This is a genomic window from Alkalibacterium olivapovliticus, assembly GCF_003003275.1.
GTDB classification, from domain to species: Bacteria; Bacillota; Bacilli; order Lactobacillales; family Carnobacteriaceae_A; genus Alkalibacterium; species Alkalibacterium olivapovliticum.
The window spans coordinates 1-54,905 of the sequence record NZ_PVTO01000017.1 but is presented as its reverse complement, the minus strand read 5'-3'; the positions used below and the strand labels follow the sequence as shown (position 1 = coordinate 54,905).

The 54,905-nt window shown below is 40.9% G+C and carries 50 protein-coding genes; 32 read left to right on the top strand and 18 right to left on the bottom strand.

Annotated features, from left to right (window positions below):
• Positions 1-409 precede the first annotated feature (409 nt).
• Positions 410-541: a hypothetical protein gene (locus CLV38_RS14055; protein WP_281260050.1), complete on the bottom strand. Its 132-nt coding sequence runs from the start codon at positions 539-541 to the stop codon at positions 410-412.
• A gap of 342 nt (positions 542-883) precedes the next feature.
• Here CLV38_RS14055 and aac(6') point away from each other — a divergent pair, with 342 nt between their 5' ends.
• The gene (gene aac(6') / locus CLV38_RS09035; RefSeq protein ID WP_106194406.1) at positions 884-1,324 is read left to right on the top strand and encodes an aminoglycoside 6'-N-acetyltransferase; all 441 of its coding nucleotides are present in this window, start codon (positions 884-886) and stop codon (positions 1,322-1,324) included.
• A gap of 211 nt (positions 1,325-1,535) precedes the next feature.
• On the top strand, positions 1,536-2,750 hold the full coding sequence (locus tag CLV38_RS09030; protein ID WP_106194403.1) for a LysM peptidoglycan-binding domain-containing protein: 1,215 nt from the start codon (positions 1,536-1,538) through the stop codon (positions 2,748-2,750).
• Positions 2,751-2,890: 140 nt separating this feature from the next.
• Here CLV38_RS09030 and CLV38_RS09025 read toward each other — a convergent pair whose 3' ends face one another.
• The gene (locus tag CLV38_RS09025) at positions 2,891-4,006 is read right to left on the bottom strand and encodes a zinc metalloprotease (RefSeq protein ID WP_106194400.1); all 1,116 of its coding nucleotides are present in this window, start codon (positions 4,004-4,006) and stop codon (positions 2,891-2,893) included.
• Between the two features lie 151 nt (positions 4,007-4,157).
• Between CLV38_RS09025 and treR the strand changes: the two genes are divergently transcribed.
• Positions 4,158-4,883 carry a trehalose operon repressor gene (gene treR / locus CLV38_RS09020; RefSeq protein ID WP_106194397.1) on the top strand — a complete coding sequence of 242 codons (726 nt, stop codon included), beginning with the start codon at positions 4,158-4,160 and terminating at the stop codon, positions 4,881-4,883.
• 126 nt (positions 4,884-5,009) lie between these two features.
• On the opposite strand, the gene treC is transcribed toward treR, so the two are convergent.
• From treC to rpmH, 7 genes are all read right to left on the bottom strand, one after another.
• Positions 5,010-6,662, bottom strand: a complete 1,653-nt coding sequence (gene treC / locus CLV38_RS09015; RefSeq protein WP_106194394.1) for an alpha,alpha-phosphotrehalase — start codon at positions 6,660-6,662, stop codon at positions 5,010-5,012.
• Between the two features lie 158 nt (positions 6,663-6,820).
• Positions 6,821-8,275 (bottom strand): PTS system trehalose-specific EIIBC component, encoded by a 1,455-nt coding sequence (gene treP, locus CLV38_RS09010; protein ID WP_106194391.1) that lies wholly within the window; start codon positions 8,273-8,275, stop codon positions 6,821-6,823.
• Positions 8,276-8,517: 242 nt separating this feature from the next.
• Positions 8,518-9,789, bottom strand: a complete 1,272-nt coding sequence (locus CLV38_RS09005) for a bifunctional folylpolyglutamate synthase/dihydrofolate synthase (protein WP_106194388.1) — start codon at positions 9,787-9,789, stop codon at positions 8,518-8,520.
• A gap of 693 nt (positions 9,790-10,482) precedes the next feature.
• Positions 10,483-11,415, bottom strand: a complete 933-nt coding sequence (jag, locus tag CLV38_RS09000) for an RNA-binding cell elongation regulator Jag/EloR (RefSeq protein ID WP_106194385.1) — start codon at positions 11,413-11,415, stop codon at positions 10,483-10,485.
• 74 nt (positions 11,416-11,489) lie between these two features.
• Positions 11,490-12,335: a YidC/Oxa1 family membrane protein insertase gene (locus tag CLV38_RS08995; protein WP_425427783.1), complete on the bottom strand. Its 846-nt coding sequence runs from the start codon at positions 12,333-12,335 to the stop codon at positions 11,490-11,492.
• A gap of 81 nt (positions 12,336-12,416) precedes the next feature.
• The gene (gene rnpA, locus CLV38_RS08990) at positions 12,417-12,761 is read right to left on the bottom strand and encodes a ribonuclease P protein component (RefSeq protein ID WP_106194382.1); all 345 of its coding nucleotides are present in this window, start codon (positions 12,759-12,761) and stop codon (positions 12,417-12,419) included.
• Between the two features lie 255 nt (positions 12,762-13,016).
• Positions 13,017-13,157: a 50S ribosomal protein L34 gene (rpmH, locus tag CLV38_RS08985; protein WP_106194379.1), complete on the bottom strand. Its 141-nt coding sequence runs from the start codon at positions 13,155-13,157 to the stop codon at positions 13,017-13,019.
• A 580-nt stretch (positions 13,158-13,737) separates the two neighbouring features.
• Between rpmH and dnaA the strand changes: the two genes are divergently transcribed.
• The 16 genes from dnaA to CLV38_RS08905 all read left to right on the top strand — a co-directional run bounded on the left by dnaA (position 13,738) and on the right by CLV38_RS08905 (position 31,911).
• Positions 13,738-15,075, top strand: a complete 1,338-nt coding sequence (dnaA, locus tag CLV38_RS08980; protein ID WP_106194376.1) for a chromosomal replication initiator protein DnaA — start codon at positions 13,738-13,740, stop codon at positions 15,073-15,075.
• Between the two features lie 186 nt (positions 15,076-15,261).
• Positions 15,262-16,401, top strand: a complete 1,140-nt coding sequence (gene dnaN, locus CLV38_RS08975; protein WP_106194373.1) for a DNA polymerase III subunit beta — start codon at positions 15,262-15,264, stop codon at positions 16,399-16,401.
• 394 nt (positions 16,402-16,795) lie between these two features.
• Entirely contained in the window at positions 16,796-17,029 is a 234-nt protein-coding gene (gene yaaA, locus CLV38_RS08970; protein ID WP_106194370.1) for a S4 domain-containing protein YaaA, read from the top strand.
• The gene (gene recF, locus CLV38_RS08965; RefSeq protein WP_106194367.1) at positions 17,029-18,150 is read left to right on the top strand and encodes a DNA replication/repair protein RecF; all 1,122 of its coding nucleotides are present in this window, start codon (positions 17,029-17,031) and stop codon (positions 18,148-18,150) included. Before yaaA ends, recF begins: the two co-directional genes overlap by 1 nt.
• 88 nt (positions 18,151-18,238) lie before the next feature.
• Positions 18,239-20,170 carry a DNA topoisomerase (ATP-hydrolyzing) subunit B gene (gene gyrB / locus CLV38_RS08960; protein WP_106194420.1) on the top strand — a complete coding sequence of 644 codons (1,932 nt, stop codon included), beginning with the start codon at positions 18,239-18,241 and terminating at the stop codon, positions 20,168-20,170.
• A gap of 47 nt (positions 20,171-20,217) precedes the next feature.
• On the top strand, positions 20,218-22,782 hold the full coding sequence (gene gyrA / locus CLV38_RS08955; RefSeq protein WP_106194364.1) for a DNA gyrase subunit A: 2,565 nt from the start codon (positions 20,218-20,220) through the stop codon (positions 22,780-22,782).
• 248 nt (positions 22,783-23,030) lie between these two features.
• Positions 23,031-23,330 (top strand): 30S ribosomal protein S6, encoded by a 300-nt coding sequence (gene rpsF, locus CLV38_RS08950; RefSeq protein WP_106194361.1) that lies wholly within the window; start codon positions 23,031-23,033, stop codon positions 23,328-23,330.
• Between the two features lie 55 nt (positions 23,331-23,385).
• Entirely contained in the window at positions 23,386-23,943 is a 558-nt protein-coding gene (gene ssb / locus CLV38_RS08945; RefSeq protein WP_106194358.1) for a single-stranded DNA-binding protein, read from the top strand.
• A 26-nt stretch (positions 23,944-23,969) separates the two neighbouring features.
• Positions 23,970-24,203, top strand: a complete 234-nt coding sequence (rpsR, locus tag CLV38_RS08940; protein ID WP_106194355.1) for a 30S ribosomal protein S18 — start codon at positions 23,970-23,972, stop codon at positions 24,201-24,203.
• A 174-nt stretch (positions 24,204-24,377) separates the two neighbouring features.
• Complete coding sequence (locus CLV38_RS08935) at positions 24,378-26,372, top strand: DHH family phosphoesterase (RefSeq protein WP_106194417.1); 1,995 nt, start codon at positions 24,378-24,380, stop codon at positions 26,370-26,372.
• 23 nt (positions 26,373-26,395) lie between these two features.
• The gene (gene rplI / locus CLV38_RS08930; protein ID WP_106194352.1) at positions 26,396-26,845 is read left to right on the top strand and encodes a 50S ribosomal protein L9; all 450 of its coding nucleotides are present in this window, start codon (positions 26,396-26,398) and stop codon (positions 26,843-26,845) included.
• Between the two features lie 161 nt (positions 26,846-27,006).
• Positions 27,007-28,371 carry a replicative DNA helicase gene (dnaB, locus tag CLV38_RS08925; RefSeq protein WP_106194349.1) on the top strand — a complete coding sequence of 455 codons (1,365 nt, stop codon included), beginning with the start codon at positions 27,007-27,009 and terminating at the stop codon, positions 28,369-28,371.
• A gap of 121 nt (positions 28,372-28,492) precedes the next feature.
• Positions 28,493-28,966 carry a PTS sugar transporter subunit IIA gene (locus CLV38_RS08920; protein ID WP_170068858.1) on the top strand — a complete coding sequence of 158 codons (474 nt, stop codon included), beginning with the start codon at positions 28,493-28,495 and terminating at the stop codon, positions 28,964-28,966.
• Positions 28,967-28,983: 17 nt separating this feature from the next.
• Entirely contained in the window at positions 28,984-29,292 is a 309-nt protein-coding gene (locus tag CLV38_RS08915; protein ID WP_106194344.1) for a PTS fructose transporter subunit IIB, read from the top strand.
• Positions 29,293-29,342: 50 nt separating this feature from the next.
• Complete coding sequence (locus CLV38_RS08910; RefSeq protein WP_170068857.1) at positions 29,343-30,416, top strand: PTS fructose transporter subunit IIC; 1,074 nt, start codon at positions 29,343-29,345, stop codon at positions 30,414-30,416.
• A gap of 199 nt (positions 30,417-30,615) precedes the next feature.
• The gene (locus tag CLV38_RS08905; RefSeq protein WP_106194338.1) at positions 30,616-31,911 is read left to right on the top strand and encodes an adenylosuccinate synthase; all 1,296 of its coding nucleotides are present in this window, start codon (positions 30,616-30,618) and stop codon (positions 31,909-31,911) included.
• Between the two features lie 59 nt (positions 31,912-31,970).
• Here CLV38_RS08905 and CLV38_RS08900 read toward each other — a convergent pair whose 3' ends face one another.
• Positions 31,971-32,639 carry a potassium channel family protein gene (locus tag CLV38_RS08900; RefSeq protein ID WP_106194335.1) on the bottom strand — a complete coding sequence of 223 codons (669 nt, stop codon included), beginning with the start codon at positions 32,637-32,639 and terminating at the stop codon, positions 31,971-31,973.
• Between the two features lie 12 nt (positions 32,640-32,651).
• The gene (locus CLV38_RS08895; protein WP_106194333.1) at positions 32,652-34,040 is read right to left on the bottom strand and encodes a TrkH family potassium uptake protein; all 1,389 of its coding nucleotides are present in this window, start codon (positions 34,038-34,040) and stop codon (positions 32,652-32,654) included.
• 231 nt (positions 34,041-34,271) lie between these two features.
• Between CLV38_RS08895 and CLV38_RS08890 the strand changes: the two genes are divergently transcribed.
• The gene (locus CLV38_RS08890) at positions 34,272-35,726 is read left to right on the top strand and encodes an alpha-amylase (RefSeq protein ID WP_106194330.1); all 1,455 of its coding nucleotides are present in this window, start codon (positions 34,272-34,274) and stop codon (positions 35,724-35,726) included.
• A gap of 49 nt (positions 35,727-35,775) precedes the next feature.
• Here the strand turns inward: CLV38_RS08890 and CLV38_RS08885 are convergent, their stop codons facing one another.
• Together CLV38_RS08885 and CLV38_RS08880 are read right to left on the bottom strand one after the other, a co-directional pair.
• The gene (locus CLV38_RS08885) at positions 35,776-36,315 is read right to left on the bottom strand and encodes a YtxH domain-containing protein (protein WP_106194327.1); all 540 of its coding nucleotides are present in this window, start codon (positions 36,313-36,315) and stop codon (positions 35,776-35,778) included.
• Positions 36,316-36,324: 9 nt separating this feature from the next.
• Positions 36,325-36,825: a DUF948 domain-containing protein gene (locus tag CLV38_RS08880; protein WP_106194324.1), complete on the bottom strand. Its 501-nt coding sequence runs from the start codon at positions 36,823-36,825 to the stop codon at positions 36,325-36,327.
• 172 nt (positions 36,826-36,997) lie between these two features.
• Between CLV38_RS08880 and CLV38_RS08875 the strand changes: the two genes are divergently transcribed.
• From CLV38_RS08875 to CLV38_RS08845, 7 genes are all read left to right on the top strand, one after another.
• Entirely contained in the window at positions 36,998-37,510 is a 513-nt protein-coding gene (locus CLV38_RS08875) for a PTS sugar transporter subunit IIA (protein WP_106194321.1), read from the top strand.
• Between the two features lie 127 nt (positions 37,511-37,637).
• Positions 37,638-38,351: a response regulator YycF gene (gene yycF, locus CLV38_RS08870; protein WP_106194318.1), complete on the top strand. Its 714-nt coding sequence runs from the start codon at positions 37,638-37,640 to the stop codon at positions 38,349-38,351.
• A 6-nt stretch (positions 38,352-38,357) separates the two neighbouring features.
• Positions 38,358-40,220 carry a cell wall metabolism sensor histidine kinase WalK gene (gene walK / locus CLV38_RS08865; protein ID WP_106194315.1) on the top strand — a complete coding sequence of 621 codons (1,863 nt, stop codon included), beginning with the start codon at positions 38,358-38,360 and terminating at the stop codon, positions 40,218-40,220.
• Positions 40,211-41,533: a YycH family regulatory protein gene (locus CLV38_RS08860; protein WP_106194312.1), complete on the top strand. Its 1,323-nt coding sequence runs from the start codon at positions 40,211-40,213 to the stop codon at positions 41,531-41,533. The genes walK and CLV38_RS08860 overlap by 10 nt, the downstream gene beginning before the upstream one ends.
• Complete coding sequence (locus tag CLV38_RS08855) at positions 41,523-42,401, top strand: two-component system regulatory protein YycI (protein ID WP_106194309.1); 879 nt, start codon at positions 41,523-41,525, stop codon at positions 42,399-42,401. The genes CLV38_RS08860 and CLV38_RS08855 overlap by 11 nt, the downstream gene beginning before the upstream one ends.
• 98 nt (positions 42,402-42,499) lie before the next feature.
• The gene (locus CLV38_RS08850) at positions 42,500-43,312 is read left to right on the top strand and encodes an MBL fold metallo-hydrolase (protein ID WP_211295454.1); all 813 of its coding nucleotides are present in this window, start codon (positions 42,500-42,502) and stop codon (positions 43,310-43,312) included.
• 787 nt (positions 43,313-44,099) lie between these two features.
• Entirely contained in the window at positions 44,100-45,278 is a 1,179-nt protein-coding gene (locus CLV38_RS08845; RefSeq protein ID WP_106194305.1) for a S1C family serine protease, read from the top strand.
• A gap of 443 nt (positions 45,279-45,721) precedes the next feature.
• Here CLV38_RS08845 and CLV38_RS08840 read toward each other — a convergent pair whose 3' ends face one another.
• On the bottom strand, positions 45,722-46,144 hold the full coding sequence (locus CLV38_RS08840; RefSeq protein WP_106194301.1) for an organic hydroperoxide resistance protein: 423 nt from the start codon (positions 46,142-46,144) through the stop codon (positions 45,722-45,724).
• A 120-nt stretch (positions 46,145-46,264) separates the two neighbouring features.
• On the opposite strand from CLV38_RS08840, the gene CLV38_RS08835 reads away from it, so the two are divergent.
• From CLV38_RS08835 to CLV38_RS08820, 4 genes are all read left to right on the top strand, one after another.
• Positions 46,265-46,690, top strand: coding sequence for a MarR family winged helix-turn-helix transcriptional regulator (locus tag CLV38_RS08835; protein ID WP_106194298.1), 426 nt, complete (start codon positions 46,265-46,267; stop codon positions 46,688-46,690).
• A gap of 10 nt (positions 46,691-46,700) precedes the next feature.
• Positions 46,701-47,180, top strand: a complete 480-nt coding sequence (gene rlmH, locus CLV38_RS08830) for a 23S rRNA (pseudouridine(1915)-N(3))-methyltransferase RlmH (protein ID WP_106194295.1) — start codon at positions 46,701-46,703, stop codon at positions 47,178-47,180.
• A 101-nt stretch (positions 47,181-47,281) separates the two neighbouring features.
• Positions 47,282-48,169: an AbaSI family restriction endonuclease gene (locus CLV38_RS08825; protein WP_106194292.1), complete on the top strand. Its 888-nt coding sequence runs from the start codon at positions 47,282-47,284 to the stop codon at positions 48,167-48,169.
• A gap of 92 nt (positions 48,170-48,261) precedes the next feature.
• The gene (locus CLV38_RS08820) at positions 48,262-48,903 is read left to right on the top strand and encodes a tetratricopeptide repeat protein (protein ID WP_106194289.1); all 642 of its coding nucleotides are present in this window, start codon (positions 48,262-48,264) and stop codon (positions 48,901-48,903) included.
• A 189-nt stretch (positions 48,904-49,092) separates the two neighbouring features.
• Here CLV38_RS08820 and gloA read toward each other — a convergent pair whose 3' ends face one another.
• The 4 genes from gloA to CLV38_RS08800 all read right to left on the bottom strand — a co-directional run bounded on the left by gloA (position 49,093) and on the right by CLV38_RS08800 (position 52,420).
• On the bottom strand, positions 49,093-49,473 hold the full coding sequence (gene gloA / locus CLV38_RS08815; protein WP_106194286.1) for a lactoylglutathione lyase: 381 nt from the start codon (positions 49,471-49,473) through the stop codon (positions 49,093-49,095).
• A 229-nt stretch (positions 49,474-49,702) separates the two neighbouring features.
• A complete protein-coding gene (locus CLV38_RS08810; protein WP_106194283.1) occupies positions 49,703-50,611 on the bottom strand; it encodes a UbiA family prenyltransferase in 909 nt (302 codons plus the stop codon).
• Positions 50,612-50,624: 13 nt separating this feature from the next.
• Entirely contained in the window at positions 50,625-51,614 is a 990-nt protein-coding gene (locus CLV38_RS08805; protein ID WP_245920576.1) for a polyprenyl synthetase family protein, read from the bottom strand.
• Between the two features lie 188 nt (positions 51,615-51,802).
• Positions 51,803-52,420 carry a CadD family cadmium resistance transporter gene (locus CLV38_RS08800; protein ID WP_106194279.1) on the bottom strand — a complete coding sequence of 206 codons (618 nt, stop codon included), beginning with the start codon at positions 52,418-52,420 and terminating at the stop codon, positions 51,803-51,805.
• A gap of 756 nt (positions 52,421-53,176) precedes the next feature.
• On the opposite strand from CLV38_RS08800, the gene CLV38_RS08795 reads away from it, so the two are divergent.
• Entirely contained in the window at positions 53,177-54,634 is a 1,458-nt protein-coding gene (locus CLV38_RS08795; RefSeq protein ID WP_106194409.1) for a DEAD/DEAH box helicase, read from the top strand.
• The last annotated feature ends 271 nt before the right edge of the window (positions 54,635-54,905 follow it).

The window sequence follows — 54,905 nt, the reverse complement described above, 5'->3', positions numbered from 1 at the left end:
AGTATAAGGGAATCTACAGGCCTTTTTCTATTGAAATACAAAAAAGGTGCCAGTAAGTTCCAAAGGAACTCACCAACACCAAATATTATAGAACCTTCTTTTTTTACCCTTTTTTCATGTGATACAGTTGTACAATATAGTTAGTAAACTTTAAACTTCAAGTTAGTAAAGCTTTTAACGTTACACGATAATAGTGACGTTTTGTCAACTTTACTTGACTCAAAGTAAGTATACACCTTCTTGGTGTTTTTTTTCAACAATATAATGTTTTTATTTGAAAACCTTTAAAGTATATCATGTAGCAGACACAAATTAAAGTTATTTACGAATACATTATTTACCTACTTGTTTGGAACTTGAAAACAGTATCGAATAAATTACTAATATAAGTACCAAAGACTGAAACACACTAATAAACGGTAAAAAAATCCCCTATATACTGAATAGAAACTACTTTAAGCCAGCTGGTAAACATCATAATAGCTAAATACAAGCCTACTAGTGCCAGGATAACACTTAATACTTGAATGATTGTCTTCATATAATTTTTCCCCCTTCAGATAAATTAATATGTCTACTTTCCTTGCTTCAAACTCTTTAAACTCTTCCCAGTCTTCGAGGGTCACTAAAAAAAAGGGAGCTTTTTTTGTTACGAATAGTTGTAAAAAAAAGATAAAATAAATAAAGGTCTTAAATACATAATTTTATGTATTTTCATGTATTTGAAGATGAATTTACTAAACCAAAATCACAGCAAATCTAGTATGGCGATATACTCTCTAGCAGTATCGCAGCAACTTTGGAAAGCGTTTAATCAAATGGTGTGGTACACTATTTTTAAAATAAGTTATGGTTCTCATAAAAACTGGCTGGAGGATTAATTATGCAGAAAATTTTAAAAGCACGAGACATACATATTGAAAATATTACCCAACTTGCACTGCTTCTCTGGCCCGGAGATAATTACGAGACACTCGAAAGAGAAATGCTGCGTTACCAGGAAGACAGCACTGCCGAACTATTTATCTGTGAAGAAGAGAATGAGATCGTCGGTTTTGCTCATGTTCAACTGCGTTATGATTATGTAGAAGGTACAGAGACTAAACCCGTCGGCTATCTAGAAGGTATTTATGTGAAGGAAGCCTTTAGACAAAAAGGGATCGCCAGAAAACTAGTTGAAGTGGGTCAGGACTGGTCCCGTTTTATGGGTGCATCTGAATTTGCCAGTGATGTCGAGATAAAAAACGAAATCAGTGCACGGTTTCATGAAAAGATCGGATTCAAAGAAGCTAACCGAATCATCTGTTATACAAAGAAACTTTAAAAACAGTTTGACCTTAAAGGCAGAATCTTCCCTTTTCTTTGTAACATCATGTAACACATTTGTCTTTTTTGTCACTTTTTAGGCTTTACCCCATGATTTCATCCGTTATTTTTAGTATACTATAAGTAAGATAAGACTGATTCTCTCTCAATCATTCCGTTACCTTTAAGCCTATCATTCTTTTTTGTGTAGCAGAAAAGAGGTGAGAAAAATGAACACAAAAAAATTGCGATCGGTTATCGCAAAAATCGTTTGTGTGTTTTTAGGGATTTTCTTCAGTCTCTCATTGGCTATTCCCGCAGCTGCAGCTCCCGCTCAGAATATTACTAGAGGACCCACAACAGAAAGAGTAGTAGCTCTAACGTTTGATGATGGAGCCGACGGAACAAATATCAATACTATACTTCAAACCTTATCCAACCATAACATCAAAGCTACCTTTTTCCTCACAGGAACAGGCATCAACAATCACCCTCAGCGTATTCGCAATATCGTGAATCAGGGTCATGAAGTTGCCAACCACTCATACACTCATCCAGATTTCACAACCATCACACGAGCACAAATCAGAAGCGAGCTTCAGCGAACTGAAGAAGCTGTGCTCAACTTGACAGGCGTCTCCACCAAACCGTTTTTCAGACCTCCATTTGGTGCCTATAACTCAACAGTCCTGCAGCATGTTGGCGATGCAGGTTACCGTTATTCCGTTTACTGGACCATTGACACAATCGACTGGACTGGTAATTCATCTACTGATATAGTGAACCGTGTCATGAGCAGAATCACCCCAGGAGCGATCATTCTGATGCATACTGGTGCAGGAGCACGTGGTACTCCAGCCGCTCTCCCAACTATAATCACTCGTTTGAAAGGACTGGGTTACCGATTCGTGACCATGTCTCAACTGATGAACCTGCAAGCTGCGCCTAGCGGAAGGACCTATACTGTCAGACCTGGTGATACACTTTATTCTATCGCTTTACGTTACCCAGGTGTGAGCGTTCAGCAAATCGTTAATGCCAGCAACATCTCCAATCCGAATCTTATTAGTATCGGTCGAGTCTTAACTATTCCTTCATCAGGCAGTACGACACCTCCTCCTTCTTCAACTGTCACTTATACAGTCAGACCTGGTGATACACTCTATTCAATCGCTTTAAGATACAACACAACCGTTGCCCGTATCGTGTCCGTAAATAACATTTCCAATCCAAACCTTATTAGTATCGGCCGCATCTTAACTATTCCTTCAACAGGTAGCACTACACCCCCACCTTCTTCAACCGTCACTTATACAGTCAGACCCGGTGACACACTCTACTCAATCGCTTTAAGATACAACACAACTGTTACTCGTATCGCTTCAGTCAATAACATTTCCAACACCAGCCTCATTCGAGTCGGCCAAGTGCTGACCATAAGATAGTCTGAACGGCAAAAAGACCAGCTCATTGAGAGAGTGATCTGAATCCTTCCTAAAGTCATACACCTGACTATTTAAAGATGGATTCACATACTCCTGATGACTGGTCTTTTTGTTATGCCTCTAGCCCTGCTATAATCTGGCTAAAAGGCCATTATGTCCTTAAGGTGATTAAGCAGTATACGATTGACTTCTTTATCAGCAAAAGCTGGTGCCTTGTCTAGATGATCCACTGCCTGAGAAAGCAGCTTCTCGGCCTCTACACGGTTATTATCACAATAGTAAGCTATCACGCTCCTGATTCGATAGACATCGACCTGTTTCCTCTTCAAATGATCTTGAAACAAGCGGTTTGAGCGGATCTCCTTTACTAATTGAGGATTGCCTTTGTCTAAAATCAGCGTGCAGTAAAGATACTCTCGAATGATCTCTGAGCGGTAAGGCGCAATAACCGCCTGTACCTGGTCATATAACTCAGCTAATTCCTGATAAGCTTCTTCAAACTGCTTCTGTTCCAGCAGTGAACTCATTTCAATCAATTTTGTATAAATATTGAACTGCTCAGTAATCGGTTCCTGTGCATTAATTATCTTTTCTTCTTTCCCGACTTCAGAGTAGGTTTTATTGTACCGGATGAATTGGCCATTCCATCTCAGCTGCTGGAAGAACTGATCTTGTGCAACGTTACTTTTTCTCAGTTTACTTAATACCTTTGCGTCATTAAACCCAATTGGTATGCCATTCATCAGTCCTGAAGTCAGGCCGATGAAAGCAAAAAGGAGCAGATAGTCAGTCGGATTGACTGCGTATAGAAGCACACTCCCTATTGATACAATCAGATTAGCCAGTACACCCCCTGATAAATATAATCGGTAAGGTACCTCACTGATGGATTCAGGCGGATTCATCAGACACTGCCCCATCGTGCCACTCATACTGAACGAAATGGTTTTGAATTTTTTCTCTTCTTTGATGATACCGAAACTGCCTATCCTGAACAGCATAAAGGTATAGCCAGATAATAAACCGGCTACCAGATGACCCAGTTCGTGAATCACAACGTGCAGATAGACCATTACTGTAGCCGACAAAATAATCAGACCCATTGACATCAGTAATGCACCCACATTAAATTCCTCATAACGAGTCGCACTCTCTATTCCTATGCGGTAAGCGATAAATCCTAATCCTAATATAAACAAACTGTAAAGAATCAATATCCCTGTGTTTTTTAGACTATCTTTTACTTTTTTAGTCATGCAGGACTCCTTTAGTTCTTCTCTTTTCTTCTAATCCTACTCCCTTTTTATGGAGAAGCAAGCAGAAAAAGAATTGAGTTGAGTTACCTTCCTATTTCTTATAAAATTAGGTACACTAAAGAGAATGAATTAAGTAAAGGAATGGCAAACTATGAGTAGATTCCAGGATATCTTTTTAGAAATCGAGTCAGATATACTAAATCAGCAATATAAAGCAGGAGAACTGCTGCCCAGTGAAAATCAGCTGTCACAAAAATACAATGTTTCACGCGAAACAATCAGAAAAGCCCTTAGTTTACTGCTTGAAAGTGGTTACATCCAAAAGAAACAAGGTAAAGGATCAATCGTTTTGGACGTTAAACGATTTGATTTTCCAATTTCGGGTTTAACCAGCTATAAAGAACTTCAGGACGCACAACAGATGTCCAGTGAAACCATCTTAGTCCAGAACAAAAAGATGACCATCCCTGAACATATCGCCGATTTTCTGAAAGTGTCTAAAGACACTGAAGTCCACTGTGTCATACGGGCCAGAAAAGTTGATGGGGACGTAGTTATTCTTGATAAGGATTACCTCTTCACGTCTGTTATCAAAGAGATTCCGGATGCTGAAGCCAGACATTCTCTTTATCATTACTTTGAAAAAAAGCTCGGATTGACTATTGGCTTCGCTCGTAAAGAGTTCATTGCCGAACCGGCATCAAAAGAAGACCTTGAACTCATGACACTGCATAATGATACACATGTAGTGGTCACCCGCAGTGAGGTTCATCTCGAAGACACGACTCTCTTTCAGTACACTGAGTCCCGTCACCGCCTGGATCGGTTTCGTTTTGTGGAATTCGCCAGACGACGCGGCCCGGTATCGTATGATTGAGCTGTAAATGAGACAAGCTACTCATCGTTAAGTTTAAAGGGTCAGTTAAATTTTATTGATTGAAAACGAAAAAATAGTACAGCCGACTTCTTGAAGTGGACTGTACTATTTTTATGTTTTATCTCATTATTTCAATAAAAACGCTGCTGTCTCATATGGCCCCATCTTGAATTCTTTTTCAAGTGTCCGTTCAGTTCCATTTCCAATCAGATAGGCGGCATCCTTATCCAGTAAGCTTGCCGGAATGGTGATGGAATCTTCTTCCGCGTAGAAATGGTTCAGTACGAGAAGTGTTTCTCCTTCAAACTCTCTCACATAGGCGAAGATACTTGGGTGTTCCAGTTCCAGGATTTCGTATGCCCCCTCCTGAATAATCGGCATCTCTTTACGCAAGTGAATCAGCTTTTTGTAGTAGTTAAAGATCTGTCTACTGACTGTTTCATTTTCTGTGTTGATGTCTTTAAAGTTATCAGCCACCTTCAGCCAAGGCGTTCCCTCAGTGAATCCGGCATTTTCTGAATCATTCCACTGCATCGGCGTACGGGAATTATCACGTGATTTCTGTTTGATGATCTCCATTGCCTCTTCGTGATCAATGCCGTCTTCTTTCATTTTCTTGTAGGCATTGTGTGTTTCGATATCGACGTAATCATTTAGGTCATCGAATTCCGGGTTTGTCATGCCTATTTCTTCTCCCTGATAGACAAACGGTGTCCCACGAAGCAAATGAACAGTCTGAGCCAGCATGGTGCTGGTTTCAACTGGGTATTGTTTGACATCTCCGAACCGGTTATTCGCACGAGGCTGATCATGGTTATTCCAGAATAGTGCATTCCAGCCGCCTTCTTCTGTCATACCTGCTTGCCATTCGTTCAGTATTCTTTTCAGTTCGATGAAATCAAATGGAATAGTGGTCCATTTTTCGCCGTCTTTGTAGTCAACTTTCAGGTGATGGAAACTGAATATCATCGACAGCTCATCACGGTCAGGACGGGAGTAGTTGACGCCATTTTCAACAGTCATCGAACTCATTTCGCCAACAGTGATAATGTCTTCGTACTTGCCGAATGTTTCTTTGTTCATTTCCTGAATATAGTCATGCACAATCGGCGTATCCGTATAATGTGATTTCCCTACTCCATCATCAGCATCTTTCAGTTCTTCTTCTTTTCCAATAACGTTGATCACATCAAATCGAAAGCCTTTTACGCCTTTTTCAAGCCAGAAGTTGACGACTTTATACAGCTCTTTTCTGACTTCAGGATTGCGCCAGTTCAGATCTGCCTGAGTGACATCGTATAAATGCAGGTAATACTTGTCTGTGTCTCCAAATTTAGACCATGCTTTTCCTCCGAATTTAGATTCCCAGTTGGTTGGCAGACTACCATCTTCCTGTAGTTCTCTTAAAATGTAAAAATCCTGATATTTTTTATCGCCGGCCAGTGCTTTCTGAAACCATTCATGTTCCGTCGAGGTATGATTCAACACCATATCGACCATTAATGATATGCCCTGTTCTTGAGCTTCTTTAACTAACGCATTAAAATCATCCCACGTACCGAACATCGGATCGATTTCCGTATAATGTGCCACGTCATAGCCATTATCATTTTGAGGTGACGGATAAAATGGATTCAGCCAAATCATATCAATGCCTAAGTCAGCCAGATAATCCAACTTCTCCCGAACCCCATTTAAATCGCCTATTCCGTTCCCGTTAGTGTCTTTATATGACTTTGGATACGCTTGATAAATTACCTTGTCATGAAAATCAGTCATCATCGTCTCCCTTTCTTCATCTCTTATTTTAGTCAATAGAAAAAGGGTCTTCCACTAATTGAGGCCTCTCCAGTCTTCACAGTCCAGAAATGTACAATTAAATGGAAATACCCTTCCCCCATAGATTGAGCTATTTCAGTTATTAAATTGACGAGCTATTAACGGCCCAATTTGGGAATGGGCAGGTTGTCATTTTCCCAGCTTGTCATGATGCTGTTTTTCTCAAACACTATAACTAAAACAATTGGGACAACAATCGCAATGGCCATAGCCAGGAGGAACCAGATCATACCAGATTGAATACTTAAGAAACCAGGTAATCCCCCAACACCAATGTTAAAGGCTGTAACGTCCATCGCAACGGATAGCATTCCTGCAAAAGCAGAACCGATCATACCTGCAACAAATGGGTAAACATATTTAATATTAATACCGAATAAAGCGGGTTCTGTAACACCTAAATAAGCAGAAATCGCTGCTGGTACTGATACAGCTTTTTCTTTTTCATCCCCACGGTGCAACCAGATGACACCCATAACAGCAGAAGCTTGAGCAATATTTGATAAAGCAATCATTGGCCACAAGTTTGTTCCTCCAAAATCAGAAACTAACTGCAAGTCGATTGCGTTGGTCATGTGGTGGAGTCCTGTAATAACCAGCGGTGCATAAAGTCCACCAAACACAAAACCAAAAACCCAGTTGAATGTTCCGCTTAATCCCCAGTTAACACCAAGTGATAACCAAGTACCCAGCTGCCATCCAATTGGTCCAATAACAGCGTGTGCAACGAAAATAGTTGGAATCAAGGCAAATAGTGGAACGAAAATCATGGATACGGCTTCAGGTATGACGCGTCGCAGCCATTTTTCAAGGATAACCAACAAGAATGCGGCCATCATTGCCGGAATAACTTGTGCCTGGTAACCAATCATATCTAATTGGAAGAAACCGAAGTCCCAGAATGGTACGTCTCCAGCCAGGATATCTTCTACTCCATAGGCATTTAAGAGCTGCCCTGAAACGAGAGTCAAACCAAGTACAATACCTAAAATTTGAGTGGTTCCCATTTTTCTAGTTACACTCCAGGTAATCCCTACAGGCAGCATATGGAATATCGCTTCTGCAGGCAGCCATAAGAATGAGTTAACACCATTCCAGAAGACTGATGTTTCGACAATCGTTTGGCCATCTAGGAATCCCATTGGCACGGCTTCTAATACGTTTCTAAATCCTAAAATCAAACCACCGATAATAATAGCTGGAATTAATGGGGTGAATATTTCTGCCAAGGCAGCCATTATACGCTGTAAAGGATTCATGTGCTTCTTGCCTGCACCCTTCACTTCGTCTTTCGACACACCTTCCAAGCCTGATACAGCTGAAAATTCGTTGTAGAAATCGCCTACGCGGTTCCCTACGATGACTTGAAACTGTCCTGCCTGTGTGAATGTCCCTTTAACAGACTCGATATCTTCTATTCTTTCCTTGTCTGCTGCCGAAGGGTCATCCAATACAAAACGCATCCGTGTTGCACAGTGAGTTACAGCATTGACGTTTTCTTTACCGCCAATCGCCTCCAGTAATTCTTGAGCATCTTTCTTAAAATCTGCCACTTTAACTTCCTCCTTTATCTTCACTTGTATATACAAGTTGTCTTCGTTTTTACTATACTGCACCAGTACAGCAAATGCAAGCGTTTCATTTAAATTTTACGATTTTCATCCCCTTCTCCTTTCTTTATTAAAAATTTAATGGGCAGTTAATTATTCTACTTTCATTTTAACACTGTTTTTGAATCGATATATAGTAAAAACCCTTTGAACCAGCAATGGTCCAAAAGGCTTGACTGCAGTGATCACCACATTTTTTTCATGTCTCCAATTAAGTAAAGAGAGCCAAAAACAATAATGGTATCCTGCTGGTGGCGTTTATTTTTTAGTTCACCGATAACGGCTTTCACAGAATAAAATGCTTTTGATTGAAATCCCTGCTGACTGATCAGCTGGGCTGTTGCTTCTGCATCAAATCCTCTGTATGGATCCGGCGAAACTGTATAGACCGTTTCAGCTAGCGGCAGTATCATCTCGATCATCTCCATGTATGCCTTATCCTTCATCATCCCGACCACAAAAACGAGTCTGTCTGTTGGAAACAGCTGGGCTACATTCTGCTTAAGCATGGCGACACCTTCCGGATTATGTGCACCATCGATAATCACAGTGGGCTGCTGACTGATTTTTTCCATACGGCCAGGCCAGACGGTCTTAGAAAGGCCCTTTCTGATCTGAGTAAGCCCTATATCATATCCTCTTTCTTTCAGTTCCAGAGCCGCTTCTATCGCCAATGAGGCATTCATGACCTGGTGTGCCCCAAGAAGGTAGATCGTCAAATCAGTCAGCTGTTTATAATGGAATCGGCTGTCTTTATCAGTCACTATCATCTGAGTAATGTCATCGTGACTGATTTCGTTTAAGCGAGCCTTTTGTGTAGTAGCGATAGCCCGTATGACCTTATTTATTTCCGGACTGATGACTGGACAGATAACTGTTCCAGCTTCTTTAATGATCCCAGCTTTTTCAGCGGCAATTTCTTCTTTAGTTTCCCCCAGCAGTTTCATATGATCAAATCCGATCGATGTGATCATGGCCACTTCTGGGGTCTTTATAATATTGGTAGCATCCAATCGTCCACCAATACCCGCTTCTAAAATAACAAGCTTGCAGTCTTTTTCAGCAAAGTATAAAAGAGCTGCAGCCGTCAGTATCTCAAATGAATACAGTCTCTCTCCTGTTTCTTCTTCCACTTCTTCAACTAATGGAGCCACTTGTTCTGTCACACTTATAAAATCAGCATCACTAATATTCTGTTTATCGATTTGTATGCGTTCATTAACCTTTTCAAGATGAGGTGAAGTAAAGACACCAGTTTTAATACCCGATTCAACTAGAATAGAGGCTAAAAAAGCGCTTGTTGACCCTTTTCCGTTGGTACCGGCAATATGTATACAGTTTAGATCCAGTTGAGGATCTCCTATTTTTTTCATTAATAATCGCATTCTAAACAGATTTTCTTTATTTCCAGTTCCTCTATTCGTGTTGACTAGATTGATGACATCAGTCATATTCATTATGCATAACTCCCTGCTCTTAATTAGTCCTTTTCAAGTATACAATACTTTGCGTAAAATCAGTTCATATACTGACCCCACGGAACATTTTATTATTTAAGCAATTCTATTGCATTTCTTCAATTGTTCCACTATACTAATATTAATAAATTCTCATAAACACTTCTGATTCATTCTTAATACCTCATCTGTTACATCACGTAACTGACACGTTCGAACACTTCCGAATTCTCTCAACAACACTTTCTGTTTACACATTCACCTTATTATCACCCTATTGAACGATATCTTAATACCACTCTATATCCATACCTATCCCTGGATCTGACCCCTTATTTTGTTATACCCAAAACATAAATCGTCTGACGAAAGTCATTATCACACTGATTTTCTGTCTGTAGATGCACCTATTTATTTATCCTTCATCCCGATTCTTTTAACTTTACCCTCTTACTGGACATTACACCGCACTGTTTCATCGGACACCTTTCCTATCAGAATCCCATCAGCAGCGCCCTTTGTAGAGCTTTTTCACACAACTTATATACCCAAATTATTTTAAAAACCCGATATCGACTGACAACTACCGGTTTATGGCGAATGGTTACATTTCCTGATTCGCTTTGCCCTTACTTACAACATAGTGAAGAACGAGCCTGCGTTTGGGACCGCAGGCTCGTTTTATTTTACCTATTAAATTTTAAATGTGTCTTCTTTAGAAGGTTCAACGACCAGATAACGGTGAGGTTCTTTTCCTTCAGAGTGTGTCTGAACGCCTTTATGCTGATTGAGGTAGCGATGGATCTGTTTTCTTTCATGAGCAGGCATCGGCTCTAAAATAACCTGACGTTTGGTACGTTTTACTTTTTCAGCAGTACGAGACGCCAGCTGTTCAACCGTTCGCTGACGACGGTCACGGTAGTTTTCAGCATCGACTTTCGCATACAGTTTATTATCTGCGACCTGATGCAACTGAATCTGAGCCAGCGTCTGCAGACTGTTTAAGACTTTACCGTGTCGACCGATTATGAGGCCGGCATCTTCAGTATCAATCACATACTGAACGCGTCTGTCTGTTCTGTTAACTGACACCGTTACATCTTCAACACCCATTTTAGTGGCAATACGTTCAATATAATCTGAAACACTTACAATAGCCGCTTCATCAGTAGCATTTAAAACGACTTCTTTTCTCTCAGGTTTTTCATCTGTCTCTTTTTTTTCTTCTGAATCCTCTTTTGCTTCTGCTTGATCCAGATCACTATCGGATTCGACTTTTTGACTGTCCTCAGTCTCTTCTGTCTCCTCCAGTACTGTTTCAGGATCTTCAGCAACAGGTTCGATAACCGGTTGTTCATCTATATTGGATTCGTCTGCTTTAGTAATCGTTGAAGGCTCTTTCTCCCCCAAGATCAATTCTTTAGTGACTAATTCTTCTATAGCACTTTTAGCGTTTTTTCGTTTGACAACAACGACCGCATCTTTCTGGCCGAGTCCTAAAAATCCTTTTTTCGACTCTTGTGAAACTGAAATCTCAGCTTCTTCTTTTTTGATGCCTAAAGCTCTGAGTCCCTTATCAATTGCTTCTTCAGTAGTTGTTGCCTGAGCTGTATATTTATCTCTCATTCACTCTATCCTCCATTCACAATCTCTGTTTCTCCTTTATTTTACCAAATTCGAAACAATAAGTCAGAAGATTTCTATTTTTTCACATTTCGGCGGTACTTTTGTGCTCTTCTCAATGCTTTGCGTCGCTGTCTTTCAGCTTCTGCCTGCTCGGCTTCTTTATTAGCCCGCTCTTTCCTGATTTTAAACGGGTTCTGGAACAGTAACGTCTGAACCACTGAAAATCCGTTGGAAACAGTAAAGTATAATGCTAAGGCACTGGACAATCGGAAAGTGATGAATACAATCATTAATGGCATAACATATGTCATAATTTTATTGGTTTCAGTTGCTCTTCCCATACTCATTAATACTGAATGACCTAATGTAAACAAACCGGCCAGGATCGGCAGGATGAAGTAAGGATCGGGTTGACCTAAGTTGACCCATAAGAAATTCCCGGTAGCCAGGATCGGTGTTCTATTCACTGACTGATACAAAGCGATAAAGACAGGCATTTGTACGAGCATCGGCAAACAGCCCATATACGGATTGACGCCTGCATCACTGTAGAGACGCTGTTGTTCTTCTTTAAATTTTTCCTGTGTTTCTGCGTCTTTAGATGGGTATTTCTGTTTCAATTCTTCCATCTGAGGACTGATTTCGTTCATCTGCGCCATATTCTTCTGCTGAAAATGAGTAAAGGGTATCAGCAACGCACGAATAATCACTGTCACGATTATAATACCTATTCCGTAGTTTTCACCAAATAAATTCGATACCCAGATGATTGCACGGGCGAAATTGTAAATAATGACGCCTTCCCAGATTCCTGTACTTTCTGCTGAAACAGGATCTGTTCCACAAGCAGATAAAAATACGACTAATCCAAGCATACTTAGTGCGAGGAGCAATCGCTTACGTTTTCTCAAAAAATTCATTCACGTTCCCTCTTTTCTTCTACTTTGTTTCAGTAAAGATGATTTTCTTTCATAAATCTGTTGATTTGTGACCAAAATAAGTTAATTAAGTACTTCCGCCTTTTTCAACACATGAATCAAACTTTTTTTAATGTCATGAAACGTCATCTCTCTGGTCGGCTGTCTTGCTATTACGATAAAATCGATGGCTTCTTTGATCTGGTCTTCCTGATCCACCTCGATCAGCGCATGTCTGATTTTTCGCTTGATGTCATTTCGTTTGACCGCATTGCCTATTTTCTTTCCTACAGATAAACCTACACGAAAATGAGTTTGGCCTTCTTTTGGGATCGAATAAATGACAAACTGCCTGTTAGCCATCGATTGACCGTTATGAAAGACTTTTTGAAAATCTGCTTCTTTTTTGACTCGGTAAGCCTTCTTCATTGCTGCCCCATCTTTCTGTGTAAATAGAATTTAGAAAAGCTGAACGTGCCGCACAGCCTCGAAAAGAAAATAGGAAATTTACCCTGAATGAGCATACTGCGCAATGGGTAAATTTATCTTTTTATCGAGAGGCTGGCACGTGAAGCTAGCCATACCTAATGAAAAGCTGACACTTACTCTTTGACATTTAAATAAAAAAAGGGCAACGTGCTCTCACTATAGCTATCAGTAAGAAGCTTCCGTCGCCCAACGTCATTAAGCTGAAATTCTTTTTCTTCCTTTACGACGTCTGCTTTGTAATACTCTACGTCCGTTTTTAGTACTCATGCGTTTTCTGAATCCATGTACTCTTTGACGTTTACGTTTTTTTGGTTGATATGTTAATCCTTGTGCCATTGGCGAACACCTCCTGAATCTTTCCTTTGTCCTCTGACTTATCAATAAGCATACAATAGTTGACTGCATTAATATATAGACAGACTATGTAATTTTAGAAAACATTTGCTCATTTGTCAAGCTTTTCTATTATATTGATTGATTTTAAAGAAGCAGACTGACATATTTCGCAGTTGATTCGCCTGTTGATAAGCTTTGTCTCGTGACAAAAATGTAGGAACTTGTTCATAAAAGATATCCACATGGTGATAACAAGTCAGGAAGTATTTTTTCTTACACACACCCCTATCAACAGTTTGTCCACAGATTAACAGGGTGTTTGTAATAGTTATAAACAGGGTTGTTTTAATTGTGCATAACTCTATTTAAGCCCGTTAAATCAATCTTTAAATACCAATAGTTATGCACAGTTCTTGTCGAAAAACTAGCCCGTTAAATAATTATGCACATCTCTTTTTAGACTGTGGATATCTTCATGGACAACTTGAGTATAGTTTATCAACAATTGAAATCGACTGTGGAAAACTGAAATAAGACGTGATAAAATAAAAAAGGCATCTTAACGGCGAGGAGGAAAATAATGGACGATATACAATCAACATGGAAATATCTTCAGGAACAGTTCAGAGAACCATTGTCTAAAGTCAGTTTTGATACTTGGATCCAAAGCGCGAACCTCGTCCGACTTACTAACAATTCAGTGACTATTGAAGTCCCTTCTAATTTACATAAGGAATACTGGAAAAATAATTTATCGACTAGAGTCGTTGAATACCTTTATGAATTTTTGGGACGTGAAGTATCTCCACTGTTTGTGACCACAGAAGAGCAGGCTGTACATGAAGAACAAAAAGAAGAGACACAGTCTATCAATGCTTTCGACACGCAACACGTATCCAGTACGTTAAATAGTAAATACACATTTGATACCTTTGTTATCGGAAAAGGCAATCAGATGGCTCATGCGGCCGCTTTAGTCGTAGCAGAAGAACCTGGAACGATCTACAACCCTTTATTCTTTTATGGGGGAGTTGGGCTTGGGAAGACTCACTTGATGCATGCGATCGGACATCAGCTGCTTCAGATCAACCCAAATGCGAAAATCAAATATGTTTCGAGTGAAAATTTTGCAAACGACTTTATCAATTCGATTCAAAATAGAACGCAGGAAAAATTCCGTCAGCAATACCGTAACGTGGACTTATTATTAGTAGATGATATTCAATTTTTCGCTGACAAAGAAGGAACGCAGGAAGAATTCTTCCACACCTTCAACGCGCTCTATGATGATCGAAAACAGATTGTACTCACCAGTGACCGTTTACCAAATGAAATACCGAAACTTCAGGAAAGACTGGTATCACGCTTCGCATGGGGCTTGTCTGTCGATATTACGCCACCGGATCTTGAAACACGAATAGCGATTTTAAGGAAAAAAGCGAATGCGGAAGGGCTTGAAATTCCAAACGACACGCTCAGTTATATTGCCGGACAAATCGATTCGAATATTCGTGAACTTGAAGGGGCGTTAGTGCGGGTACAGGCTTATTCTGCCATCCAGCGCAATGATATTACGACTAGTCTGGCAGCAGATGCTTTAAAAAGCATGGTCAAACATGATTCAAAACAGAATGTCTCCATCGCAACGATCCAGCAGAAAGTCAGTAAATACTACCAGATTTCTCTAGCTGATCTGAAAGGGAAGAAGCGGGTCAGACAAATCGTACTCCCTAGACAGATCGCCATGTACTTGTCGCGGGAGCTCACCAGTACGTCTTTACCTAAAATAGGAAAAGAGTTTGGCGGAAAAGATCACACAACTGTTATTCATGCTCACGAGAAAATCAAAAAAGTACTGAATAATGAAACTGACTCTGAATTAAGAGATCAGATAGACGAAATCAAAAAAAGTCTTTAATTTAGACGTGTGGATAAACTACCAGCTTAGACACATCTTTATACACATGTTATCCACAGGTGGAAAACCTTTATCTCTAACTAATTTATCTGTTTTCCACAGTATACACAGGACCTACTACTATTACTAAGTATTTATATACTATATAATATAGACGGTTACTCAAATTATAATTGGAGGATGCTTATGAAATTTACAGTTAACAGACCAGCATTTCTAAAAAAATTGAAAGACGTTCAACTGGCTGTCTCTTCTCGTTCCACTATTCCTATATTAACGGGAATAAAATTGATCGCATCAAAAGAAGGCATACAACTCACTGGAAGTAACTCTGATATCTCAATAGAAACCTTTATTAGAATATCTGATGAACAATCAGGCCTGAAGATAGAAGAAGAAGGACAGATTGTGCTGCAGCCAGCTCGTTTCTTCAGTGACATCGTTAACAAGCTTCCAGATGAGAACTTCACTGTAGAAGTAAACGACAGAGTTCAGACATCGATTACGTCTGCCTCATCATCATTCATTATTAATGGACTTGATGCAGCAAATTATCCACATCTACCCGATATTGACACAGCACAGTCCTTTACATTGCCTGTGAATTTACTTAAAAAGATTATTAAACAAACGGTTATAGCTGTTTCCACACATGAAAGTCGTCCGATTCTAACGGGTATCCACCTGACGATCAATGACGGTAAGCTAAAAGCAGTCGCTACAGACAGTCACCGTCTTAGCCAGCGTGTAATTCCAATCGAAGGAACTGAAGGATTGTCCTATAACCTTGTCATTCCTGGCAAAAGTCTACAGGAGCTGACTCGTCTATTGGATGATAGCCTTGAAGAAATCGAAGTGGCCATTGCTGAAAATCAGATCCTTTTCAAAACGGATGATACTCTATTTTATTCTCGTCTGCTTGAAGGAAATTACCCTGACACTGACCGATTGATCCCCGACAGTTCGACAACCGAAGTCGCACTTGAAGCACATGTTCTGCTTGGTGCCGTTGAAAGAGCGTCTTTACTGTCACATGAAGGTAAAAATAACGTGGTTAAATTATCGGTCAAAGACAATACAGTTGAAATTACAGGGAACTCGCCTGAAGTGGGACGAGTAAACGAGCAGGTGACTGCACAGTCCATCAATGGAGACGATATGGAGATCTCATTCAATCCAGATTATCTAAAAGCTGCTTTAACAACATTCGGCCCTGTGGATATCACATTGAAACTGATTTCAACGTTACGTCCATTCGTATTGGTGCCAACTGAGGATAAAAATGAATTTATCCAGCTGATCACACCGATTCGAACATCATCATAAGATAAATAGGGGGAAGATCCGACAGTGTCGGGTCTTTTTTTGCTGTTTTAAGGAACAGACGAGCGGATAAAATCAAAAGCTGAGGATACTGCCCGCTATTGATCGAAGCCGTTAGCCAAAGCTTGCTGAACAGAGAAGTTCAGTCGTTTATTATTCAAAATAGAGAAGGGATATTAAAAAGGGCCAATCGACTTATTCTTAAAATTTGACGAGTCTAAGCGAATTTACATAAAAAAGCAGGTTTTGTCATTTTTACCTAAAAACCCAAGAGAAAGCATTTTTTCCTATATAAATTTGTTTATACCTCTGAAATAAGGTATAATATAAGAAGAGAATTTAGACAGAACGTGGATGAAATTGTCCACGTCTTTGCTTTTTAAAGGAGCCGATTAAATTGCCGGAAATTATAGAAATCGACAAACCAGTCATCACATTAGGACAATTTTTGAAACATGCCACAATCATCTCTAGTGGCGGAATGGCTAAACCCTTTTTAATGGATTATACCGTTTGGGTGAACGAAGAGCCTGACAATCGTCGAGGGCGTAAATTACACCCTGGAGACACTGTAAAAGTTGAAGGGTTCGGCACATATAGGATTGCCTTATCTGATAATGGGGAAGAGTAATGTTTTTAAAAAAGCTGACGCTGAGAGGGTACCGTAATTACGATGCAGCAGATGTGACGTTTTCAAAACAAATCAATGTCTTTCTAGGAGAAAATGCTCAGGGAAAGACGAATATTATGGAAAGCATCTATGTACTGGCAATGACACGCAGTCACCGCACAGCAAATGACAAGGAACTGATTGGATGGAATCAGGAATTCGCCAGAGTATCCGGATTAGTTGAAAAAGCGAACGACAGCTTTCCTTTAGAGATTATTTTGTCGAAAAAAGGGAAGAAAGCGAAACTGAATCATCTGGAACAGAAAAAACTGAGCCGCTATATCGGTCATCTGAACGTCATTTTATTTGCACCGGAAGACTTGTCTTTAGTCAAAGGCTCTCCATCAGTGAGACGAAAGTTCCTGGATATGGAAATGGGCCAGATGAGTACGCTCTACCTGTACCATTTAGTGGAGTATCAGAAAATATTGAAACAGCGAAATGCCTACCTGAAACAGAATCGAAGAAGCGGTAAACTGGATGAAACCTACCTGGCTATTTTAAATGAACAGCTGGCTGCCGAAGGTGCGGAGCTGCTGGCTCAGCGCTTTTCTTTTGTCAAGCGTCTACAGAACTGGGCGCAGCCGATCCATTCGGATATCTCTCAGGGGCAGGAAATGCTGACAATGGAATATGCCTCGTCTTTCCAGGTGACTTCTGAAGAAGATAAAGAACAGCTTATGAAGGATCTGCTGAAGCAGTACGCTAAGCACAAGCAGAGAGAGTACGAGCAGGGAACGACCCTGTATGGGCCTCACAGAGATGATATCAAGTTCTTTGTGAATGAAAAGAATGTTCAGACCTATGGATCCCAGGGCCAGCAGCGGACAACGGCCCTGAGCCTAAAACTCGCTGAAATTGAATTGATGCATGATATGACGGGGGAATACCCCGTTTTATTATTGGACGATGTGCTTAGTGAACTGGATGACGAAAGACAGACACATTTATTGAAAACGATTCAGGATAAAGTACAGACTTTTTTGACGACCACGAGTTTGGATGGGGTCAAGAAAGACTTGCTTCATCATCCGCGTATTTTTAACGTACGCAGCGGTCATATTGAAATGGAGAGTGAATAGAGTGGCAGATGAACAATTGACACCGAAAGAAATCGAAGAGTTATCACCCGAAGAAATTGAAGCATTATCCCCTGAAACGATCGAAGAGTTGACGCCAAAAGAACTCGAAGAATTAAGAGACGGCTACAATGCCAGTCATATTCAAGTGTTAGAGGGACTGGAAGCTGTTCGTAAGCGTCCTGGAATGTATATCGGATCCACAAGTGTTGAAGGTCTACACCACCTGGTCTGGGAAATCGTCGATAACTCGATCGATGAAGCAATGGCCGGACATGCAAAGAATATTGAAATCATTATTGAACCGGGTAACATCGTCGTGGTTAAAGATGACGGACGGGGGATCCCAATCGACATCCAGGCCAAAACCGGTCGACCGGCTGTAGAAACAGTCTTTACTGTCCTGCACGCTGGGGGTAAATTCGGCGGCGGTGGGTACAAAGTTTCCGGCGGACTGCATGGCGTAGGCTCTTCAGTCGTTAATGCCTTATCCGAGTATCTGGAAGTCTATGTCCATCTGAACAATAAAATATACAATCAGCGCTATGAACGCGGTGACGTCATGTACGACGTGAAGGAAATCGGAGAGACCACTAAACGCGGAACAGAAGTCCGCTTCAAGGCAGATGCAGATATCTTTACTGAATCGGTCGAGTACGATTTCAACAAACTGGCTACCCGTATCCGTGAACTGGCTTTCTTGAACCGTGGACTTAAAATTTCGATTGAAGACCAGAGAGACGAAGAACCTGTTCGGTTAGATTATCAGTACGATGGCGGAATCAAAAGTTACGTCGAGTACCTCAATCAGAGCAAAACTGTGCTGTATGATGAGCCGATTTATCTGGAAGACGAGCAGGAAGGCATTTCTGTAGAAGTAGCCCTTCAGCATACGGACGGTTACCACATGAATATTATGAGTTTTGCCAATAATATCCATACCTATGAAGGCGGGATGCACGAATCTGGCTTTAAAACCGCACTGACACGAATCATCAACGATTACGCACGCAGAAACAAGTTTATTAAAGAAAACGAAGATAACGTCAGTGGGGAAGATGTCAGAGAAGGCTTGACGATTGTATTGAGTATCAAACATCCTGATCCTCAGTTTGAAGGTCAGACGAAGACTAAACTGGGAAACTCAGAAGTCAGAACGATCACGGACCGCTTATTCAGTTTGCATTTCGACCGTTTCCTGATGGAAAATCCTCAGCTGGCTAAACGTATTATGGAAAAAGCCCTGCTGGCTGCAAAAGCAAGATTAGCCGCTAAACGCGCACGAGAAGTAACACGTAAGAAAAACGGACTGGAAATCAGCAATTTACCAGGTAAACTGGCTGACTGTTCGTCAAAAGATCCCAAAAAATCTGAAATCTTTATCGTTGAGGGAGATTCAGCCGGAGGATCAGCTAAACAGGGCCGATCCCGTCTGTTCCAAGCTATTTTACCTATTCGAGGGAAGATATTGAACGTGGAAAAAGCTTCTCTTGACAGAATTCTAGCTAACGAAGAAATCCGTTCCCTGTTTACCGCTATGGGAACTGGTTTCGGAGAAGAATTTGAAGTCGAAAAAGCCCGTTACCATAAACTGATTATCATGACGGATGCGGATGTTGACGGCGCTCATATTCGTACTCTGCTGCTGACCTTATTTTACCGGTATATGCGTCCAGTAGTTGAAGCAGGATTTGTTTATATCGCTCAACCACCCCTATACCAAGTTAAACAGGGCAAAAAAGAGGTCTACCTGGATACAGACAAACAATTGGAGGAATACCTTAAAGAGATTCCGGCTTCGCCTAAGCCCTCCATTCAGCGTTATAAAGGGTTAGGAGAAATGGATGCGGAACAGCTATGGGATACGACAATGAATCCAGAGAACCGCAGACTGCTGCAGGTTACTGCAGAAGATGCTATTGAAGCGGATATGGTTTTCGATATGCTGATGGGTGAAAAAGTTGAGCCTAGAAGAGACTTTATCGAAGAAAATGCTCAGTATGTTCAGAATATCGACATTTAAACAGGGTGTAATACAGAGTACTGAGAGAGTTTAAGGAGGAATAAAGTTTGGCTGAAGAAAGAGAATCACGAATGGAACAGATTAATTTATCTACTGAAATGAGAAAGTCTTTTCTGGACTATGCAATGAGTGTTATTGTCTCTCGTGCATTACCGGATGTTCGGGATGGACTGAAGCCCGTACATCGCCGTATTCTTTATGGGATGAATGAACTGGGTATGACGCCTGATAAAGCCTATAAAAAATCAGCCCGTATCGTTGGAGACGTTATGGGTAAATATCACCCGCACGGGGACTCTGCGATTTATGAATCAATGGTTCGTATGTCACAGGACTTCAGTTTCCGTAATCCGCTGATCGATGGACACGGAAACTTCGGTTCTGTTGATGGTGACAGTGCTGCTGCGATGCGTTACACAGAAGCACGAATGAGCAAAATCGCTATGGAAATGCTCAGAGACATCAATAAGGACACCGTCGATTATCACGATAACTATGATGGATCAGAAAGAGAACCAGATGTCCTGCCTGCTCGTTTCCCTAACTTGTTAGTTAACGGAGCTTCAGGGATCGCTGTCGGAATGGCGACGAATATTCCACCGCACAATCTTAGAGAAGTCATCGCTGCCTGTCGTTTAGTAATGGAAAATGAAGACGCAACGGTAGCCGAACTGATGGAAGTTATACCTGGTCCCGATTTCCCGACAGGTGCAATGATCATGGGGAAATCCGGAATCAGAAAAGCCTATGAAACCGGTCGTGGATCGATTAAAATCCGTGCAAAAGTCAGAATAGAAGTTCAGCCGAACGGTAAGGAACGTATTATCGTTGATGAAATTCCCTATCTGGTCAATAAAGCGAAACTGGTCGAGCGTATTGCTGATCTGGCGCGTGAAAAACGAATCGAAGGGATTACAGACCTGAATGATGAGTCTGATAGAGACGGTATGCGCATGGTCATCGATGTCAGAAGAGATGTGTCTGCTAGTGTTATCTTAAATAACCTTTATAAAATGACACCCCTTCAGACCTCTTTCGGATTCAATATGCTGGCAATCGTCAATGGTATTCCTAAAACATTAGGTTTGAAAGAAATCATTACTGAATATTTAAAACATCAGCGTATAGTTATACGTCGTAGAACCGAGTTCGACAAGAAAAAAGCAGAAGCTAGGGCTCATATCCTTGAAGGATTGCGTATCGCTTTGGACCATATCGATGAAATCATCAGAATTATTAGAGGTTCTCAAACAGGAGATGCCGCTAAAAATGCACTGATGGAAAAATTCGGCTTGAGTGATCGTCAGTCTCAGGCAATTTTAGATATGCGTATGGTCCGTCTGACAGGACTCGAAAGAGAGAAAATTGAAGGCGAGTATCAGGCGCTTAAAGCGACGATCGATGACTTAACGGATATTTTAGCTCGTCCTGAACGCGTACATGAAATCATTGCTACTGAACTGGAAGAAATCGCTGAAAAACATGGTGACGACCGTCGAACTGAGTTGCTAGTCGGAGAAGCATTAAGCCTCGAAGACGAAGACCTAATCGAAGAAGAAGAAATCGCTGTGACATTATCTCATAACGGCTATATGAAACGGATGGCCATTTCTGAGTTTAAAGCTCAAAATAGAGGTGGACGTGGCGTTAAAGGCATGGGGACGAACACAGACGACTTCGTTGAGACGTTACTGACGTGTTCCACACATGACTTGCTTCTGTTCTTTACGAATACGGGTAAAGTGTACAAAGCTAAAGGATATGAAATCCCTGAGTACGGCAGAACAGCCAAAGGGATCCCGGCTATCAATTTCCTGGGAATCGAAAATGACGAGAAGATTCAGGCCATCATCAATACACGAGGTGAAAGTGAAGAGAATGAACAATTATTCTTTACCACTCGCCTAGGTACAGTCAAACGTACAGCCTTCTCAGACTTCGATAACATCAGAACGAGCGGACTGAAAGCCATCGTACTGAAAGAAGATGATGAGCTGATCGATGTGTCTGTCACACATGGAGATGATCACATCATTATTGGGACGAGACAAGGCTATGCTGTGAGTTTCCATGAAGATGCCGTCAGAAGTATGGGACGTGCCGCTTCGGGTGTGAGAGGTATTCGTTTGAGGGATGACGACTATGTAGTCGGTATGGACAAGTTGAATGAAGACTCGGAAGTACTGATCATTACTGAGAATGGATACGGAAAACGGACAGAGGCTTCAGAATATGCGATTCGCGGACGTGGCGGTAAAGGTGTCAAGACGGCCAATATCACCGAGAAAAACGGACCGCTTATTGGTCTGAAGACCGTTGATGGAGAAGAAGACATCATGCTGATCACGACAAGTGGTGTCATTATTCGTTTCCACGCGAAAAACATCTCTAAAACAGGTCGTGCCACTCAAGGTGTACGCCTGATGAGACTTGAAGCAGGTAATTTTGTTTCAACTTTAGCTAAAGTTCAAATCGATGAAGACATCGAGGTTGAAGAAGTAGAGGGTGAACTGGATGATACGGGTGAAACACCTGAATCTTCAGCGATCGAAGAAGCTTCTGAACAGAATGACGAATCATCAGACCCATCTGATGAGATGGAAGAAGAATAAAGACGAATCAATACGTCTACACTGTCAGCTACGGCTGCTGGTGTAGACGTTTTTTTGTAAAATCAGAGAAAAAATATAATCAAGTTATATTTTTTAAGTAAAAAACTTAAAGTACGCAGTATCATAAGAAACCTTGCACTTGAAAGGCACGTGTGCTATAATATTTCGGAGTGAGTACTCTTAAATGAATACTCTCCTTGCTCTTTCAAATGAAGGGGCCAAAGTCCATAAGGAGGTGACAGTCAAAGATGAGTCAAACAGCTAAATACGAAATTCTGTATATTATCCGTCCTGATCTTGATGAAGATGGTAAGAAAGCTTTAGTAGAGCGTTTCGATACACTTTTAACAGGTAAAGGTGCTGAAATAAATGAATCGAAAGACTGGTCGAAGCGTCGTTTTGCATATGAGATCAAAGGATACCGTGAAGGAATTTATCACTTGGTAAACCTAGATTCTACTGATGCAGCGTCTATCAATGAATTTGATCGACTAGCTCGAATTAATGACGATATTTTACGTCATATGATCGTACGTCTGGAAAACTAATTGTTTCACGTGAAACAATAATTTAATTGCCTTTTTAATGAAAGGAGATCTTTGATTGATTAATAATGTCGTTTTAGTTGGAAGATTAACTAAAGATGCTGAACTTCGTTATACGGGTAGTGGAATCGCAGTTGCCTCATTTACAGTTGCAGTGGAACGTCCTTTCAGCAATGCGCAGGGAGAACGTGAAACGGACTTTATAAATTGTGTTGCCTGGAGAAAAACTGCTGAGACTATTTCTAATTTTACTCGTAAGGGTTCATTAGTAGGTGTCACTGGGCGTATGCAAACGCGTAACTACACGAATAACGAAGGTAGAAAAGTTTATATAACAGAAGTTGTTTGTGAGAACTTCCAAATGCTTGAACCGAAATCTGTCACTGAAAAACGTGCGCAGAACGATGGAGCGAGTACTGGAAATGGTGGATATAATAATTCATCATCTAATAATTCTAACTCTAATTCTAATAATAGCAGTAGTAATTATTCTCAACAAAACAATCAAAATCAAGCTCCAAAAAACAATCAGAGCAATTATGCTAATTTCGATGAAGATCCGTTTGAAAGTAATAATGAATCAATCGATATTTCAGATGACGATTTACCATTTTGATTCAAGTATAAAAGGAGGATTATAATATGGCTGGACGTAGAGGCGGGAAGAAGCGCCGTAAGGTAGATTTCTTTGCAGCAAATCATATCGAATATATTGATTATAAAGATACTGATTTGTTAAAACGTTTCATTTCCGACAGAGGTAAAATTTTACCACGTCGTGTAACAGGAACTTATGCAAAAAATCAACGTAAACTGACAAAAGCAATCAAGCGTGCTCGTATCATGGGCTTGTTGCCATTTGTTACTGAAGAATAAACAAAATTAAATCTAATAGAGCTGTGACAGTTTATACTGTTGCAGCTCTTTCTGTTTCTAACTAAGCAAGATGTTTCACGTGAAACACTTTGGTTTAATTTCCTTAACTCATATAGTATAACGGTTAAATAAATGATAAAATAAGGAAAATAAATAGTGTTAAAAGGAGAAACTATGAACAATACTAAGAAGGAAGATATACTTCCGAAGTTTCTAAATAATCCCTCTTTGCGCTTGATTTTATTCTTTGCACTAGCTATTCAACTGATCATGACGTTACTCAGCTTTGTAGCGTATCTATGGTTAGGGACCATCATGCTGATCATGTTCATAGTAACACTGATTGTCATTTGGCGATTAGGCAATGTCTATATAAAAGAATTGAATGACTATATCCTGAATCTTACTTACCGAATCAAAAGGGGAGAACAGGAAGCGCTTATTAAAATGCCAATTGGTATTCTTCTATTAAACGAAGAACATCAAGTTGACTGGCTGAATCCGTACATGCAGACTCAGCTTTCTAAAGTTGGCAATGTCTTGGGCGAGTCACTGGAGGATATTCACTCTGAACTATACGAGATGTATACCTCAGAAGACAAGCAGCACAGTCTGGTTGAATGGAATGAGAAAATATACCAAGTTACTTTTCAGAAGGATATTTATGCAGTCTATCTGATGGATATTACTGAATACGCCACGATCAAAGAAGAATATGAAGAAGCTAGACCAGTTGTTGGCTGGCTGTTCCTAGATAACTATGATGAAATTACTCAAGGGTTGGATGATAGAGGTGTATCTGGTTTCGATAGTATGCTGACTACTTATTTCTCAAACTGGGGAAGACAGCATGGTATATTCTACAAACGGGTATCTGATGACCGCTATTTCCTGCTTCTAAATAGAAAAGAGCTGGATCGTCTTGAAAAAGAGAAATTCAATATTATTGATAATATTAGAGAACGAACGTCTAAACGTAACCTGCCTCTGACTATTAGTCTGGGACTGGCTTACGGAGAAGAACCGTTTGATAAGCTGGCTGAACTGGCACAAAACAATCTGGATCTTGCTTTAGGGCGAGGTGGAGATCAGGCCATCGTTAAACCTGTGGATGAAGAGCCAAGATATTACGGCGGCAAGACAAATCCGATGGAAAAACGAACCCGAGTCAGATCACGTATGATTAGTCAGGCAATGCAGAAACTAATGAACGACAGTGAACATATCTTCGTCATGGGCCATAAGAATCCTGATCTGGATGCCATTGGATCGTCACTAGGTGTAGCAAGAATCGCAATGATGCTGAAGAAGACGGTGTATGTTGTCGTAGATAAGGACGATTTGAGTCACGACGTCACCAAACTGATGCTTGAAATTGACAAGCATGATCAGGTACGTAAAAACATCATATCGATAGCTGATGCTGAAAAACGTATAACACCAAAAGACCTGGTAGTGCTTGTAGATCACCACAAACCATTACTGTCTATTGCACCTAATCTGCTCAAGAAGACGAAGCGGAATATGGTTATTGACCATCACCGTAGAGGGGAAGAGTTTACTGAAAATCCTCTGCTGGTCTATATCGAACCCTACGCCTCTTCTACAGCTGAATTAATCACGGAGTTGTTTGAATATGTTTCGACGGACGGTGATCCAATCAACCGTATCGAAGCGACAGCCATGCTCGGTGGAATAGTAGTGGATACAAACAACTTTAGTCTGCGAACAGGTTCCCGTACGTTTGACGCAGCGAGTTACCTGCAATCAGTTGGAGCGAATTCTACTATGATTCAGCGCTGGCTAAAAGAAGACCCTGAAGTATACTTGCAAAGAAGTCGATTAATTGAGACAATTGAATTTGTTCAAGATGGAATAGCCATTGCAAATGGGGATGATGACACGATTTACCAGACTGTAACTTCAGCACAGACGGCTGATACAATGTTAGGGATGTCAGGTATCGAAGCAGCATTCGTCATCACAAGGCGTTCTGAAGACATGGTAGGCATAAGTGCCAGAAGTTTGGGTAAAATCAATGTTCAGATCATTATGGAAAAATTGGGTGGCGGTGGTCACTTGTCCAACGCGGCAACTCAAATTGACGGAAAAAGCGTGACAGAAATAATAGAAGAATTAAAAGATGTTATACAAGCTCAACTCGACTAAAAAATAGAGAAGGAGACAAGACTATGGAAGTTATTCTATTAAAAGATGTTAAAGGTACAGGTAAGAAAGGTGAAGTGAAGTCAGTTTCAGATGGTTATGCAAACAACTTTTTAATCAAAAAAGGCTTTGCCAAAGAGGCGACTTCATCAGCAAAACAAGAACTAACCATGAAAAATAAAGCTCAGGAACGTGAAGAGCAGGAAATTTATGAAGCTGCTGTTAAAGAGAAAGAACAGATTGAAGCAAACCCGATTGAGATTAAAGAAAAAGCAGCAGACGACGGTCGTCTGTTCGGCTCTGTCACTACTAAACAGATTGCGAAAGAGATCGAGAAGCAGCTGGGCATTAAAGTGGATAAACGTAAAATCGATCAGAAGATCCCAATGAGATCTGTCGGCGCTCAAAAGATGGACATCAAGCTTCACAAAGACGTCACAGCCGAGCTGACGGTCCGTGTTACAGAAATAAGTTAAATTAACTAATAGTCTAATTTTAAAGAGGTGGTCCTTTATCCGGGCCATCTTTTTAATTGTTTCACGTGAAACAATTAAACACATGTTCCCTTATATACTTTTAGAATAAGATGAGGTAAAATAGAGAAACAGTTAAGTTAAGTAAAGGAGATACTCACAGTATGGAAATGTTAGGAGATCGCTTACCTCCACAGAATATAGAGGCTGAACAGTCTGTTTTAGGATCGATTCTCTTAGATCCCGAAGCGCTGATCCCTGCAATGGAATTCGTTGAGGCTAACGATTTCTATCGTCGCGCCCACCAGCTTATATTCCAGATTATGATGGAGCTGAATGAACGAAATGAAGCAATCGACGTTGTAACGATAGCCAACAGCTTGGAAACGAAAAGTCTGCTGGAAGACGTTGGAGGCACGCCTTATCTGGCAGAAATAGCTGGTATTGTACCGACTTCTGCCAACGTAGAGTATTATTCGAAGATTGTTGAAGAACGGTCTATCCTGCGTAAATTGATACAGACAGCGACTGATATTGCTTCGAAAGGGTATCAGGAAGCAGATAATGTACCTAATTTACTCGATGAAGCTGAACGAAGTATACTGGAAGTTTCTGAAAAAAGAAGTCGAAGTGGATTTGTATCTATTGAATCTGTATTGAGAGATACCATTAATAATATTGATGATCTCTTCCAAAATGACGATGACATTACAGGTATCTCGACTGGATATAAAATGCTTGACCAAATGACAGCTGGATTGCATGAGGATGAGCTGATCATCTTGGCAGCCAGACCGGGTGTCGGGAAAACGGCATTCGCCTTGAATGTTGCTCAAAACATTGGAACGAAGACAGATGAGAATGTGGCTATATTCAGTTTAGAGATGGGTGCCGAGCAGCTGGTTAACCGTATGTTATGTGCGGAAGGGACAATTAATGCGTCTAACCTGAGAACGGGTCAGTTAACAGAAGAAGAATTCGAGAAGCTCTTTGTGGCAATGGGGAGTTTATCAAAAGCCAATATCTATATAGATGATACGCCGGGTATCCGCACAGCAGAGATTCGTGCGAAGTGTCGACGATTAAAGCAGGAAAAGGGAGACCTTGGACTGATTGTAATTGATTACCTCCAATTGATTGAAGGAACAGGGAAAGAAAGCAGACAACAGGAAGTATCTGAAATTTCCAGACAGCTGAAAAAGCTGGCTAAAGAATTATCTGTTCCCGTTATTGCCTTATCTCAGTTGTCACGTAGTGTAGAACAGAGACAGGATAAGCGTCCGATACTCAGTGACTTAAGAGAGTCTGGATCGATTGAGCAGGATGCCGATATTGTGGCATTCCTTTATAGAGAAGATTATTACCGTAATGAAGATGATGAAGAAGAGGAGCAGGCCGACGAGAATGTGGTTGAAGTTATTTTAGAGAAGAACAGATCGGGTGCCAGAGGGACCTGCAAACTGTTATTCATAAAGGAATATAATAAATTCTCCTCCATGTCTTATTATCCTGAAAATCAGATATCCTGACAAAACCCCATTTACTTTCACAACATGTGAGAGTGAATGGGGTTTTTAGGGCTAAATTTTGTTTATTTAGAATAACAACTGATATAATTAAGGATATTGAAAACTGGAGGTGAGCGTCAACGTGTTTAAGGAAGAGGAATCATTATATATCTATGTCAATTCTGCGGTCGACACCCAGCAGATCGAAAAAGAAAGGCTGTTGAAAGAGTTGATCACAGTTGTGAGCGAGGGGAGTTCAATTCGATTCGATGTGCAAGGTGTTTTTTCATCGGTACTAGAGAGAGAAGCAGTGAGCACGACCGGATTTGGGGAAGGCTTTGCGATTCCTCACGGAAAGGCATCAGACTTGAAGAAGCCACTGGTAGCAGTGATGAAGCTGCAGCAGGGAGTCGAATGGGAGTCGATGGATGAGCAGAAGGTCAATACTGTGATTTTGCTTATCGTACCTAAAGAAAATGGAGAAGTACAGCACTTGAAGTTGCTTTCAAGGCTATCTTACAACTTGATGGACGAAGAGATTCAGCTTGCCATCAAGCAGGATCAGACGGATGAGGCTTTACAGTCGACAGTGCAGTTGATGCTCACAGAAATATAGAGAAAGAAGGGTTAAGCATGAAAATAGTAGCAGTCACTGCCTGTGCCACGGGCGTTGCCCACACGTTTATGGCCAAGCGGGCTATTGAGGATGCCGCAAAAAAGAGAGGGCATGAAGTAAAAGTTGAGACTCAGGGCGCAACAGGTATCGAAAATGGACTGACTAGAAAAGAACTGGAAGAAGCGGATATCCTGATTTTAGCGACTGATATCAAGTTGGCTCGTACAGAACGGTTTGAAAACATTAAGAAAGTAACCATTCCTGTCGCCACGGCCATAAAAAATGCAAATGGCGTGATTAAAAAAATCGAAGAGAAGCTCGCGTAAATCTGTTCGCAAGCTATCACTCATCACTAATTAGAATAGAGGGAATGATAATGAAAAAATTTCAGCAGGCTTTAATGACGGGTGTCTCTTATATGTTGCCGCTAATTGTATTTTCAGGTATGACGATTGCACTGACGGGGATGATCTCACAATCTGTTCAAAGTGATTTTCCGGCAGTGGCTACTTTAAACGGTTTTGCCTGGATGATGATGGATCTTATACCCGCAATCTTTGCTGCTTACATGGCTTATGCAATTGGAGACAAAGCAGCTATTATCCCCGGTTTTATTGGGGGGTATATAGCAGCACACCCTCCAGTCGAAGGAACGTCAGCCAGTGGCTTTTTAGGGGCCATATTGGCCGGTTTGATAGCCGGATACGTCGTGCTCTTTATAAGAAAAATAAAAGTGCCTTTATTTTTAGATTCCATCAAAAAGACCTTGTTTATTCCAGTCCTCACAGGCTGGCTCCTGTATGTAATCATGGCTTATCCGATCGCGTATTTTGTCGGTGCGTTGAATGACTTCATTATCGACAACCTGATTACGTTATCTCAAGCCCCTCAGTATGCCTTTTTACTGGGTGCCATACTGAGCGCCATGTGTGCGTTCGATATGGGAGGCCCTATCGGCAAGATCGCGATTACGTTTGTTTTTGCTGTGTGGAACGATCCGAGTGGACTGGGATTCGTTGTAAATGCAGCTGTTTTTCCAGGCATCATGGTACCGGCATTATCGGTCGGTATCGCCTCTTTGATTGCCCGCAATAAATATACCGAGGATGAGATCAAAATGGCACCAGCGTCCATATTATCCGGTTTAGTGGGGATTACCGAATCAACTCTGCCTTATGCATTTAGAGATCCTCTGCGTATAGTTGGAGCCAACATGTTAGGTGCTTCGATTGGAGGAGCAATCATGATGGGATTCGGCGTGTCTACTGCTGGTGTATCCGGAGTGTTTGGAATGCCAATGGCCAGTAACTTGGGGATTTTTATTTCGGCTATCCTGATTGGGACAGTCATTTCAGTTACCACACAGATCCTTATTAAAAAACCGGTAGATGAATACACAGAATTTGCTGGAGCAGATGATGAGGATCTGGATTTCGACATTACTCTATAAAAATCGAAATTCATCCTTCACTTTTGCGTTATCTGTGGTAAAATAGTGAACGTTGTTATAACTAAATCAATTAATGTTAGGAGAATGCCTCCGTCTATTTCAAAAAAGGAAACAAAAGAGCTTGATGTCTCTTTGTATACTTTAATAGACGATTAGAGGGATTCTCTTTTTTGTTAAAAATTATAGAAGAGGTGGACATATGACGTCGGTCGTAGTAGTTGGTACACAATGGGGAGACGAAGGAAAAGGAAAGATTACCGATTTTTTGAGTGAGAGTGCAGAAGTTATTGCACGTTATCAAGGCGGAGACAATGCGGGACACACGATTCAGTTTGATGGAGTCGTTTATAAACTGCATCTGATTCCTTCAGGTATTTTTGCTCAGGATAAAATTAGTGTGATTGGTAATGGTGTCGTCATCAATCCCAAGTCGCTGGTCAAAGAACTGAAATATTTACACGACAGAGGAATTTCGACAGATAACTTGAGAGTATCGGATCGGGCGCACGTTATTTTACCGTACCATATCGCATTGGATCAACTTCAGGAAGATTCAAAAGGGGACGACAAAATCGGCACAACGATCAGAGGAATCGGGCCGGCTTATATGGACAAGGCGTCTAGAGTCGGGATTCGAATCGCTGATCTCCTGGACAAAGATATCTTTAAAGAACGTCTGAGAGTAAACCTGGAAGAGAAAAATAAATTCTTTACCAACGTATACGGGGCAGAAGCCTTGGACTTTGACGATATATTTGAAACATACTATGCGTTCGGTCAGCAGTTCAAGCAGTATGTCTGTGACACATCTGTCGTTTTGAATGACGCACTGGATTCAGGGAAACGTGTATTATTTGAAGGGGCTCAAGGGGTCATGCTGGATATTGACCAGGGAACCTATCCTTTTGTAACATCATCCAATCCAGTAGCTGGTGGCGTGACAATCGGAAGTGGTGTCGGTCCGTCTAAAATCGAAAAAGTAGTGGGTGTCTGTAAGGCCTATACTTCTCGAGTAGGGGATGGTCCTTTCCCAACTGAACTGCATGATGAAATTGGTCAGCAGATTCGTGATACGGGTAAAGAATACGGGACAACAACAGGTCGTCCGAGACGAATCGGATGGTTCGACAGTGTGGTTATGCGCCATGCCAAACGTGTTTCAGGTATCACCAATCTGTCTTTAAACTCTATAGATGTTTTGTCCGGACTTGAAACAGTCAAGATCTGTACAGCCTATGAGCGCGATGGCGAAAAGATTCTTCACTATCCGGCGAGCTTGAGAGAATTAAGCGAATGTCAGCCTATTTATGAAGAACTCCCAGGCTGGACAGAAGATGTGACTAAATGCCGCACACTTGAAGAGCTGCCAGAAAATGCGCGGAATTATATCAGACGCGTATCTGAGCTGACAGGTGTTCGCGTATCGACATTCTCAGTTGGACCAGACAGAGACCAGACAAATATTCTTGAAAACGTATGGGCACCAATCAACTAAATCGAACGAAAAAACACCTCTTCTACCTATGATTAAGTAGAAGAGGTGTTTTGCTGTAGTTATCTAAGCTGATCCGTATAATCCAGATGTTCAAATGTATCTGGTTTACCGATGGCAACAATGAAACTGCCCGGCAATATTTTTTCTTCAGGTGGTACATTAATAGACAGTTCCCCGTCAGGATGTGACTTCATACCGATGACATTGATTTTGTATTTTTTTCGGAGATCAAGGTCTTTCAGACTTCTGCCAATCCAGCGTTTAGGTGCAGTAAATTCGATTATCGAATTATCTTTGTCCAGTGTAATCACATCTAAAATATTATTACGCATGATATTGCGAGCGACTTTATCGCCCATCTCTTTTTCAGGACGGATGATTTCATCTGCGCCGATTTCCAGCATGATTTCCATATGCATTCTGTTTTTAGCCTTAGCAATGATTCTTTCGATACCCAACTTTTTACAGTTCATAATAGCCATAACACTTGCTTCCAGGTTAGACCCTGTACCAATGACTGCCACATCACAGTTAGCGAAACCGATACTTTTGAGTAGTTCAATATCAGTAAAGTTTCCCTGTACCGCTTGTACGACATGTTCTTCCACACGATTTACATCAATTAAATCTTTATCTACAGCGATCACGTCATAGTGCTGATCACCCAGTTCTTTAGCAATTGTGGATCCAAACACGCCTAGTCCTAATACTCCAACTGTTTTTACCATTAGTAGTGACTCCTATCCAATTAATATATTTCCTGTAGCGTACGTGATTTCTCGTTTTCTCTTGTCTCTCGTGCTTAATGCTGTAAAGATAGTGATTGGACCTAAACGTCCGATAAACATTGAGAACATAATGACTGTCTGACTGTACCTTGATAACTCTGGTGTCAGATCAGCAGATAATCCGACTGTACCAAAAGCGGATACCGATTCAAAGAAAAGATACTGCAATGGAATGTGTTCATCAAAAATGGTCATAAGGGACAGACCAATAAAGTTGAGTAAAACGAACATAACAACAATGACCAGGGCCCGCTTGACAATATCCATTTCAAGTGTGCGTTTTTTATAATTGACGTTAGTTAACCCTCTCATTTCAGATCCAATGAGCTTAACAACCAGTGCTACAGTTGAGGTCTTTGCTCCACCTGCTGTTCCTCCAGGAGACCCTCCGATGAACATGAAAACGGTGAAGACCACAATTGTAAACATGTGAAGTTGAGTCAGATTAACGGTTGCAAATCCAGCTGTACGAAGCGTTACAGCCTGAAAGAAGGTTGCCTGTATCTTTCCTGAGAGAGATAAGTCACCTAAAGACCCTAAATGATTCCATTCAGATAACATAATCAGAACCATTGCAGCTACGATCAGCCATAAGGACCATTTTATAACTAAACGGGTGTGCAGTTTCAGTCGTCTGTAAGTTCCCTTGAAATCGATCCAGCTACGGACACTAATAAATTGTTTAAAGTGCTTGGAAACATCAAACCAAACTGAAAAACCGATTCCGCCTAGAATGATGAGTAAAGGAACGACCAGATTGACTATGGGTGCATTGACAAACTGTTGTAAGCTGGTGGTGCCTAAATTATCGAACCCAGCATTGTTAAAAGCAGATATGGCTAAGAAAATCGACGTAAACAGTCCTTTTCCCCATCCTAAGAGGGGAACCATATGAAAAGCAAGGAAAAATGCGCCAATTGCCTCAATTAAAGTCGTATACTTTACAACAGCAATAAGGAAATTTTTAAAGCCCATCATATCGCTGCGGTTCAATGCCTGCTGTAAGGTCACTTCCTCTTTCATACTAACTTTTCGCCCAGTTTGTAAAATAATGGCAGATACTATCGTAATAATTCCGAGTCCACCTAACTTGATTAAGGCCAGGACCACAATCTGCCCAAACAGATTATAAGTATGGGCAACAGGAACAGTAAACAGACCCGTCACGGCGACCATTGAGATTGCGCCAAATAAATGATCAAAATAAGTTGCTTGAGAGCTCTCTAATTGACTAATAGGCAGAGCCAATATCAGCGATCCGGCAAACATGACAAAAGCAAAACTGACAACGATTTTTATAGGAATCGGCCAGTCAGAAAACTGATTTAAAAATCTTTTCATTAATATAACAACCCTTCCTGCCCGTGAACTATCATTATGAAGCAAATAACATGAATAGCTTGATTTTACATTGCAGATAGGACAAAAACAAGGATTTAAGAAAACTTCTTTTTCATTATCAGAAAAGCTGTCAAAGGGTGTTTATATTTGTACTTATCCTCCTCTAAATGTAAAATGAAAGGATACAGTGTGTATTACTGTAGCGGAAAAGACCAAAGGGGAGAAAACAAGATGAATGGAACGATGATGCAATACTTCGAATGGGATTTGCCCAATGATGGGAAACATTGGAAACGACTGAAAGAAGATGCTGAACATCTTAAAGAAATTGGTATAACCGCTGTATGGATTCCACCCTGCTTTAAATCAGTTGGTCAAGATGATGTCGGATATGGGATTTATGACCTGTACGACTTGGGAGAGTTTGATCAAAAGGGAACGGTACGCACAAAATACGGAACAAAAGAAGAGTTGCTTGAAGCTATAAAGGCATTACACGAGCAGGACATCCATGTGTATGCAGATGTCGTACTGAATCATAAAGCGGGTGCAGATGAGACTGAACAATTCGAGGCCACACCCGTTGACCCGGAGAATCGCCATGATGCGATCGGTGATACGCGTGAAATAGAGTCCTGGACTCATTTTAATTTTCCTGGAAGGGAAGGCAAGTACTCTGAATTTGCCTGGCACTGGTACCATTTCTCAGGTGTTTCAGAGGATGACATTTCTGGAGAACAAGGCATTTACAGGATAGAAGGCGACGATAAAGGCTGGGCCCCTGACGAGCATGTCTCTACTGAATTTGGAAACTTCGATTACCTGATGTTTGCGGATATTGATTACAGCCACCCGGAAGTGATTGAAGAAACAAAAAAATGGATCCACTGGTTTATTGAAGAAACGGGTATTGACGGAATCAGACTGGATGCCGTAAAACACATCGACAGTCATTTTATGAGAGACCTGATCGATGATGTAAGAGAGGTTCATGGAGAAGATTTCTTCTTTGTAGCAGAATACTGGCACCAGCGCTATAAATACTTAGACGAGTATCTTGAAGAACATGATTATTCCATCTCGATGATGGATGTCCGGTTCCATTATGCCCTTCACGAAGCATCCAAGCAGCATAATGATTTCGATTTAAGGCGATTATTGGATGGGACGCTGTATAAAACAAATGCCGAACAGGCTGTCACCTTTGTTGAAAATCATGATTCCCAGCCGGGCCAGTCTCTTGAGTCTTATGTAGAACCCTGGTTCAAACCGCTGGCATACGGCTTTATTTTGCTCAGTTATTACGGTTATCCCTGTGTATTCTATAGTGATTACTATGGGTACAAAGGAGATGTGGAGTATGACGGGTGTCGCGGAGAAATAGAGGTATTACTGAAAGCGCGAAAAGAGTATGCTTACGGTGAACAATACAACTATCTTGATCACGGCAACTGTATCGGATTCACGCGTACAGGTAATGATGAGCATCCAGAGGGCTGTGCAGTCATCATGTCTAACGGGGATGAAGGCTATAAAGAAATGTCTGTCGGTGAACTGCATGCAAATGAAGTATATGTCGACTTGATGAAAAACAGAGAAGAAGAAATTGAAATCGATGATGAAGGAAAAGCAACGTTCCCAGTCAATGCGGAGTCCATTTCCGTATGGGTCAGAAAAGCAGACTAATCAAAAAAATGAAGCACCTCAGTTGAGGGCTTCATTTTTCTGATTAGTTTTAGTTGTTTGGATTAACGTTATGTGAAGCATCTTCTTCATCGTCAAGATCATTTTTATCTAATTTGAAATCGTCATTATCAGATAAATAATTATCATGAAGTGCTTCATCCACTTTATCTTTAGGAATAGCCTGATCATGTTCTGGTTCAAGTGGTGTACCTCTCACGTCACCGACACTGTCATCAGCGTATACGGCATGACTGGCTGTTGCAGGGTCCACTACTGGTGCCTCATCCTGTGTTTCTGCTTCGCTGAGTGCCAGATCTCTTTCGATTTCTTCGATGGTCTGATTCAGCTTCGCCTGTTTTGCATCAAGTTTAGCCTGTTCAGATTCCAGCTCCTGTTCGGCTTCCATATATGAAGCTTTGAAGTCATCTACTAATTCATGGGCTTTTTCTTCTCCCGTGTCTTTCAGTTTAGAGGCTTCTTCTTTCAGATCCTGACGGAAAGCTTTTCCGTCTTTTGGTGCTAATAGTAGAGCAGTAAAGGCTGATGCAGCACTGAATAAAATGGCTTTTGTTAAGCTTACTTTTGGCATACTTTTCTCCTACCTTTCAATATTTGCTAGTTCATGATGAATAACTGCCGGTACTTGTGCAGATGGGTCTGTGTGACGGCGCATTTTCTGCTTATCCACTGTCTTTTTAAACGCCAGCTTGAACGTTTTAGCCAGAACTGGCCCATCGGTTTTCAATTCGTTGATGGTGTTTTCTGCAACGCCTTTTGAATAATCACCGCCATGTTCTTTTAAGTACATGAGTGATTCAGACAAACTTGATGCGTATTTGGAAAACTCATCGAAGCGTTGAATTTTCATCTCTGACACATTTTTGGTGTAGTCCACTCGTGTCATAATGTGATCGACTTTATCTTGTATGAGTTCAGCTTCATGCGTAAAGTGTTCCATATGACCTTCGACGACTTTCTGTGTTTCTTCAATATTCTTGAGCGTCGGTCTCATTTTCTTCATAGCAAAGAAGCCCATAACAATTAAAATGACGAGAGAAACGCCTAAAATGATAAGAGAAAGGATATATCCTAATTCCATTTTGTCCCTCCTTTTTACATGATGCGTATCAATTAGTTGTATAAGATTAGAATACCACGAAGATGGGCCATCACCAACCAAAACGCTATTTTCGAAAGAGATTGCTTGAAACGGCTTTAATTGTTAGAATAGTAGCATCTACAAAGCAATTTGCACTTAAAAGGAGAAAGAGATGAGCAATCAATCGAATGAGTTTGGAGAGCACGAGGAAGGGAAGATTCCCGGCGTGCTGAATTTATGTGCGGTAACAGACGGAGAAGTAATGAAAATCGAAGATGTCCCGGATGAATTGTTTTCTCAGAAAATGATTGGAGACGGGTTTGCGGTCATGCCGAGCTCTCAGGAGGTCTTTGCGCCAGTCAGTGGTCGGCTGATTGAAGTGGCAGACACGAAACATGCTTATTATATCGAGACCCATGAAGGCATCAAGATACTGATCCATATTGGTATTGATACGCTATTGCTGAACGGAGAAGGATTCGAGTCATTCGTTGAACGAAAAATGCTTGTTGAAAAAGGGCAGAAGCTGGCGTCATTCGACAGACAGCTGCTTATAGACAGAGGATTTCAGCCGGTCATCCCAGTAATTATTCTGGAACATGACAGTGTTCTATCACTTGAAGTTCATCCGATTAAAGAGGCAAAAGCGAATGAATCGATTGCATTAACTGTGCATTTAAAGTAAAGAAGGCTGGAACTGAAAGAATTATAGGCTAAAATTGAACAGACTCTTAAGGTGCGGTATAATCTAAGAGAACCGATTCACTGAATTTGTTAGAAGCAAGATAAACTGTTTCTGAGGAGGAACGTCTTTGAAAAAAATATTAGTCGTCGATGATGAAAAGCCGATTTCAGATATCGTTAAATTTAATTTAGAAAAAGAAGGATTCGAGGTAGTCACAGCTTACGATGGAGAAGAAGCCGTCGAAAAAGTGGAACAGGAGAATCCGGACCTGATCGTTCTTGATTTGATGCTGCCTAAAATGGATGGCCTTGAAGTTTGTCGGGAAGTCCGTAAAACAAGAGATACACCAATCATCATGGTTACTGCAAAAGATCAGGAAATTGATAAGGTACTTGGACTGGAGCTTGGTGCAGATGATTATGTCACTAAGCCATTCTCAAACAGAGAATTAGTGGCGCGCGTTAAAGCAAACGTCAGACGTCAGTCTTCTCTTCAAAACACCGAACCTGTTAAAGAGGAAACAAATGATATCGAAGTAGGCGATTTAACTGTTCATCCGGATGCCTATATCGTGTCCAAACGTGGCGACACAATCGAACTGACTCACCGTGAATTTGAATTGCTGCATTATTTAGCAAGACACATTGGACAAGTCATGACGCGTGAACATTTGCTTGAAACGGTATGGGGATATGATTATTTTGGAGATGTCAGAACCGTTGATGTAACCGTCAGACGCCTGCGTGAAAAAATAGAAGATAATCCAAGCCACCCTACATTTTTAGTTACCCGTCGAGGAGTGGGCTATTATTTAAGAAGTCCTGAACAACAGGAGAAGTAGTGATTTATGAAGAAAAAAATTAGATTTTATCAGTCAATCAATACTAAAATAGTCTTTGTCATAGTCTTATTACTTGTATTCGCCCTGCAGTTAATCGGGGCGAATTTTATTACCCAGATCGAAAGACAGCTGATTGCCAATTTTCAGGAAGACAGACAGGTACAAATGAACTTTCTGGAAAGTACAATTATGCCGTTTCTGGAACAGGAAGCCAATGAAGAGGAAAATGAAGTCGATCCAGTCCAGGAAATCAACAGCCTGATAGGCGAATTTTCAGGGAGTGGGATCACTGATCTTCAGGTCGTAAATGAAGACCTGATTGTCATCGGCACCAGCGACAGTACGCAACAGAACATCGTCGGGCAACTGTCAGATGACGTCGATGTCAGGCAGGCTCTCTTCACAGAAACCACCGTCCCCAGACAAGTTATCGATCCGATCACCAACAACAGACGCTGGAAAGTAGTTGAACCCGTTTTTTCTGCGGAAGAAGATGGGCAGTTCCTGGGCGCTATCTTAATGGAAAGCAACATTGAGTCCGTTTATGCCCAGATTTCTCAGATCACGCTGATTTTCCTTCAGTCCAGTGCGGTCGCCATTATTTTATCACTGATACTGGCGAATATGGTTTCACGTGCACTGACGAAGCCTATTAAGGAAATGCAGATTCAGACGCGTCAGATCGCAGATGGGGATTATTCGGGTACCCTTAAAGTATACGGGGAAGATGAACTAGGTCAGCTCGCATCCCTAATCAATGACCTGTCAGATGATGTGGCAGAGGCGCAGGAATCGATTGATGCGGAAAGACGCCGATTGAACAGTGTCCTGACGCATATGACCGACGGCGTTGTCGCAACAGACAGACGTGGAAAAATCATTATTATCAACGAGATGGGTCAGACGATGCTTGAATTGACTGAAGATGAAGCAATTGGAGAAAACCTTCTGTCCGTTTTGAAAGTCGAAGAAGAGATTACGCTGCGTATGATACTCGAAAAACAGGATGATATATTAATCAATGCCAACCAGAATGGTGTCATGACTATTTTACGTGCGTCTTTCTCACTCATACAACGAGAATCCGGCTTTATCAGCGGGATCGTCTGTGTTCTGCATGATGTAACAGAGCAGGAACGGATCGATGAGGAAAGAAAGCAGTTCGTATCCAACGTGTCACACGAACTGAGAACGCCTTTGACCAGTATGCGAAGCTATATTGAAGCACTGGCTGACGGGGCATGGGAAGATCCGGAACTGGCACCCCGTTTCCTTGAAGTTACACAGAATGAAACAGACCGTATGATCCGAATGATCCAGGATCTGCTTCACTTATCCCGTATCGATTCTGGGAAGAGTGCACTGGAACTGGAGATCGTGGACATCACCGAAATGGTCGATCATGTGATGAATCGCTTTGAAATGCTGATTCATTCGACGGAGTATAAAGGGAAAGATTACCAGATCAATAAAATGCTGATCGAGGAAGCTATCTTTGTCGAAGTCGATCCGGACCGTATGATTCAGGTTCTCGACAATATCATGAATAATGCAATCAAATATTCACCCGACGGCGGAACAATTACTGGCCGTATGGAAAAAAGAGCCGATAGAGTAATCATTAGTATTACAGATGAAGGAATGGGTATACCGAAAGCTGATTTGTACAAAATTTTCTCCCGTTTTTACAGAGTCGACCGTGCGCGGTCAAGAGCAATGGGCGGAAGCGGCTTAGGGTTAGCCATTTCAAAAGAAGTAGTGGAACAGCATGGTGGCCGTATATGGGCTGAAAGTACCGAAGGAAAAGGCACGACCTTTTATCTCTCGCTTCCATATGTGCCATTTGAAGAGGAGGATGAATGGGTATGACCTGGTCCCGATTCAAACACATAATGCTGACCTTTTTAATTGGGTTAAGTTTATTTTTAAGTTTCCAGTTATGGACGGCAGGCGGAGAACTGCGTGAACCCACATCAAGTGGCAGTGGCGCAGCTCCTGCTTCACTAGTCGACCGAACACTGACGGAAGTATTTGCACCAAACCAGATTATCTGGCATCGGTCTTTCAACAATACCAAATTCGAGGCGAATACGTTTTATACTCAGGAATGGATTGAGGAGCATTTCTCGACTATGTCTTTCGGAGAGGTCAACAGTCCTCAGCGTCTAAGTCAGGCTGATTATCAGCAGCAGCTGGCAACAGGAGAATGGGTAGAGTTCGTATTTGATGCACCTGTCCCATTCGGACTGTTTGAAGATGCTTTTGAGGATCTGCCGACGGATTACGAGAACCGGACGTTCATGCGTTTTTACATGAACCGGGATGAACCGGAACTACTCGGATTTTACGATGTCAACAACGAGATCAATTATACCGTTGAAGATACCAGCTTTACGACAGACATTATCAATGAGCTGTTATATACAGCAAATAACCAGTTTAATGATGTCGAAGCGGTAGATATCGGCGATACCTTTATCTATCTGCCGATCGAAGAGGTCGAGGTCGAGTATCACGATTATCTGGTCGAGCGTCTGCCGAACAATTTATACATCAACCAGTTCTTCACTGACACGTCAGAAGTGGATGCCAGACGGACGGGGCAGTCTATCCGTTATATCGACTTGACAACAGAAGTCAGAATCAATGATGCAACCAATACACTGACCTATCTCAGACAACGGAGCGACCTAGGTCAAATGACCTTCAGTCAGCGTCTTCTTGATAGTTTCCAGGAGCTCAGACAGATTGAAAACTGGACGGAAACGATTCATTATCAGTCCTATACGCCTTCTACTAATGAAGTAACGTTTCAGCGCTACATTCAGGGCTATCCCGTTTACAGTTTCCAGCAATTGGAATCATCCATTCTGGTTACCGTTGTTGAAGGGGGACGAAGCAACCTGCGTCTGCCTTTGAGAGTGGTCCAGACGCCACTGACGCTTACAGGAAATGATTCTAAGACACTGCCAAGCGGAAGAACCGTTATTGAGCAGCTTGAAAATACTGAAGATGGATTAACAACTATTCAGGATATCAAAGTCGGACTGACATGGATCGAGAGTGAAGAAGACAGCCGAGTCATCCATTTTGAACCGAACTGGTACGTTCAGTCAGAAAATGTTTGGTATGAGCTGAATCGCTTCATTCAATTGCAGGAGGAATCGCATAATGGACTTTAAAAAAATTGAGAGCATCTTCCTGATTACCTTCCTGTTTCTGAATGTTTACCTGCTCATCGGTTTCTTGAACAGAAGCGATCTGCAATATGCTTCCACCGCTCCAGATCAGGTCAATCTGATCAGAGAGATGGAACAGATCGGTATCGAGTTACCATCGTTAAACGAAGAAGAACGGGATGTCTTTTATGTGCAGGCAGACAGCAATAATCTTCTGGAAGAGAACGTCGATCAGCTTGAAAATCAGGCAGGATCGATTGCACAGGATGGGTCACTCTACACGAGTATCCTATCTGACCCGATAGAGATTGAAGGGAACCCGGATGATGGATTCACAGAAGAGGATTATGCAAGACTGGACACCTTCATTGAAAGTGGTGCAGTGCTGTTTGGTCAAGAATACGACTATTTAAGATATGATAACGCTGAAAACCGGTTTGTATATGCCCAGCAGGTGGAAGGGTTGCCTGTCGCTGACGGAACTTCGGAAATTTCACTTTTTTACGGCAGTGATGGCAACATTATTTCTTACCAGCAGAGTTATGCTGGCCCGATGACAGCTCAAGGGAGTCCGCTTGAAGTCATTACTGACCGTCAGGCAATTGAGATCCTGTTTCAGAATAATCAAATCAGTTCCAACTCTATTGTCAGACAGCCTATTCTGTCTTACCACCGCACGCTTCATCTAGAAGATTTGAGTATGTACGGACCGATCTGGTATATTCCAGTCATAGACTCCACAGGCGAGCGGGTACTGCGTGTGGATGCTTTCGAACGAACCATCATATCCGAACCGGCTGAACCCGTTACCCCTGTAGATCCGGATCTGCAAGAAGACATGGATGACGATGACTCTGACAACGACGAGTAAATAACACGTTAATGTGACGAGTGGAAAGTCACCTTGCTTACATGCTGAGTGATGTTGTAAGATAGACAAGGAGTATTTGCAGGGAGAGGTATCAGTTTATGATGGAGACAGAACAATCGGGATTGAACATCAGTTTATTGGCCAGTGGCAGCACCGGCAATATCACTTATGTTGAATCCGGCAAAACAAAATTGCTCGTTGACTGTGGACTTAGCGGGAAAAAAGCCATTGAGCTCTTAGCTAAAATTGGTCGTCGTCCGGAAGATCTGGATGCAATACTAGTTACGCATGAGCATTCTGACCACATCAAAGGCGTCGGGATTTTAGCTCGTAAATATGGGCTGGATATCTATGCCAATGAAAAAACATGGCAGGCTATGGAACCTAAATTAGGTAAACTGAAAATGGAACAGAAAAATCACTTTTCGATCGACAAAACGCTGACACTGGGAGACATTGATGTGTCCAGTTTCGGAGTGTCTCATGATGCGATCGATCCGCAGTTTTATACGTTCCAGAAAGACGATAAACGCTTTGTCATGCTGACAGATACAGGCTACGTCAGTGACCGCATGCGCGACTATGTAAGAGATGCAGAAGCATATCTGATCGAGAGTAATCATGATCTGAGCATGCTCAGAATGGGTCGTTACCCGTGGTCACTCAAACAGCGTATCCTCGGAGATAAAGGGCATTTGTCAAATGAAGATGGTGCTCTGGCATTATCTGAAATTGTTGGAGACCGCACGAAAAGGGTCTACCTAGGCCACTTGAGTAAAGAAAATAACATGAAAGAAATTGCGCATTCATCGGTAGAAGAGATACTGGTGAATAAAGGGACAGGTGTGAATGAGACATTCCATCTGTATGACACGGATCCTGAAGTCCCGTGTCCACTGTTTACGCTATAAGCGTCTGAACAGGGGGTCATGAAAGCTTTCCAGACCACTACTGAAGAGTAGACGCTAGTTTAATCGAATAGGTAAAAAACATGAGAGTGCTCAGGTAAGATGAGCACTCTCATGTTTTTTTTTCTGAATGTCTATTTAGATAAAGCCTCATTTCATATTATCTGGCAGTCAAGGGGCAGAGCCATTTGAGTGAGGGCTATTAAAGTCTTTATAGGCAACTGAAAGCACAGTTTATTTGAGTTAAATGTAGTCAGAGCCGCTACATTCAACTGACAGCCACAACTAGATTGAATTGAAGGTAGTGGGGTCCACCACCTTAAAGTCGAGTCTGTCCACTTTTTGAGTTGCACCTAATCTGACTGACTAGTTGCAACTCAATGCGCATGCATTCTGAGATAGGTATTAAATGCTTTTTACATCTATCTCGAGCTAGACTTTAGGTAGAGTTGAATCCAATAAATGATTCAATCCAATTAGTGTCAGACTATAAAATCACCTAAATAAATAAAATTAAGTAAGGGGACATGTTTACAGGCTAATGTCGTCTGATTTACTCGTTTTTTTGATGTGTAGCTGCATTTTTAAAAAAATGAGTTAACTTAACCAGTTAACCTATTGAAATTTAGAAAGAAATACATATAATATAGTTGGAAACCGTAAGGATACTGTATTCTACCAAAGTATGCTAAACTAAATTCATTAACAACTCTTACTCATTTGTTCACTATAAAGACAAATATAAATAGTACAGTAATAGATGAAAGTTAAGAAATAGGGGGAAACAAGAATGAAAAAGATAGGGCAATCACTTTTTGCATTAGTTTTAACATCTTCTGTTTTAGCTGGGTGTGACACCTTAACGAATGATACGGAAAATGATAATCAAAATGGAGTAGTGAATGAGGATGGACAAGTAACGGTTTCCGAAGTACGAGTAGATGTCTCATCCGGCATAACAGACGCTGTAGATGTCATCGATGATGCGGTTGTCTCCATTATTAATCTGCAACGTGTAGGCGACAATCAGTGGGGATGGTACGGTGAAACGGGTGCAACAACAGAAGACGAAGAGAATCTGCTTCAGGCAGGAACAGGAAGTGGAGCCGTTTATAAAGTAGACGGTGATACGGCTTATGTGTTCACCAATAATCACGTTATTGAAGGGTCGGATTCAATTGAAGTCCTCTTTAAAGACGGCACACGAGTAGAGGCTGATGTGATTGGATCAGATTTGTGGACAGATTTAGCTGTTCTAGCTATAGATTCCAGTGATGTTTCGACAGTAGCTGAATTTGGAGATTCAGACAATCTGACTGTCGGAGAACCAGCAGTCGCTATAGGCTCACCATTAGGGACTAATTTTGCTTCATCAGTGACATCAGGCATTGTATCAGCCGTTGAACGGACCGTTCCAGTTGATACCAATATGGATGGTGAAATGGACTGGGAAATGACAGCTATTCAAACAGATGCAGCCATTAACCCAGGGAACTCAGGTGGACCGTTAGTCAACATAGCCGGTCAGGTCATTGGCATTAATTCGATGAAAATCTCATCTTCTACGATTGAAGGCATGGGCTTCTCGATTCCTAGTAATGATGCAGTCGACATCATTAACCAGCTGGAGGAAAATGGAGAAGTGGTCCGTCCGATTTTAGGTGTAGGGATGGTCGATCTGTCAATGGTTTCTCCACAGCAGCAGCAGGCAATATTGAACCTTCCTGAAGATATTGATGGCGGAGTCGTCGTCGCAGAAGTGTCCACAGGCAGTGCAGCTGACGAAGCCGGTATGCTGGCAAATGATGTCATCGTCAGATTCAATGACGTAGATGTTCAAAATGGCATCGAACTGAGACAGGAAATATATGATGCAGAGATAGGTGAAGATGTGGAAGTTGAATTTTACCGTGATGGTGAATTAATGACCGTAAACATCACTATGCGCAGTTCAGAAGAAATGATTTAAGTGAATAAAGAGTAAGAATACACAGCCTTTTTCGGGCTGTGTATTTATTTTGGGGACAAATAGCGGGATAACTTTGTTCGGGTGTGGATAAAAAAAGAGCAAAATCCCGTCAAACCAGCTATTTCCTGAAAAAGTTATGCACACTGGACAAACTGCGTGTGCATAACTTATTTTAGTATAACGTTTATTATCGTTTAGAGCCTGTTATAACAGGCTTTTGAAATTTGTATAACTCATTTTTATGATGTGGAAAAATGTGCATAACTATACTTGTAAACAATCCCTATTTCTGCATAAAAGCCCCTTTTGATAAATTAACGGGAACAGCGATTGTGGATATGTGTATAACTTTGTGGATAACTGTGGAAAGTGAGTGGATAAACAAAAAACCACCTGGGTAAAGTCCCAAGTGGTCGATATCTAAACATGTGGATAAGATTATATTATATAGCTTTGACTGTCTTCTTGACTTTGACATTTCCTTCGATCGCGCGTGAATACGGACAGACTTCATGCGCCTGACTGACTAACTCTTCAGCTTCTTCTTGAGTCACCCCTTCGATCTCAACAGAAAGTTCGACACTCAGTCCCATTCCCTTGAGTCGTTTTTCAATGCTGACATGTGCTGTGACAGAAGAACTTGTTTTCTTTTTAGCTTTTCCCGCAACTAATTGAAGGGCACTGTCAAAACAAGCAGCGTATCCTGCTGAAAATAATTGTTCCGGATTGGTTGTGCCTTCCGTTCCTTTTCCACCTAACCCTTTTGGAAGAGAGAGTTCCAGATCGAGTGCACCATCAGATGATTTGACGTGTCCTTTACGTCCGCCAGTTGCTGTCGATGTTGCTGTATATAATGTTAATCCCATTGTTGACATCTCCTCTTATTATAGTTTTGTACAATTTGATTGTACACAATTAAATTAAGCGTGTCAAACTGTATGAACCTTAACAGGATATTGGTATACTACTTATGAGGAGTGAAGAAAATGACGAAAGATATATTAAAACTGGATAACCAATTGTGTTTTCCTTTATATGCCGCCACAAGGCAATTAACCAAACTGTACCGCCCATTACTGGAAAAGTTTAATGTAACCTATCCGCAGTACCTGGTGCTACTCGTATTATTTGAAACAGATACGATTACAGTTAAAGCACTGGGGAACCGCCTGTTTCTGGACTCCGGCACCTTGACCCCAATGCTGAAACGTATGGAAGAAAGAGGCCTGGTTAAACGCACACGGTCATTAACGGATGAGCGAATAGTTGAAGTAACCCTGACTGAAAAAGGGCAAGCCATCGAAACAGAGGTAGAAGAAGTACCAGTAGCCTTTACAAAAGAAATCAACCTGGAAGAAGCAGAGTATTTTGAACTGAAACGCATATTATCAAAAATCCTGGATCAGGTGTAAGGAGTCGACTATGGATATCACACTAGTGTCAGTAGGAAAATTGAAAGAAAAGTACCTCAAAAAAGGCATCGAAGAATACACGAAGCGGTTAGGGGCTTATACAAAAATAAAGATGGTTGAAGTCCCAGATGAAAAAGCACCAGAAAATTTGAGCGAAGCTGAAATGGTCCAGGTCAAAGACAAAGAGGGCGAACGAATCCTGGCTAAAATCCCAGACCAAGCCTATGTCTTCGCATTGGCAATCGATTCAAAAGAACGCACCTCCGAATCCTTCGCCAAAGAAATCGAACAGCTCATGATCCACGGCAGCAGCAAAATCGTCTTCGTCATCGGCGGATCACTAGGATTGAGTGAAGCCGTCATGAAACGAAGCGACACCACTATTTCATTTGGTAAGATGACCTATCCCCATCAATTGATGCGGCTCATATTAGTTGAGCAGATTTATCGAGCGTTTCGGATTATGCGGAATGAGCCGTATCATAAGTGAGTGAGGTTTTAAAAGTACAGATTCGTGATAGTGCAATAACATTTCTTAAAGATTTATACTAAAGCAAACGTAGAATATAAAGAATTTCTAAGGAGGATTGGATGGATAAGGTTGAATATCTTATTAAGACTTTTTCTCGTACTAGACGGAAAGATTATGAGAATTATATACTTAATGCTGTCTGGCAAAAAATTAATTTTCTAAATATGCGACCGGTAACCCAGCAATATGTTAAAGGTGAGAACAATGAATACTATTTAATTGATTTATACTTTCCCCAGATAAATGTTGGCGTAGAAGTGGATGAGGCTTTTCATAAAAATAACATTGAATCTGATTTAAAGCGGGAGTTAACTATTGAAGAAAAGTTATCATCCATTCGTGAAGCTAGCCTATTTGAGTTGAAACGTATTGATGCAACATTGCCATTACAAAACTTAATGGAGCGAATAGATATAGTTGCAGCAGAGATAAAAGAAAAAATAGTGGATATGAAAATTTCAAAATGGGATACAGATGTTTCTATTAAAGAGCGGATAAAGAAAAATGGATATCTTTCGATTGATGATTTTTACCGCTTTCGTGTAATAACGGATGTTGCTAACCAGTTGTTTTTCAAAAATTATAAAGGCTACCAAAAAGCAAGCTTCGTAGTTAATGTTGATGATGAAGTTGCACAAGTATGGTTTCCGACTATTTCAACAGAAGCAAAAGAAGAACATAACCAATGGTTGAACTACTTAAACGAAGATTGGAGCGTTATTACAGAAGAGAATATTCGTGAAGACGGAAAAACAACCAATCATCAGATAGGTGATTTGAGAGTGGTCTTTGCTAAAATCAAAGATAACTTCGGAAAGTTTAGTTATAGATATATTGGGAATTTCCGGCTGGAAGAGATCTCAGAGGACAACAAGGTTCGCAGGTATCAGAAAGTAAGTGATCGCTTGTATATTAATTATGAGAACGAACAGTTATTGATGAAGTAAACTCTAATACCTCATTAAAAAAATTTGCGGTTAGACTTATCATAAGCAGTAGATTTTTTCATAATCATTATCTAGTGCAAAGGAGAGTCTAAATGAGACTTTTAAAAGAAGAATTTACCCAAGCATTTGAATTGTTTGACAAAGGATATTTAGTTGAAGCAGAGGTATTATACAGGGAGTGTTTAAGCAAAATCTCAGATACTAATTCTGATGAATATTTGCAAGGGTTACATGGGTTAGGGTATGTAAAGGTCGCTTTACATAGATTTGATGAAGCAAGAAGTCACTATAATGAATTAATAAAAATAGCCTTATCTAACGAAGATAAGGTTAATCACTGTATAGCTATTCATCAACTTGGAATGGTTGAACGGATGGCAGAAAAATTTGATGAAGCGTTAAAATTATTTCAATCAGAGGCCGACTTTCTGGAAAAGTATAAAATTGAATCTGCCTTAAATTGGTCCGCTAACTTCTATGAGCGGGGCTATGTAAATTTAAAAATGAAGAATCTCAAAAAAGCTGAACAGCTTATGGAAGAATCGTTACATTACGCAAAAAAATCTGGAGATGATATTTGCATTGGTTGTGCTTATCGTGGGTTTGGAGAAATTTATCAGGCTAAAGGCAACGACGTTTTAGAGAAACAATCTTTTCAAAATGCGAAAAAAGCATTTGAGAGAGCTAGCGATAACTTAGCAATAAAAGAAATAGATATGCTATTAAGAAAATGATGGATTTCTAAATCGAGTCTTTAAGATAATAGCCAAAACAGCAATATCACAATTTACATAATCGTGATATTACTAATTTGCTTTAGCAAGAATTGTGAGAGGCTATAATGTGGTATTTAAATGAAATTTGTAAAAAAAGGTAAGCATATCGGCAACAGCCAACATGCTTACCTTTAATCTATTCAAGAATTATTTTCTACGCTTAACTTCAATGCGGTAGCCGTCAGGGTCTGTCACGAAGAAATAGCTTGGTGTGCCGCCTGAAAGGCCTTTTAGTTCACCTGTTTTGTAAGCAGAGGCTTTACATACGTCGTGCATTTTTTCTAAATCATCGACTTTTACACCTAAATGACTGAAGCCGTCTCCGATAGTGTAAGGATCGGCATCGTAATTGTAAGTGAGCTCGATTTGTACAGAAGAACCTGGGGAATTCAGATAAATTAAATCAAATTTATTCTCAGGGAATTTTCTGTGGCTGGCCACTTCAAAATCAAATAGATTAGTATAGAAGTCTAATGTCGCATCAATATCTCTGACACGCAGGCAAATCTCAACAAGTTCTTGGTTCATAGTATCATCCTCCAATAGTTTCTTATCTTTATTTTAGCATGAATAGGTCATATACGCAGTTGTTTAACCTAATTGATTACTTCAACACTTTCACATTCCACTGTTTCTAGATAATAGGCTGCGAATTCAATGCTTTTACACAAAAAAATCAGTGATGAATACTGAAGGATTTACTCTTTCAGATCATCACTGATTTTTTTCTTCTTCTCCTTTACTCAGAGAGGGCTGATCAAATGTTCAGCCAAGCGCCTATGAGGAACGTAATAATAAGTGGAACGGGAATGACAGCTGAGTTGATAATAGTCGTCATAAAGGTTGTCTTTTTGTCCTGTTCCTTCATGAAGATACCAATGTTTTTTAAGACGTATGGGAAAGTTAACAGGGACAAAGCGACTAATCTAGGGAAGGTCCCGAAAATGACCGATAGAATGATCGCGATATAAGCCGCATAATAAAAATATTTGAAGACCACGAGTGCTTTGTCTACGCCGATATGATAAGGAAGGGTAAACCGGTTATCTTCAATGTCTTCTTCCAGATCGCAAATGTTATTGGCTAGTAAGATGGCCATGACCGTAATCGATGTCGGAACAGACGCAACGATGAACTGACCAACGGTGATCAGATCGAATTGAACGACGTCAAAGGCGTTGACATAAACCATGGCTGTAAAGATACAAAAACCCATGGACAAGCCGACAAAGAATTCTCCGGACGGTGTACTTGAGATGGGAATAGGTCCAAATGTATAGAGTACACCAATCAACATCCCCCCAAAACCGATAAAGAACAGGATAGGAGAGGTTTGGAGCGCTAAGTATAACCCAACGACTAGAGCGACTGCACCAGAAATGAGATAGGCTAAGCGAACAGTCTTAAGAGGGATATTCTCTTTACCCACCACCATTTCTTGGGTATAGTCCGCATTTTTTTTATCGGCAATGTAATAATCCAAGTAGTTATCGCGAATATTGACAGCCAGGTGAAAGAGGACGACCGTGAGTAAGCCTAAGAGTGTAAAGCCCAGACGGAAGCTGTTAAAATTGTACCAGGCATACAAGATACCAATAATGGCAGGAAAGAGGCTGGTCGTAGTGGTTTCCACTTGAGCAAGTAAGATATATTGTTTGAATGTCATGATGATCTCCTTTTTAATAGTCTCTTGTGAGTAGTGTTTTAGTCAACGAATACAAAACGTCTTTTTCAGGGTGACTTGGAAGCTTATCAATGGAGGTTAAAGCTGTTTCAATATACGTTTGTGCAATAGCGCGTGCGCGCTCGATACAGTGGTTCTCGTGTAGTAAAGAAACGAGAGCAGCTAAGTCACTGTCAGTTAGGTCTTCACCCTTATTTAGAAGTGGAAGAAAGGCCTCTTTGTTTGCCTCTAAACCTAAAATAAGCGGAAGGGTATAAATCCCTTGCTTAACATCGTTTAAAACGGGTTTTGACAGGCTTTCAGGTGTTTGGGTGTAATCTAGAATATCATCAAGCATCTGGAAGGCGATGCCAATATTTTGACCAATCGACCGACTCTTCTCAATAATTTCAGGGTCACATTGTCCCAAGTAAGCCCCTTCGTAACAACTTAATTCAAAAAGCTGAGCTGTCTTTCCTTTAATGCTTTTCAAATAGTCAGTATAGGTGATATCTGTATTATAGACATTTGTCATCTGGTTTATTTCACCCATTAACACCCGCTTCATTGATTGCGTGTTTAACTTGATAATGTCGACGGAGTCGGTAGCATCCGCCAGTAAATCAAAATACACTGAGATCAACAAATCACCTGTGTAAACAGCGACATCTTTCCCGTGTTTGGATTGGACCGTTTCACTTCCACGACGCATACTTGACTCATCAATGATGTCGTCATGAATGAGAGTGGCCAGATGAAGCACCTCAGTAGATGCAGCAGCAGCGATTATTTTTTTATGCGCCTCCTGAGTGGCGTTGCCTAATTGGGAAAAAAGTAAAAAATAGGCAGGTCTAAGTAATTTTCCTTGGCTCTCTATCATGTTAATGACCGTTTGTTCAATTTCTTTATTTTCAATGGTTGTTTTTTCTATAATAAGTTCCAGGCACTCCAGTAAAAGTCTTTGGATGCTAGGGAAGTTGTTCCACATTGGATGAGTTTTAACCATACAGGTCTCCTTTATTAACCGCTGATACGCTGGTTCTTCTATTTCATTTTTTATGCATAATTAATATCTCTGTTTAAGTATATATGAAAATCCATAAAGTCGTGAATAAAAACGTTCAGCAAACTTATTTCAGTAAAAAAAATAAGAGCAACAGCCAGAGCCGGCTATTACTCTTAGGTACGTGAACATTAGAAAATGACGTTATACATCATCTGTATGGTTCCATTTTCGATCATAATATACAGTCCTAGTGCAACAAACACTATTGGTATAATAATTCGTTCATACTTTTCAATTGTTTCGGATACTCCGGGTATTGAAGACAAAGAGCGACTTACTTCAACTAACCCGATAATTCCGACTGCAAATACAATCAATGCAACGATAACTTCAGTCCAGCTTAAAGTTGAAAAGTAGGGAATATAGATGCCCAAATTATCGCCACCAGATGCAATGGTCAATAAAGTGACCGTCCAAAATAATCTCGAAGACTGTCGCTGATTCAACTTTTCTACAATAGCCTCTTCGTCTGTATCTTCTTCGTCAATTAGTGCAAAACGGATACCAATGAAGAGGGGAATCAAGCCTAATAGTCCAATGATTGATTCTTCTGGAATAAAACGGACAACGAACGCAGCGAACAAACTGACAGCGACTAAAATACCTGTTCCAAGATACTGTCCGGCATAAATATGCCCTTTATTTGAGTATTTACCCAGCTGGGCAAACATAATGAGTAAGATAAATAAATAGTCTATACTAGTTGAAATATAGACGCCTAAAGCGGTTAAAATCTGTTGAATCATGTTTATCCTCCATGTTCTATAAAAAGATTAGTAGCAAACCAATTTTTTTATAGCTAGCATAAACACATCAATTTATGTGTTTTTAGAGGATAGTCAAAAGCTATATCTGGTACTTTATGTGTAGGTAATGTCATGGTGGCCCCCTATTTTTTCGACTCAGTTTTCCTAGGTAAGCTGACGTAATGCATTTGATGGAATTCGAATGGATTTGCCAGGATAGATAAACTTATAGTAACACAGGTTCTGATGAGTTTGGAATCTATCTCTCCCGTTCTTAATTTATACTCTTCCCTATTTAGCCTTCTTATGTAAAGAATCACTAGTAGCATCAGTATAGGGACGGGTGAAGAGGGGTGACCACCAAAGTGACTACTTTTCAGATCCTCATATAAATAGAGGGCAATTCTGACTAATATGAAGGTAAACGAGTTAGCCTTAAAGCCCAAGAATGCCAGATTGGATGGCTTTCCAAGGCTATTTGTGGTACTGTCAGACTTATTGTGTGGGGTTTTAGACTACTAATAAACTAGTTTAAGTAATGAATGTACTCACTTTTTATGAACCACTAATGTTGAGGTTTAACTAATGTGCCACAGCACCGTAATTTATGCGGATCTGGTGTGTGACTTTATAAGAGTTGATAGACTATTCAATGAAAAAGGATCGAAATGGACTAGGCATACAATCATGGCAGAGATAGCCAGTAAAGAGAATTTTAGAGACATCATTCAACAAAGAAAAAGAAAGCAGGAGAATATGAATAAAACATTATTTGACACATTTGGGATCAGTCCCGAAATAGTAAAAGCACTGACAAGTTTGCGTTACTTCCATCCGACAGCGGTACAGGAAGCGGTCATTCCGCTGGCCCTGGAGAAACAGGACGTTATCGTCGAGTCTCAGACAGGGAGTGGGAAGACGGTTGCTTTTGGGATTCCACTTTGTGAGCAGGCAGAATGGGAAGAGAATAAGCCCCAGGCTTTAATTTTAGTCCCTACTCGAGAGTTGGCGCTTCAGATTAAGGACGACCTTATGAATATTGGCCGCTTGAAGCGTATCAAGGTGACGGCTGTATTTGGTAAGTCTTCCTTTAAAACGCAGAAGTCCGAGCTGAAACAGAAAAGCCACATTGTGGTCGGTACTCCGGGTAGGGTACTGGAACATTTAAAAGAAGGCACACTTGTAGTCGACAAAGTCAGCAGCTTAGTTTTAGATGAAGCGGATGAAATGCTGAATATGGGCTTTATTGAACAGGTAGAAGACGTTATCAACTATTTACCCAAAGAACGCCAGACTATGCTGTTTTCTGCTACGATGTCTCCACAAATAGACCAGTTAGCCAGCTTTTACATGAGCGCTGACAGGGCTTCTGTCAGAATGGAACAATCAGAGCAGAACACGCCTAAGATCTTACACTCCTATATCAACGTAGATGAAGCTTCTAAAGAAAAGCACCTACTGGATTTATTAACTGTTGAGAATCCAGATGTCTGTATCATTTTTTGTAATACTAAAGATGCGGTGGACTCAGTTGTCGATTATTTGGAAACAAATGATTTACCAGTTGATAAGTTACATGGAGGGATGGATCAGGACGATCGCCTTGATGTCATGGATGACTTTCGTTCTGGGAAGCTTCGTTATCTCGTGGCAACTGATGTTGCGGCGCGTGGGATCGATATTGATAATGTGACGCATGTCGTCAATTATGATGTCCCATTTGAAAACGAGAGCTATACACACCGGACAGGCCGGACAGGTCGTGCAGGTAAAACGGGGTTGGCCTTAACGATGGTAAGTGAAAAGGACCAGAGACGCTGGCAGGAAGTCCGTGACTATGCATTTGATGACAGCCAGGAGCTCACGGAAATAGTTGCCCCTAGCGAACGACTGGTCATCCGTTCGAAGGCTGCATTTGAAAAGAAAATAAATGCACGAATTAAACCGAAAATCGCACGAAATAAAGAGTTAAATAAGGACATCACTAAGATATACTTCAATGGCGGTAAGAAGAAAAAATTGCGTGCTGTTGACTTCGTCGGAACCTTAACGAGTATTAAGGATCTTTCAGCGGAAGATATCGGAATCATCACGATTCAGGAGAACGTTACCTACATTGAAATTATGAATGGGAAAGGGCCATACGTCATCTCCCAAATGCAGGACCGCACAGTTAAAGGCAAAACATTGAAAGTGCATAAAGCACACAAGTAAACAGCTCCCTTGATGATCATTTAACAGTGATTATTGAGGGATACTTTTTTAGTCGTGAGACTTCCGTTAAATAATAAGTGTTATATCGACCGAAAATACAGTATAATATTCTAAGTCCTCTAGTGTTTAATAGGGATTAAGTATTGGAGGAAATTGAAAATGATTAAAATTATGGCGGGAGTGTCAATAATTTTGTGTAAATGAAGACTACCTTCTGTAAACTTTATTTAACTCCGGGCTGATCTCTCAAACAATTTCGCTAGTTCCGATT

What these genes read in the sequence shown, in the direction of transcription:
- CLV38_RS14055 (WP_281260050.1), bottom strand. Translation starts at nt 541, where the DNA reads ATGAAGACAATCATTCAAGTATTAAGTGTTATCCTGGCACTAGTAGGC.
- CLV38_RS09030 (WP_106194403.1), top strand. Translation starts at nt 1,536, where the DNA reads ATGAACACAAAAAAATTGCGATCGGTTATCGCAAAAATCGTTTGTGTG.
- CLV38_RS09025 (WP_106194400.1), bottom strand. Translation starts at nt 4,006, where the DNA reads ATGACTAAAAAAGTAAAAGATAGTCTAAAAAACACAGGGATATTGATT.
- treR (WP_106194397.1), top strand. Translation starts at nt 4,158, where the DNA reads ATGAGTAGATTCCAGGATATCTTTTTAGAAATCGAGTCAGATATACTA.
- treC (WP_106194394.1), bottom strand. Translation starts at nt 6,662, where the DNA reads ATGACTGATTTTCATGACAAGGTAATTTATCAAGCGTATCCAAAGTCA.
- CLV38_RS09005 (WP_106194388.1), bottom strand. Translation starts at nt 9,789, where the DNA reads ATGAATATGACTGATGTCATCAATCTAGTCAACACGAATAGAGGAACT.
- jag (WP_106194385.1), bottom strand. Translation starts at nt 11,415, where the DNA reads ATGAGAGATAAATATACAGCTCAGGCAACAACTACTGAAGAAGCAATT.
- CLV38_RS08995 (WP_425427783.1), bottom strand. Translation starts at nt 12,335, where the DNA reads ATGAATTTTTTGAGAAAACGTAAGCGATTGCTCCTCGCACTAAGTATG.
- rnpA (WP_106194382.1), bottom strand. Translation starts at nt 12,761, where the DNA reads ATGAAGAAGGCTTACCGAGTCAAAAAAGAAGCAGATTTTCAAAAAGTC.
- rpmH (WP_106194379.1), bottom strand. Translation starts at nt 13,157, where the DNA reads ATGGCACAAGGATTAACATATCAACCAAAAAAACGTAAACGTCAAAGA.
- dnaA (WP_106194376.1), top strand. Translation starts at nt 13,738, where the DNA reads ATGGACGATATACAATCAACATGGAAATATCTTCAGGAACAGTTCAGA.
- dnaN (WP_106194373.1), top strand. Translation starts at nt 15,262, where the DNA reads ATGAAATTTACAGTTAACAGACCAGCATTTCTAAAAAAATTGAAAGAC.
- recF (WP_106194367.1), top strand. Translation starts at nt 17,029, where the DNA reads ATGTTTTTAAAAAAGCTGACGCTGAGAGGGTACCGTAATTACGATGCA.
- rpsF (WP_106194361.1), top strand. Translation starts at nt 23,031, where the DNA reads ATGAGTCAAACAGCTAAATACGAAATTCTGTATATTATCCGTCCTGAT.
- rpsR (WP_106194355.1), top strand. Translation starts at nt 23,970, where the DNA reads ATGGCTGGACGTAGAGGCGGGAAGAAGCGCCGTAAGGTAGATTTCTTT.
- CLV38_RS08935 (WP_106194417.1), top strand. Translation starts at nt 24,378, where the DNA reads ATGAACAATACTAAGAAGGAAGATATACTTCCGAAGTTTCTAAATAAT.
- rplI (WP_106194352.1), top strand. Translation starts at nt 26,396, where the DNA reads ATGGAAGTTATTCTATTAAAAGATGTTAAAGGTACAGGTAAGAAAGGT.
- dnaB (WP_106194349.1), top strand. Translation starts at nt 27,007, where the DNA reads ATGGAAATGTTAGGAGATCGCTTACCTCCACAGAATATAGAGGCTGAA.
- CLV38_RS08915 (WP_106194344.1), top strand. Translation starts at nt 28,984, where the DNA reads ATGAAAATAGTAGCAGTCACTGCCTGTGCCACGGGCGTTGCCCACACG.
- CLV38_RS08910 (WP_170068857.1), top strand. Translation starts at nt 29,343, where the DNA reads ATGAAAAAATTTCAGCAGGCTTTAATGACGGGTGTCTCTTATATGTTG.
- CLV38_RS08905 (WP_106194338.1), top strand. Translation starts at nt 30,616, where the DNA reads ATGACGTCGGTCGTAGTAGTTGGTACACAATGGGGAGACGAAGGAAAA.
- CLV38_RS08900 (WP_106194335.1), bottom strand. Translation starts at nt 32,639, where the DNA reads ATGGTAAAAACAGTTGGAGTATTAGGACTAGGCGTGTTTGGATCCACA.
- CLV38_RS08895 (WP_106194333.1), bottom strand. Translation starts at nt 34,040, where the DNA reads ATGAAAAGATTTTTAAATCAGTTTTCTGACTGGCCGATTCCTATAAAA.
- CLV38_RS08890 (WP_106194330.1), top strand. Translation starts at nt 34,272, where the DNA reads ATGAATGGAACGATGATGCAATACTTCGAATGGGATTTGCCCAATGAT.
- CLV38_RS08885 (WP_106194327.1), bottom strand. Translation starts at nt 36,315, where the DNA reads ATGCCAAAAGTAAGCTTAACAAAAGCCATTTTATTCAGTGCTGCATCA.
- CLV38_RS08880 (WP_106194324.1), bottom strand. Translation starts at nt 36,825, where the DNA reads ATGGAATTAGGATATATCCTTTCTCTTATCATTTTAGGCGTTTCTCTC.
- CLV38_RS08875 (WP_106194321.1), top strand. Translation starts at nt 36,998, where the DNA reads ATGAGCAATCAATCGAATGAGTTTGGAGAGCACGAGGAAGGGAAGATT.
- walK (WP_106194315.1), top strand. Translation starts at nt 38,358, where the DNA reads ATGAAGAAAAAAATTAGATTTTATCAGTCAATCAATACTAAAATAGTC.
- CLV38_RS08860 (WP_106194312.1), top strand. Translation starts at nt 40,211, where the DNA reads ATGGGTATGACCTGGTCCCGATTCAAACACATAATGCTGACCTTTTTA.
- CLV38_RS08855 (WP_106194309.1), top strand. Translation starts at nt 41,523, where the DNA reads ATGGACTTTAAAAAAATTGAGAGCATCTTCCTGATTACCTTCCTGTTT.
- CLV38_RS08850 (WP_211295454.1), top strand. Translation starts at nt 42,500, where the DNA reads ATGATGGAGACAGAACAATCGGGATTGAACATCAGTTTATTGGCCAGT.
- CLV38_RS08845 (WP_106194305.1), top strand. Translation starts at nt 44,100, where the DNA reads ATGAAAAAGATAGGGCAATCACTTTTTGCATTAGTTTTAACATCTTCT.
- CLV38_RS08840 (WP_106194301.1), bottom strand. Translation starts at nt 46,144, where the DNA reads ATGGGATTAACATTATATACAGCAACATCGACAGCAACTGGCGGACGT.
- CLV38_RS08835 (WP_106194298.1), top strand. Translation starts at nt 46,265, where the DNA reads ATGACGAAAGATATATTAAAACTGGATAACCAATTGTGTTTTCCTTTA.
- rlmH (WP_106194295.1), top strand. Translation starts at nt 46,701, where the DNA reads ATGGATATCACACTAGTGTCAGTAGGAAAATTGAAAGAAAAGTACCTC.
- CLV38_RS08825 (WP_106194292.1), top strand. Translation starts at nt 47,282, where the DNA reads ATGGATAAGGTTGAATATCTTATTAAGACTTTTTCTCGTACTAGACGG.
- CLV38_RS08820 (WP_106194289.1), top strand. Translation starts at nt 48,262, where the DNA reads ATGAGACTTTTAAAAGAAGAATTTACCCAAGCATTTGAATTGTTTGAC.
- gloA (WP_106194286.1), bottom strand. Translation starts at nt 49,473, where the DNA reads ATGAACCAAGAACTTGTTGAGATTTGCCTGCGTGTCAGAGATATTGAT.
- CLV38_RS08810 (WP_106194283.1), bottom strand. Translation starts at nt 50,611, where the DNA reads ATGACATTCAAACAATATATCTTACTTGCTCAAGTGGAAACCACTACG.
- CLV38_RS08805 (WP_245920576.1), bottom strand. Translation starts at nt 51,614, where the DNA reads ATGGTTAAAACTCATCCAATGTGGAACAACTTCCCTAGCATCCAAAGA.
- CLV38_RS08800 (WP_106194279.1), bottom strand. Translation starts at nt 52,420, where the DNA reads ATGATTCAACAGATTTTAACCGCTTTAGGCGTCTATATTTCAACTAGT.
- CLV38_RS08795 (WP_106194409.1), top strand. Translation starts at nt 53,177, where the DNA reads ATGAATAAAACATTATTTGACACATTTGGGATCAGTCCCGAAATAGTA.